We start from the raw sequence: 56308 nt of genomic DNA, 5'->3' as shown, positions 1-56308 counted from the left end.
CGAAACAGGCTCATCGTGCCGATGGTGACGACGATCGAAGGCAGGCCCAACCTTGTCACCAGGAGCCCATTGAAGGCGCCGCAACCGAGCCCGACGACGATGCCGATCGCCACCAGCGCCGGCGTGTCGGCGCCGGCCTGCACCGCCATGCCCATCATGGTCGAGGCGAGCGCGATGATGGCGGCGACCGACAGGTCGATCTCGCCGGAAATGATCAGCATCGCCATGGCAAAGGCGATCAGGCCCTTCTCGGTGAAATTGAAGGTCAGGTCCGACAGCGAATAGGCGTCGAGGAAATAGGGCGAGGCGAAGCTGTTGATGGCGAAGATGGCGACCGCCACCACCACCAGCAGCGCTTCCCAGGAAAAGATCGCCGAGGAGAGCGGCTTGTCGAGCCGGTCGGGGATGTGGCGCGGTGCCGGAACGTCGCTCATGCCGCCTCCGCCTTTCTGAGGATGATGCGGCCCTGCTGGCGTTCGCCGCGCGCGTTGAGCACGACGGCCAGGATGATGGCGCTGCCCGAAATCGCCATCTGCCAGAACGGCGAGATGTTGATGACCGGCAGTGCGTTGGAGATGATGCCGAGAAACAGCGCGCCCAGCACCGCGCCGCCGACCGAGCCGATGCCGCCGGCGATCGAAATGCCGCCGATGACGCAGGCGGCGATGATGTTGAGCTCATAGCCGTTGGCGACCTCGACCGAGGCGATGACATAGCGCGAGATCCAGAGATAGCCGGCGAGCCCGCCGATCATGCCGGAGATGCAGAAGACAATGAATTTGGTCCGGCCGACGTCGATGCCGGCATAGACCGACGCCGTTGGGTTGACGCCGATGGCGTAGATCGAACGGCCGAGCGCCGTGCGGGTCATCACGACGAAGAACAGGGCGATGACCAGGATGGCAATCCACGACAGGACCGGAATGCCGAGGAAGGCGGCGCGCTGGAAGTCGATGAAATCGGGGCTCATCTTGTCGGCATTGACCCAGGCGCCGCCGGACAGAACGAAGGTGGCGCCGCGATAGATGGTGAGCGTGCCCAGCGTCACCACGATCGATGGGATGTTGAGCCGCCACACCAGCAGGCCATTGATGGCGCCGAGCACCAGCCCGACAACGAGTGCAATGACGATCAGCAGCGGGATCGGAATTGCCGGATGCGCGGCGTTCAGCATCGCCACCACCATGCCGGTGAAGCAGAGGTTGGACGCCATCGACAGGTCGATGGAGCGCGTCAGGATCACCACCATCTGCCCCAGCGCCAGGATCATCAGGATCGAGGTGTCGTTGAACACCTGGGCCAGATTGCCGGGGTCGGCGAAGGCCGGAAAGCGTGTCGAGATCAGGCCGATCAAAACGACGATGGCCGCAGCCAGCCAGATCTCGCGGTATTTCAGCAAAGCCTTCATGCCGCGATCCCCGCTGCGGTGCGGACCAACGTTTCGGCGTCGAGGTCTTTGTTGTCGTAGACCGCGGCGACGAGGCCTTCGCGCATGACGACGACGCGGTCGGACATGCCGAGAATCTCCGGCAGTTCCGACGACACCATGATCACCGACAGGCCTTGCGCGACGAGCTCGGCCATGAAGCCGTGTACGGCGGCCTTGGAGCCGATGTCGATGCCTTTGGTCGGCTCGTCGAGGATGATCACCTTGGGCGCGGTCGCCAGCCATTTGGCGATGACGATCTTCTGCTGGTTGCCGCCCGACAGCGTGCCGACATCCTGGCTGAGTGAGGCCGCCCTGAGGTCCAGTCGCTCGGTGTAAGAGCGGGCGAGCGAGAACTCTTCCGCCAGCCGCAGCAGGCCGGATTTGGAGGTGCGCTTCAGCGAAGGCAGCGAAACATTCTGGAAGATAGGCAGGCCGATCACCACGCCTTGCTTGCCACGCTCTTCCGACACGTAGACGATGCCGGCCTCGATCGAATCCGCCGCAGATTTCGGCGCGATTATCTTGCCTTCCAGTGTGATCGTGCCGGCTGAGGTTCGGGTGATGCCCGATATCGCCTGCATCACCTCTGAGCGCCCGGCGCCGACAAGGCCGTAGAAGCCGAGGATCTCACCCTTGTGCAACTCGAAGCCGATATCATTGAATTCGGTCGGGTGCGACAGGCCCGAGACGGAAAGCACCGGCGCGCCGATCTCCGCCTTGCGCTGCGGAAAAATGTGGTCGACGGAGCGGCCGACCATCATGCGCACGATCTGACTCTGGCCGGCTTCCTTGATCAGACCTTCGCCGACCATCTCGCCGTCGCGAAACACCGTGTAGCGGTCGGCAATGCGGTAGATCTCGTCGAACTTGTGGCTGATGAACAGGATCGCCTTGCCTTCCTCCTTGAGGAATTCGATGAGCAGAAAGAGCTCCTCGATCTCCTTCATCGAAAGGGCGGCGGTCGGCTCATCCATGATGACGATCTGCGCGTCGATCGACATCGCGCGAGCAACCGCTACAAGGTGCTTGTTGGCGATGCCGAGGTCTTTCAGCCGTGTGTCGGCGTCGATATGGCCGGCATGCATGGTGTCCAGCACCTCGCGTGCATTCTTGCGCATCATGCGCCAGTCGATTGTGCCTAGCCGTGTGCGCGGTGCATGACCAAGGAAGATGTTCTCGGCAACGCTCAAATCGTCGAACAGCACGGTTTCCTGATGGATTGCGGTGACGCCGTGGCCGAAGGCGGCATGCGCGCTGGGCAAAGTGACGGCCTGGCCGTCAATGCTGATCGTGCCCGCGTCGGGCTGGTAGATGCCGGTCATGATCTTGACCAGCGTCGACTTGCCGGCGCCGTTCTCGCCGATCAGTGCCGTCACCTGGCCGGGGTAAAGCGACAGGCTGACATTGTGCAGCGCGCGCACACCGGGAAAGCTCTTGGAGACGCCGGACAGCGTCAGGCGCGGGGCGGCTTTACCCTCCCCCTTGTGGGGAGGGTCGCGAACAACGTGAGCGGGGTGGGGGTCTACTAGCATATCAAGGTCCTGGCACATGGAGATGTCGCCACCCCCACCCCGTCTCGCCGGTTTTGCTTCGCAAGACCGCCTCGCCGACCCTCCCCACAAGGGGGAGGGTACTAACGCTCCAGATCAATAGATCTTGGAGAACTTCTCGATGTTGGTCTTGTCAAACTGGAAGGGCGGAGCCATCGCAGCCGAGTTCGTATCGTCGAGCGTGACCTTGCCGACGCGGCCGATCGAAAGCGTGGCACCGGGCTTGGCCTCCTCCTTCTTCACCGCCAGGTCATGGGCGAGGTAGACGGCGGAGTAACCGAGGTCGATCGGGTTCCACAGCGCGACCGCCTGGCTGGAGCCATTGTCGATGAACTTCTTGAACTCGGACGGCAGCGCCAGACCGGTGACATTGACCTTGCCGATCAGGTTCGCATCGGTGACGACCTGGGCGGCGGCGACGACGCCGACGGTGGTCGGCGCGATGATCGCCTTGAGGTTCGGGTAGGACTTCAAGAGGCCCTTGGCCTCGTCGGTGCTCTTGGCCGAATCGTCATCGCCATAGACAGTGGCGACGAGTTTGATCTTGGGGAACTTCTCCGGCAGAATTTTCTTGGCCGCGTCGATCCAGGCATTCTGGTTGGTCGCGGTCGACGATGCCGACAAGATGGCGACTTCGCCGCCTTCCGGCAGATAGTCGGCGGCGAGCTTGATGATGGTCTCGCCGATCAGGCCGGTGTCGGACGGATTGAGGTGCAACTGGCGACCTTCCTTGGCGACGCCCGAATCCCACGAGATGACGGTGATGCCGCGCTCCATCGCCTTCTTCAGCACCGGCACCAGCGCGTCGGCGTCATTGGCGGAGATAGCGATTGCGTTGACCTTCTGCGCGATCAGCGAATTGACCACTTCGATCTGCGCTTCGGCGGTCGCCTTGGTCGGGCCGGTGTAGATGATGTCGACATCGCCGAGTTCTTTGGCCGCCTCTTCGGCGCCCTTGTTGGCGGCATCGAAGAAGCCGTTGCCGAGCGACTTCACCACCAGCGCGATCTTGACATTCTCCGCATAGGCGGCGTTCACGAACATGGCGGCCGAGAATGCTGCCGTCACCATCAGTTTTTTCAAAAAGCTCATCTGTCGTTCCTCCCTAGAGTTGTTGCATTCCATCGTCGCTGCGGGCGTGAGGTCGGCCTCAGGCCTGCAGCGAAGATTCTTCCTTTGCCGACTTGCGGGCGACGATCAGTGTCACACCCGCGGTTTCCAGCATGTTGGCTTCGCGATCCTCGATGCCGTCATCGGTGATGACGGTGGCTATGCGCTTCAGCCCGCACAGGATCAGGCTGGAGCGCTGGCGGAATTTCGAGGAGTCGACCAGCACCACCAGCTCGTCGGCCTGGTCGATCAGTTTCTGCTCCGCCTGGATCAGCAGCGGATCGCCTTCCATCAGGCCGAGCGGGCCGAGCCCCTGCGCGCCCATGAACATGCGGCGCGCATAGAAATTGCGCGTCACGTCATTGTCGAAGGGCGACAGGATGATGTTCTGCTCGCGGTAGATCGTGCCGCCCGACAGCATCACCGTGTTCTTGGAGTGCTTGAGCAGATGCTCGGCGATCGGGAACGAATTGGTGAAGATCGGCATGCGGCGTCCCGTCAGGAAATGCACCATCTGGAACGTGGTGGTGCCGCCGTTGATGATGATCGGCTCGCCGTCCTTGCAGAGCTCAACTGCTTCGCGGGCTATGGCGCGCTTTTGCGAAGCATTGAGCGTTTCGTTGACGGAAAAGGGCCGGCCGGCGAGACCGATGAATTGCGGTGGCGAGATCGCCTCGGCGCCGCCGCGCACCCGGCGCAGCCGCTTTTGCACATGGAGAGCCGCAATGTCGCGCCGGATCGTCGCCTCGGAAGAGTCCGTCAGGTCGACCATCTCCTGCACCGTCACCACAGGCTTTTCCTGGACGGCGGACAGAATGATCCTGTGGCGCTCTTTTTCGTGCATGGTTCCTCCCTGCACGCTCATGAGGCACTAGAAAACAACCAGTGTCAATCATTTCCGATCATATAATTTCATTGTGCAGTGCAATATGATCGATATTGATCGTTTGTGATTGACAACCGACCTGCTTGCGTAGACATTCCCGGCAAAATGGACTGCGCCTTTTTGCGTCCCAGGGAGGATAATCATGCTCGACAAGCGCTCCGGCTCGCGCCTTGCCAATCTGTGGGACGACGCGAAGGCCAAGGGGCTGAGTGAGCCTGAGCTTCTGGTCTATCGTTCGAACACGCTGGGTTCAGACAAGCGCGTCACCAACTATGGCGGCGGCAACACTTCGTCCAAGATCTGGCAGAAAGATCCGCTCACCGGCGCTGAGGTCGAAGTGCTCTGGGTCAAGGGCTCGGGCGGCGACAGCGCCTCGATCAAGCTTGACGGGTTCGCCACGCTCTACATGGACAAGCTGCGGGCGCTGAAGGGCCTCTATCGCGGTGTCGCGCATGAGGACGAGATGGTGGGCTATCTGCCCCACTGCACCTTCAACCTCAACCCGCGCGCGGCCTCGATCGATACGCCGCTGCACGCCTATGTGCCGAAGCCTTTTGTCGACCACATGCATCCCGATGCAATCATTGCGATTGCGGCTGCGAAGGATTCCAGGGCGCTGACCAAGGAGATCTTCGGCGACGCCATCGGCTGGCTGCCGTGGAAACGTCCGGGCTTCGAACTCGGCCTGTGGCTGGAGAAATTCTGCGTCGAAAACGCTGAGGCCAAGGGCGTCATCCTGGAAAGCCACGGCCTGTTCACCTGGGGCGACACCCCCAAGGAATGCTACGAGACGACGATCTCGGTCATCAACCAGGCGATCGAGTGGTTCGAGCGCCGCTCCGAGGGTCTCGCCATTTTCGGCGGCGAAGTGGTGAAATCGCTCGACGCCGCCGAGCGCCGCGCGATTGCAGCAAGACTGATGCCGAGGATACGTGGCCTGATCTCGGAAAAGAGCCACAAGCTCGGCCATTTCGACGATTCCGCCGCCGTGCTCGAATTCGTCAATTCAAGGGATTTGCGCCCGCTGGCCGCACTCGGCACCTCATGCCCGGATCACTTTCTGCGCACAAAAATCCGGCCGCTGGTGATCGAGTTCGATCCGGCAAAGCCCGATGTCGATGCCGTCATTGCGCGGCTCGCCGACGACATTGCCGAATACCGTGTCGGCTACCAGGCCTACTACGACGGCTGCAAACACCCGGACTCGCCCGCCATCCGCGATCCCAATGCCGTGGTCTATCTGATGCCTGGCGTCGGCATGTTCACGTTTGCCGGCGACAAGGCGACGGCGCGCATTTCGGGCGAATTCTACGTCAACGCCATCAATGTCATGCGCGGCGCCTCGACCGTCTCGTCCTATGTCGGCTTGCCCGCGCAGGAGGCCTTCGACATCGAATACTGGCTGCTCGAGGATTTGAAGCTGCAGCGCATGCCGAAACCGAAATCGCTCGCCGGCCAGATCGCACTGGTCACCGGCGGGGCCGGCGGCATTGGCCGCGCCACCGCCAACCGCCTGCTGCGCGAAGGTGCCTGCGTGGTGCTGGCCGACATCGATGAGACAGCCCTTGCCGGCGCCAATGACGAACTGGCGAAAGCCTATGGCAAGGACTTCGTCCGGCCGGTTCTGATCAACGTCACCGCGGAGGAGCAGGTCGTCTCCGGCTTCGCCGAGACAGCGGTCGAGTTCGGCGGCATAGACATTCTGGTGTCCAACGCCGGCCTGGCGTCCTCGGCGCCGATCGAGGAAACGACGCTGGCGCTGTGGAACAAGAACATGGACATCTTGTCGACCGGCTATTTCCTGGTTTCCAGGGAAGCTTTCCGGCTGTTCCGCGCCCAGAAAATCGGCGGCAACGTCGTCTTCGTCGCCTCCAAGAACGGCCTTGCCGCATCGCCCAACGCTGCCGCCTATTGCACCGCCAAGGCCGCCGAAATCCATCTCGCCCGCTGTCTGGCGCTGGAAGGCGCGGAAGCGCAGATCAGGGTCAATGTCGTCAATCCGGACGCGGTGCTGCGCGGCTCGAAAATCTGGACCGGCGAGTGGAAGGAACAGCGCGCCGCCGCCTACAAAATGTCGACCGACGACCTCGAAGAGCACTACCGCTCGCGCTCTATGCTGAAGCGCTCGGTATTTCCGGAAGACATCGCCGAAGCGATCTACTTCTTCGCCTCCGACATGTCGGCCAAATCCACCGGCAACATCATCAACGTCGACGCCGGCAACGCGCAGAGCTTTACGCGCTGAGCCTCCCTTCTCCCCGTCACTATACGGGGAGAAGGTGCCGGCAGGCGGATGAGGGGCAGCGCTGCCCGAACGCATTCTTGGGAGGAATTGCATTGTCCGAAACCATCATTTCCGCCGACGTCGTCGACAAGGATAACGCCCGGCGCAAATCCGACCTCCAGCGCGACTACGCCTCACTCGGCGAACGCCTCGACCGCCGCGGCATCGCCATCGACACGATCCGCGACAAGGTCGAGAAATTCGCCGTCGCCATTCCGTCCTGGGGTGTCGGCACCGGCGGCACGCGCTTTGCCCGCTTTCCCGGCGCGGGCGAACCGCGCGATATCCTTGACAAGATCGAGGATTGCGCCGTCATCAGCCAGTTGACGCAGGCGACACCGACCGTCTCGCTGCATATTCCGTGGGACAAGGCTGATCCGAACCGGCTGAAGCAGGCGGCCTCGCGTTTCGGCCTCAGCTTCGACGCCATGAACTCCAACACTTTTTCCGATGCGAGAGACCAGAAGCTTTCCTACAAATTCGGCTCACTGTCGCATGCCGACGCCGGCACCCGTCGGCAAGCGGTCGAGCACAATCTCGAATGCATCGAGATTGGCAAGACGCTGGGATCCAAGGCGCTGACGGTGTGGATCGGCGACGGCTCGAACTTTCCCGGCCAGGTCAATTTCGCGAAGGCCTTCGAACGCTATCTCGACGCCATGAAGGAGATCTATGCCGGGCTGCCGGCGGACTGGAAGCTGTTCACCGAGCACAAGATGTATGAGCCGGCCTTCTATTCCACGGTCGTGCAGGACTGGGGCACCAATTACATGATCGCCAAGGAACTGGGCGACAAGGCGTTCTGCCTGGTCGACCTTGGCCACCACGCGCCCAACGTCAACATCGAGATGATCGTGTCGCGGCTGATCCAGTTCAAAAAACTCGGCGGCTTCCACTTCAACGATTCCAAATATGGCGACGACGATCTCGACGCCGGGTCGATCGACCCCTACCGGCTGTTCCTGGTCTTCAATGAACTGGTCGATGCCGAGCTTTCGGGCGCCGAAGGCTTCGACCCCGCCCATATGCTCGATCAGAGCCACAACGTCACGGACCCGATCGAAAGCCTGATGCTCTCGGCGGTCGAGGTGCAGCGCGCCTATGCGCAGGCATTGCTGGTCGATCGCAAGGCGCTCGAAGGTTTCCAGGACGGCAATGACGCGCTGATGGCGACGCAGACGCTGAAAGTGGCGTATCGCACCGATGTCGAGCCGATCCTGGCCATGGCGAGGTTGAAGACCGGCGGCGCCATCGATCCGGTCGCTGCTTACCGTGCGGCGGGCTACCGCGCCAAGGTCGCGGCCGAACGGCCGGCGGTTGCTGGCGGCAGCGGCGGCATCGTCTGACAGGCAGACATCCTAATTGATCTGGTCCAGCGCCATTGGCGGTGGACTTGGCGGCTTTGAGGGTCTTTCCTAGGCGCACCCAACGCCAGGAGCACCGCCATGCCGTTGACCCGCCGAACGCTGATTGGCGTCGCCCTTTCCCTCGCAATAGCACTGTCGCCAACCGCGACCGTCTTCGCTGCCTCGCCGCAACCGGCCAAGGGCGAGCACGGTATGGTGGTCACCGCCCAGCATTTCGCGTCGGAAGTCGGCGTCGAGGTGCTGAAGAAGGGCGGCAATGCGGTCGATGCGGCGGTCGCCGTGGGCTATGCGCTCGCGGTCCTCTACCCCAATGCCGGCAATATCGGCGGCGGGGGCTTCATGACCATCCGCTTCAAGGACGGCAAATCGACCTTCCTCGACTTTCGCGAGCGCGCGCCGCTGGCGGCAACCAAGACCATGTATCTCGACAAGGACGGCAAGCCGGTGAAGGGCGCCAGCCTCGATGGCTATCTCGCGGTCGGCGTGCCGGGTTCCGTGGCAGGTTTCGAGATGGCGCGCGAAAAATACGGCACGCTGCAACGCCAGGATTTGATGGCGCCGGCAATTGCCTATGCCAAGGATGGCTTCATTCTCGACCAGGGCGACGCTGCTTCATTCGCAAACAATGCCGCTAGGCTGGCGAAGGACCCTGCCGCGGCCGCCATCTTCCTGAAGCCCAACGGCAAGCCCTATGGCGCCGGCGAGCGTCTCCTCCAGCCCGACCTTGCAGCCTCGCTCGCCGCCATTTCCGAAAAAGGCACTGACGCCTTCTACAAAGGCGCGATCGCCGATGCCATCGTCAAGGCGAGTGGCGCCAAGGGCGGCATTCTGGCCAAGGCCGATTTCGAGCAGTACGCCGTGCGCGAACTGAAGCCGGTGACCTGCACCTATCGCGGCTATGAGATCACATCCTCGCCGCCGCCGAGCTCCGGCGGCGTCATCATCTGCGAAATCCTCAATGTGCTGGAGGGCTATCCGCTGTCCTATCTCGGTGCTGGTTCAGCGGAGACGGTGCAGGTCATGGTTGAGGCGATGCGCCATGCCTATGTCGACCGCAACTCGGCCCTTGGCGATCCCGATTTCGTCGACAACCCGGTCTCGAAACTGCTCGACAAGGCCTACGCCAAGGACATCCGCGACAAGATCGACCCGTTCCGGGCGGGGGTCTCTCAGGACCTGATGCCGAAAGGGTTTGGTGAGTCGAAGGAGACGACGCACTATTCGATCATCGACAATGACGGCAACGCGGTCGCGGTCACCTATACGCTGAACGGCTCGTTCGGCGCCGGCGTGGTCGCCGACGGCACGGGCATCCTGCTCAACAACGAGATGGACGATTTTACCCAGAAGCCCGGCGTGCCCAACCTCTACGGTCTGGTCCAGGGCGAGGCCAACGCCATCCAGCCGAAGAAGACGCCGCTGTCATCGATGAGCCCGACCATCGTGGCCAAGGACGGCAAGCCGTTCATGGTCATCGGCAGCCCGGGTGGCTCGCGCATCATCACCATCACGCTGGAGGCGATTATCAACGTCATCGACCACGGCATGAACATCCAGGAGGCGATCGACGCGCCGCGCATCCACCACCAATGGCTGCCCGATACCGTCTATGTCGAACCGTTCGGCCTGTCGCCCGACACCGAAAAACTGCTGGCCGGTATGGGCTATCACCTCGATCTCGCTGATTCGACCTGGGGTCAGGCGGCCGGCATCCTGGTCGGCGGCAAGAGCTTGGCGGAAATCGAGAAGGGCGGCGGCGCCCGCTACAACGGCGCCATCGACAGCCGCGCCGCATCCGGCGAGGCGCTGGGGTACTAGATCAAAGCAAAAGGATCGATCAGAGGACGAGCGTCAGGGTCGAGCCAACCAGCATCAGCGCCGCGATCGCGACGAACGCCGCATAGATGCGCGGCCGGTCGAGCAGCAGTGCATTGCCCGATATCCAAGCGGCGGTCGCGCCGCCAAGCGCGAACAGGAAGCCGTTGCGATGGCCGAAGGTCATCGCAGCCGCCATCAGCCCGCCAATGATCAACGCGCCGAACACGATGATCACGGCAACCGCATATTTTTCGAAATCGTTGCCGCCACCCATGGTCGGACCGATCGCGTTCAAATTCGGCAGATCGTCCGGATCGAAGGGATTGGTCGACCCATACTCATCTTGACCGACAGGTTCTCGCATCACTCATTCTCCGCTGACCGGCAACAAATCATCAACATCTGCCGAGCGCAACCGGGTCGCGCCTTGCTGAAGGCGGCCGATGCGGTGTTCAACACCTTCTGATGCCGACTTGCCACGGTTTTTTCGGACAGAGTCGCAAAATCCGCCACGCTTCGGGTTCACACCCCTGATTTACCTCGAAAAATCGCTGCGCACGATGCCGTGCCGCTGCAGCTTGTCGTAGAAGGTCTTGCGCGGGATGCCGAGCGCCTCGATCGTGCGCCGGACGTCGCCGTCATTGCGGCCAAGTGTCTCGCGGATCACATCGGCCTCATAGCGTTCCAGCCGTTCCGGCAGCGAGTTGGCCTCATCCGACTCCACCGCGGCGGATGGCGACGCATGACCCACCTCCTCAAGTCCGAGCACGAAACGCTCGGCGAAATGCGCGAGTTCGCGGACATTGCCCGGCCAGTCATGCTGGCTGAGATAACGGTGCACCGAAGCAGGCACGGCCGGCATTTGACGGCGGAAGCGGGCGGCAGCGCGCTCGGCGAAGTAGAAGAACAAAAGCGCCACGTCGTCGCGGCGTTCGCGCAGCGGCGGGATCGAGATCGTCACCACATTGAGCCGGTAATAGAGGTCCTCGCGGAAGGCGCCGCGCTGGGCGGGATCGCCGAGATCGACCTTGGCGGCGGCGACGACGCGCAGATCCACCGGCCGAATTTCGTTGGTGCCGAGCGGCGTCACCTCGCGCATTTCCAGCACCCTGAGCATCTGCACCTGGGTCGAGGCCGGCATGCTTTCGATCTCGTCGAGGAACAAAGTTCCGCCGCTCGAATGCTCGATGCGGCCGATCCGCTTTTTCTGCGCGCCGGTGAAGGCGCCGGCCTCGTGGCCGAACAGTTCGCTTTCGATCACCGTATCCGGCAGCGTGCCGCAATTCAGCGCCACGAAATTGCCTTTGGCGCGGCGGCTCCAGCGGTGCAGGAGACTCGCCACCACCTCCTTGCCGGAACCGGTCTCACCGGTCACCAGCACGTCGACATCGGTGTCGGCGATTTGCCTGAGCGTGCGGCGCAGCCGCTCCATGGCCGGCGTCTGGCCGATCAGCGGCAGCCCGTCCTGCGCCTGCTCGGCGCTTTCGCGCAAAGCCCGGTTCTCCATCACCAGCCGGCGCTTTTCCGCCGCCCGAGCCACACTTTGCGCCAGCCGATCGGCGGCGAAAGGCTTGGTGATGAAGTCGTAGGCGCCGTCCTTGATCGCCTTGACCGCAACCGCGATGTCGCCATGCCCGGTGACCAGGATGACCGGAATGTCAGGATCGAGCTGCAAGACGCGGTCGAAGAGCTGCAGGCCGTCAATGCCGGGCATGCGGATGTCGGACACCACCACGCCGGGAAAATTGGTGTCGAGCCCGGCCAGTGCCTCGGCGGCAGTCGCAAAGGCCGACACCGAAAAACCGGCCAGTTCCAGCGTCTGCCGCGTGGCTCTCAGCAATTCGCTATCGTCGTCGATCAGGATGACCGTGTCCATCATTGAGCCTTGGCGAGGTGAACGGTGAAACGCGTGCCGTCTCTGCCGCTCGCCACCTCGATGCGTCCGCCATAATCGGCGACGATGTCCTGCGAGATGACGAGGCCGAGCCCGAGGCCTTTTTCCTTCGACGTGTTGAACGGCGTGAACAGCGATTTCAGGATAGCGGGCGAAATGCCCGGTCCATTGTCGGCAACGGCAAGCGCCACGCCGTCGGCCGTTTCCTCCGCCGACACCTGCACCCTGGCGCCGTCGCGGCCGTCCAGCGCCTCCAGCGCATTCTGGAAAAGATTGATCAGGACCTGTTCGAGCCGCAGCCGGTTGCCCATCACCTTGAGCGTCGGCGCTGGCAGCGTGATGTCAAGCGCGTCCAGCCGGCCGGCAAAGCGGCTCCTGAGCAGCACCACGGCGCCCTCGATGACGCCGCGCAATTCGACCGGTTCGGCTGCCGTGCGGCCCTTACGGGCGAAGACCTTCAACTCCTCGGTAATGCCGCCTATACGCTCCGTCAGCGCGGCAATCGCGCCAAGGTTCTCCTCGGCCGACGCCGTCTGCTTGCGCTCCAGGAACACACGCGCATTGTCGGCATAGGCGCGGATCGTCGCCACCGGCTGGTTGATCTCATGCGCGACGCCGGCGGCAACCTGGCCGAGGGTGGCGAGACGGTTGGCCTGCACCAGCTCCTGCTGCATCACCTGCAGCTTGGCCTCGGTGCTGCGGTGATCGGTAATCTCGGCCTGCAGCCGGTCGCGCGCGAGGCTGAGGTCATGCGTGCGTTCGACGACGCGGCGTTCGAGCTCGATGCGCGCCGCCTGTTCGGCGGCAATGCGCATCTGCGCCGACTGCCGGCGCCACAGGAGATAGCCGGCCAGCGCAAGCAGCGGCACCACCACGCCCAGCGCCAAGAGCCGCATTTCACGCACGGCGGCGGCGATCGGCGCTTCGGCCGGGACGAGATAGTCGAGCCGCCATGGCGTCGATTGGACCAGTGTCGAAAGCCTCAGATATTCGGCATCACTGCCGCCCGGCGTTATCGCATGGACCATCGATATGTCGGGGCTCAATGCCTCGGGGCGGGTGATCGGCAAGGGGATCAGCGGCGCGTTGCCGAATTGCTGGCTGCTCCGGATGGCGGCAGCCAGCGGGCCGGCCAGCGGCGCGGTGGTCATGAAGCGCCAGGACGGCACGCTTGTGATCAGCACGACACCATGGTCATCGCTGACATAGGCCGGCCGGTTGGCCTCGTGCCAGTCGGCCTCTAGCTGGTCGAACTCCATCTTGACGACGACGACGCCGAGCGGTGCGGCCGCATTGCCGACACGCCGTGAAATGTAGAGGCCCGGGCGCTTGCTGGTGTTGCCGAGGGCGAAATACTCGGCGGTCCCGGATTGCATGGCGCCGGAGAAATAGGCACGGAAACCATAGTCGTTGCCGACGAAGCTGGTTGCCTCGCGCCAGTTGCTGGAAGCGATTGCGAACCCGTCGACGCCGGTGACGTAAAGCACCGAAGCCTTGGTGCCGGAGACCAGCCCCTCGAGTTTGCGGTTGAGCACGTCGATCGCGACTGCGCCTTTGTTCTGCAGGGCGTCGTGGACCTGCTGGTCCTCCGACAAAAGCAACGGCAGCGCCCGCGGGCTTTCCAGAACCGCGCGCAGCAGCGCCACCTTCAGATTGGCATCGGTGCGGCCTTGCGCCGCCAGCGTTGCGACCTCGGCACGGCGCGCATAGAGGCCGGCGCCGGTAAGCGCCGTCGCCACGATCACGAGCGCTATTGTCGCAAACAGCAGCCAGGCATGGCGCGCACGTTTGCCGAGTTGCTCGGGCGTCGGCGACAGGACCGCGGCAGGACGTTGCAGCATCGCCTATTTGTGCATGATTTCGCACAAAACACAATTCGCTCATGCGGATGTCCGCACTTCCGCTCAGACGCTGTCGAGCTCAGTGTCGAAAAATAGTCAACAAAATCAATGGTGTTTGGCTTGCCGCTCAGTCTGGCACGGCAGTTGCAGTGACCTGCTCAGCAGTCGCGAGGCTGCTGGAGGTCAAAACAACTTGCCCCGGGAGGTCGAGCTTTCGATCGGGGCGCCATGGAGGACGTCATGCAGCCAGCATTCGCTGCCGCCGAACCGCGCGGCAAGGTACCCTTTTACCGGCATCTTTACGTGCAGGTCCTGACGGCGATCGCCGCCGGCGTTCTGCTCGGTCATTTCTATCCCGAGCTCGGCGCTTCGCTGAAGCCGCTCGGCGATGCCTTCATCAAGCTGGTCAAGATGGTGATCGCGCCGGTCATCTTCCTGACGGTGACGACCGGCATTGCCGGGGTCTCCGACCTGAAAAAGGTCGGCCGCGTCGCCGGCAAGGCGATGATCTATTTCCTGGTGTTCTCGACCCTGGCGCTGATTGTCGGCCTGGTCGTTTCCAACGTCGTCCAGCCGGGCGCGGGCATGCACATCAATGCCGCGACGCTCGACCCCTCGAAGGTCGCGACCTTCACCGAGAAGGCGCATGACACCACCATCGTCGGCTTCCTCCTCAACATCATCCCCGACACCATCACCGGCGCCTTTGCGCAGGGCGACATCCTGCAGGTGCTGTTCTTCTCGGTGCTGTTCGGCATCTCGCTCGCTCTGGTTGGTGACCGCGGCCGCCCGGTCGTCGATTTTCTGCAGGCGCTGACCTCGCCGATCTTCCGCCTGGTCGCCATCCTGATGAAGGCCGCTCCCATCGGCGCCTTCGGCGCCATGGCTTTCACCGTCGGCAAATACGGCATCGGCGCCATCGCCAACCTCGCCTTTCTGATCGGCACTTTCTACCTGACGTCGCTGCTCTTCGTGCTGGTCGTCCTTGGCGCTGTCGCCTGGTACAACGGCTTCTCGATCCTCGCCTTGATCCGCTACATCAAGGAAGAGTTGCTGCTCGTTCTCGGCACCTCGTCGTCGGAAGCCGCTCTTCCCGGCCTGATGGCCAAGATGGAGCGCGCCGGCTGCAACCGTTCGGTGGTCGGCCTGGTCATTCCGACCGGCTACTCCTTCAACCTCGACGGCACCAACATCTACATGACGCTGGCTGCCCTGTTCATCGCCCAGGCGACCGACACGCCGCTCACCTATGGCGACCAGATCCTGTTGCTGGCTGTCGCCATGCTGAGCTCCAAGGGTGCCGCCGGTATCACCGGCGCCGGCTTCATCACGCTGGCCGCAACGCTCTCGGTGGTGCCTACGGTGCCGGTCGCCGGCATGGCGCTGATCCTCGGCGTCGACCGCTTCATGTCGGAATGCCGGGCGCTCACCAACTTCGTCGGCAATGCGGTGGCGACCATCGTCGTTGCCCGCTGGGAAGGTGAGCTTGACCAGACCAAGTTCGCCGCCGCCATGGCCGGCACATTGTCCGAGGAAGCTGACCTCGCCCTGTCGGGCGACCTCCAGGCCGCCTGATCTCCCAAGGCGTGCGACCTCAAGGCCGCAGCCGGTTCGCCGGTTGCGGCTTTGTTTCGTCACAGCTGGTGCTCGGCGCGACTGGTGCAGGCTACGCCTTCCCGGCTAGGGTGTGGGTGTTTCTCCAAACCTGAAAGGCCGGTGCATGAGCAGTCCGTATCCCGAAATCTATCTGGTCCGTCACGGCGAGACCGAATGGAGCGCGTCGGGCAAGCACACCGGCCGCACCGACATACCGCTGACGGCGGCGGGCGAGGCCGCCGCCCGCGGCGTAGCCGACCGGCTCAAGGGCCTGTCCTTCAAGGCTGTATGGTCGAGCCCGTCGCAGCGCGCCTTCAACACCTGCACGCTGGCCGGCTTCGGCGCTTCCGCCGTGAAGAAGGACGACCTGCAGGAATGGGACTACGGCACCTATGAGGGCGTGAAGACCAAAGAGATTCTGGCCGAACGCCCCGGCTGGCAATTGTTCCGCGACGGCTGTCCCGGCGGCGAGTCTGCCGCCGATGTCGGCGCCAGGGCCGACAAAATCATCGCCGGGCTGCGCGCCATCGAGGGCAGCGTGCTGGTGTTTTCGAGCTCGCATTTCCTCAGGGTACTGGCAGCACGCTGGCTCGGCCTGCCGCCTGAGGGCGGCGCGCACTTCGTACTCGACACCGCCAGCATCAGCATCCTCGGCTACGAGCACGATTTGAGCGAGCCAGTCCTGCGCAGGTGGAACCAGAAGTAGCTTTCTTCTTTCCGGCAGAGCCAAAGCCCCCTCATCCGGCCGCTTCGCGGCCACCTTCTCCCCGTTGGGGAGAAGAGGAGAGCGCCGGCGGTTGCCACCTCCTCTCCCATCAGGGAGAGGTCGGATTGCCCCGAATTGCCCTTCGCAATTCGGTTGGCAATCCGGGTGAGGGGGCTACCGCACGTCTGTAGCCGCCAGCAGCGCCAGTTCCTCTCCCGTCAGATGCCGTGCCTGACCCTTGGCGAGCTCGCCTAGCAGCAAGCCGCCGATGGCCACCCTGACCAGCCGCAGCACCTCGATATCGAAGGCGCCGAGCAGGCGGCGGATCTGGCGGTTGCGGCCCTCGTCGAGCACGATTTCCAGCCACGCGGTGCGGCCGCCGCTGCGCAGCATCTCGATCGATTGCGCTGTCAGCAACTCGCCATCGACATCAGCGCCGTCGCGAAACCGCGCCAGCATCGCCGCGTCGGGCGCAGCACCGATCTGTACGTGATAGGTCTTGGCGACATGTGATGCCGGATCAAGCAGGCCATTCGCCCAGCGCGTATCGTTGGTCATCAGCAACAGGCCTTCGCTGGCCTTGTCGAGGCGCCCGACCGGCGACACGAAAGGCAGGTCGAGTCCGGCAAGGCAGTCATAGACGGTACCGCGCCGCTGCGGGTCGTCGCGGGTGGTGACCAGCCCGCGCGGCTTGTTGACCATCAGGTAGACCTTGGCCTCGGCAACGACATTCTCGCCATCGACGCTGATGCGATCACGGTTGAGGTCGACGCGCAGCGACGGATCGCGCGCCACCTTGCCGCCGACACGCACGCGCCCCTCGGCGATCAACAGTTCGGCCTGCTTGCGCGAACACAGGCCAAGCTTGGAAAGCGCCCGGTTCAGGCTGACGCCTGCTCCCGGGGCCGGTTGTCGGGCATTGTTGGGCGACTGCGCCATAATCCTTTTTGCATCACAATGAGCGGCAGCGACAGATGCCACACGGCGCGATGGTGGCGCAACATGCCGCTGCACAAACACCAAGGGTTCGCCGGAGCGAAAGGTCAAAAGCGATGTGTCCGGGCGTCCGGCTCAACGGCCCGTCATGGAACGCGGCTTCGCGAAAGACGTTGTTGCCGGCGAGCGATCTGTCGCGAAAGGCACCGCCATGAAGAAAATCTATGAAAGACCGACGCTCGTGAAGCAAGGCAGGCTCACCAGCGTGACGGCCCAGATTGTCGCCTCCGGGATCATTCTGGGGCAGTAGCCCCAGAGCAATTCCAGTGAGCGGTTTTCGTGACGGCATCCCTGGGTGCGCAGCCTATGCGGCACGCACCGATTGCGCTGCCCGGTCCGGCGGCAATTCGAACACAGTGGCGCCGTTCTCCTGGCCGCTTTCGACATAACCGATGACGCGGAACCATTTGGCGACGTCGGCCCGCTGCAGCCAGCTGCGCGAGTGGATGGGAAGGTTGCCGGCGAGCGCCTGGATATGGCGGATGTGATGACGACAGAAGCGGACCGTCGCGGCGCTGAAAAAACCATCCTGCGCGGCAAACAGCGTGTCGGCGGCGTCGCTGTTCTCATGCCAGGCGATGATCGCCACCGTCTTGTCGCCCTCGACCAGCGCGTGCGCGCGGCCTTCCTTCAAATTCATCATCAGATTGTCGTAGGCGGCCTTGCTGTCCTTGCCGGCCGCCACATACTCGTCCGACATCCGCCTGGACAAATCCCGGAAAACACCTTCGAGATCGCCGATCGTAGCTGCGCGTGCTCTCATTTCTCCTCCTGCAGCCCCGGCAGGTAGTTTGCCCTAGGAAGCGGGGATCACCAAGCAAATCAAATCCGCCAAACGGCCGATGCGCGCAAAGTGATTTCGGCCCGCGGGACCCGGTGGAACCGAACTGGCTCCCCCGAATTGACTCGAGGTCACATTCGGGAGGAAAAGCATGCAAGACCAGCATTTCGATGAGCCGGTTCGCGTCGCGCTCGGCAGGTCCAAAAACACCATCTACAAGGTGGAGCGTGTCGCCCAGGCCGCCGACATCCTCATGAACCGCTGGCCCGTGAAGACGGGCCGGTACCATGTTGCCGCCCGCAAAGCCTGCCTTGGCGTTCTCGAAGGCCTGAAAGAGGCGCACTACGCCCGCGCCGCCTTCGTCAATGCGGCGATAGAGGCCGATATCCTGGTTGAGCGTGACCGTCAGGGTTGAGCGCCCACCACTTTTCATAGCCTCTTCATTTGCCGTAGACTGCCACCCCGGCCTGGAGCCTTCCATGTGCAACGATTATGAGCAGCATATTCTCTGGGCTGAATATTGCCGGATGCTGGAGTCGTTGGCACTCGAGATCCCGACCCACCAAACCGAACTTGACCTGCCGCAGGCGGACGACATCCACATCAACGATCCGGCCCCGATCATGCGCGCCGCCGACGACACCGGCGTTGTTGAACTCACGTCGATGACGTTCGGATTTCCACCGGCCGGACCAAAAGGCGGACCAGTGTTCAACTTCCGCTCCGAGGGCCGGCAATTCGCAAGCAGCAAACGCTGCCTCGTTCCGGCGTCCGCCTTCTTCGAGTTCACCGGCACCAAATATCCGAAGGCGAAGCATCGCTTCACCCTCAACGGCTCTCCGTTCATGGCCATCGCAGGGCTCTGGCGTGAAGCCGCCGGCAACAAGCCACCAACTTTCACCATGCTGACGACCGAGCCTGGACCGGATATCGCGCCCTATCACAATCGCCAGGTCGTGGTGCTCCAGCCAGAGAACTGGTCCGCCTGGCTCAATCTGACGAAGTCCGAAGGCGAACTGCTGCAGCCGCTTCCGGCAGGCTCGCTGGGCGTGGAGACAGTGCGCGCCGAGAAACTTGCCTCATCCTGATATTTGGACACGTCAATGCCATGCACCACCGGTGCGTTGGCGCTGAGATCGACGAAGCCTCCCGGCTCAATGCCTTCAATTCAATCCAAACAAGTCAATTTCCTTTAGCGGGTATTAGTGCAGTAATGCCCACAGAGCCCCTTGATGCCTGCGAGGGCGCGGCGGCAACCGGCTGGACCTCGGTCAGGAAAGACAGCACGGCTGGGGGTAGCGCTGCGGATTTGGGCGCATAGATGCCGCAACGCGATATAAGACTTCTCTTGTTGACGCGTTTCCCCAGATAATGCCAGACAGTGCGGGTGGCGTAGGGCAGATTGTTGGCTCGCCACGATATGCCCATAGTGACGCCCCGCAGGTAACGCCGCTGGTACGTTTCGAACGGCATGAGGATCGTCTGTCCAAAGGTTGGGGCCTCGCCGCGCGTCAGTTCCGTCAGGAAAATGCGCTCGTGGCGATACGCCGCAAGCCCGACGTACCGTGAACGCTGCAAGATGCCGTTTTCGGTATCTTCGATTCGCTCAAGCGTCGAAACCAGAACTTGTCCGCCATTTTCTCGCAGGTGAGCGCAGGCGCAGACGATCCGACCAGGCCAGGACAGCGATGTGTGCCACGCTTGGTAGAATCCGAGGTAGGGTTCGAGTGCATGCAGGTCGCCCGGGAAAGCATCGGCTAGCGGGCCTGTAAGGTCGGCGTGTCGGCGCCGCTCGCCCAATTTGCTGCGGAACACGCCCGGAGGAAGGTCGAAATCGGCTGGTTCGAGGCCAAAGGCTGCCGCGATCGTCAGGAGATTATGGGCGGAAGGAAGGGTTCCTGCATTGAGGTAGCGATTGAACTGCTGCCGGTTGATACCGATGGTGCGGCATAGATCGGATACCGATCTGTGCGTGCTGCTGGCGAGTTTCAGGTTGCTGCTGAAATTGGCCCATGGCTTGCTCATGGCGACAGTATAAACTCGCTTAAAAACGCTTCAAGCGACGAAATTGCGTTGCCGCGGGCTCTGCCTAGTATCGGCCACAAGGCTTCAGTCCAAAAGGGGAACCCAATGAGCGCTTCCAGCAGGTTATCGAGTCTCTCACGCCGTGATCTTCTTCAAGCGGGGGTGACTCTAGGCCTTGTCGCAGCGGCAGGCTCGCTGGCGTCACCGGCCGCGGCGCAAACGCCAGTGCGCGGCGGACAGTTGCGGCTGGGGCTCGATGGCGGCGCCTCCGCCGACACGCTCGACCCGGCCCTGGCGTCCGCCAGCGTCAATTTTGTGATCGCGCATTGCTGGGGCGATACACTGGTCGAATCCGATCCCAAGACGGGCGCGGCGGTTCCCTCGCTGGCCGAATCCTGGTCCCCGTCGGCCGACGCCAAGGAGTGGACCTTCAAGATACGCAACGACGTTCGTTTCCACGATGGCAAGGCATTTACTGTTAGCGATGCAGTCGAGACGTTGCGTCGCCACGCCGGGAAGAAATCGCAATCGGGCGCACTCGGCCTGCTGTCCGGGATAGACCGCATCGAGGAACGGTCGGGCGACATGGTGGTGACGCTGAGGGAGGCCAATGCTGACTTGCCGCTGATATTTACGGATTATCATCTTCAGATCCAGCCGGGCGGCGGCGTGGAAAAACCTGCGGCAGCGATCGGCACCGGTCCCTACAAGCTGGCTGCATTCGAGCCGGGCATTCGCGCTGCTTTCGAAAAAAACACCGACGACTGGCGCCAGGACCGGGGTTACGTCGACAGCGTCCTTATTACCGTGATGAACGACCTGACTGCGCGGACCAGCGCCTTGCGGTCCGGTCAGGTCGATTTTATCAGCACCGTCGAACCCAAGATCGTGCCGTTGCTGAAGCGGGTTCCGGGCGTGGAGATCCTGCGCACCTCCGGCAAGGGTTTCTATTCCTTCCTGATGCATTGCGATACCGCGCCCTTCGACAACAATGATCTGCGTCTGGCGCTCAAATATGCGATAGACCGCGAGGCTATCCTCAAGGGGGTTCTGGGCGGGTTCGGCACCATTGGCAATGATTACCCGATCAACGCCAACTATGCGCTCGCGCCTGCCGATATAGAGCAGCGCAATTACGATCCCGACAAGGCTGCATTCCACTTCAAGAAGTCCGGCCTTCAAAATCCAATTCTGCTGCGCACCTCGGAAGCGGCGTTCCCCGGCGCAGTCGATGCGGCCCAGCTTTTCCAATTGAGCGCGGAAAAGGCCGGGATCAAGATCAATGTGCAGCGCGAGCCGAGTGACGGCTACTGGTCGGAAGTCTGGAACGTCAAGCCGTTCTGCACCTCCTTTTGGGGTGGTCGTCCGACGCAGGATGCCCGCTATTCCACTTCCTACGTTTCCAACGCGGAGTGGAACGACACCCGCTTCAAGCGGCCCGACTTCGACAAGATGGTGGTGCAGGCGCGCGGTGAACTGGATGAGACCAAGCGGCGCGTACTTTACCGTGACATGGCGCTGATGGTGCGAGATGAGGGCGGCCTGATACTGCCGGTGTTCAACGACTTCATCAACGCCTGCACGAGCCATCTCAAGGGTTTTGTTCCCGATATTGGCAATGACTTTTCCAATGGCCGCATCGCCAGCCGGGTCTGGCTGGAGGCTTGAACCGGGAAATGATCGTGCCTTTCCGGCGGCGGGATAGTGTGCTTGCCACCGCGTGGAGCTTTTGTGGTTGATCGCATGACGAACAGGAATTTCCGTGTCATTGAAAATGAGTGGATCGTCCTGAAAGACGACACCCGACTCGCCGCGCGCATCTGGATGCCCGAAACGGTTCCTGGCGGGGTGCCGGCGGTGCTCGAATTCCTGCCTTATCGCAAACGCAACGGCACCGCCGCGCGTGACGAGTCCACCTATCCGGTCTTCGCGGCGGCCGGCATCGCCGGCGTGCGTGTCGACATTCGCGGTTGCGGAGAATCCGACGGCGTGATCGATGGCGAATATACCGCGCGCGAGCTTGCCGATGCCGTCGAGGTTATCGAATGGATCGCTGCGCAGGACTGGTCGAACGGCAATGTCGGCATGATGGGAATTTCCTGGGGCGGGTTCAATGCGCTTCAGGTCGCGGCTCTCAAACCACCAGCTCTCAAGGCCGTGATTTCTCTGTCGTCCACCGTCGACCGCTACAATGACGACATCCACTACAAGAATGGCGCGCATCTGTCGGCGCAACTGTCATGCGCGGCGACGATGACTGCCTTCCAGTCGCGGTCCCCCGATCCCGATCTCGTCGGAGAACGCTGGCGCGACATGTGGCTCGAGCGCCTGGAAGGCGAGCCGTTCTTTATGGAGGAGTGGCTGTCCCACCAACGCCGCGACGACTTCTGGCGTCACGGTTCGATCTGCGAGGACTTTGACGGTTTTTCCGTTCCCGCACTGGTGATTGCTGGATGGGCCGACGGCTACCGCAACACGCCCTTGAAGGCGGTCGCCGGGATGCCGGAAATGGCCTGGGGCCTGATCGGTCCATGGGTTCACAAGTATCCGCATTTCGCCTATCCGAAGCCCCGCGTCGATTTTCATGCCGAGGCAATTTCATGGTGGCGGCATTGGCTGTGCGCAGAAGACAACAAGGTGGAGCATACGCCGAGGCTGCGTGCCTATATCCTGGACGGGCCGCGATCCGGCCGCCGGCGCGAGGCCGACCCGGGCTATTGGGTTGCCATGGACAGATGGGACGTTCCCGACACCCTCGCCCTTACCTTGGACGCTTCGGGCAGGCTCGCTCGGTGCAATTCATCGCATGCTGAAGGGAAAGCCCTTCTGCACTCTCCTCAGGATACGGGCACCGCTGCGGGAGAGTTCTTTCCGCGCAGGCCGGATTCGGAAATGGCCGGCGACCAGCGTGTTGACGATGCTGGATCGCTCACCTTCGAGAGTGCCGTCCTTGCCGAGGAATGCGTCGTGTTTGGCCAGCCGCTCGCAAAGCTGTCGCTTTCCAGTGATGTCAACTTTGCCAACCTTGCCGTCAGGCTCGTCGACGTCCATCCCGACGGTGTGGCGACGCGCGTCAGCTACGGCGTGCTCAATCTAGCGCATCGCAGCGGCAATGCCGCCCCGCAGCCTCTGAGACCGAGCGAGACGGTCGAGATTGAGTTGATGCTCGATGCGTGCGGCTACCGTTTTGCGCCCGGCCACCGTTTGCGTCTGTCCTTGTCGAGCGCCTATTGGCCGACGATCCTGCCCCAGCCCTGCGACGCAACGCTGACGATCGACCTTGCCACTCTGCGATTGGAACTGCCGCTGCTTGGCGAGCATCGCAGGGTCGAAATCCCGCAGCCATCCAATCCCGATCCTCTGCCCCGTTACGAAGTCCTGACAGACGGATCGTCGGGCCGCTCTGTCGAACGCGATCTGCAAAATGGCGTGACGCTCTATCGGGTGCACGAGGATACAGGTCTCAGCCGCCATCCGGGCAACGGCTTGTGCACGCGCGACATCGGGCAGGAGGTATGGTCGATAGCGCCCGATGACCCGCTGTCGCTGACGGCGGAGATCCGCTGGACGTGCTTTGCCGAGCGGGAAGGCTGGCGAACGCAGAGCCATTGCACCACGCATCTCTCCTGCACCGCGAGCGAATGGGTGGTTTCGCAACGAATCGAAGCACTGGATGACGGCCGCAAGGTGTTCGAGCGCGAGCGCAATTCCCGCATTCCGCGTGACCATATGTGATAGATCGCCTATCGCTGCGGCAATTCCGTGCAATTCAGCTGGGTATTTCGCCAGCACACCGGCATCACCGGCTCATGTAAGGCACCCGAACCGATGCGCAAGCGTGAAATAATGCGTGACGTGAATTCGTAACCGGATGGAGCTGCGCCAAGTCCGAGTTCTGTTCGATACTCCCGAAATTCGAAATGCTGCTATATTCCTAAGCCAGGAATTAATCTCGTTCATCGTCCTCAGGTTCGCTAGACCATACGAGAGTACTCGCAGATCTCTCTGAAACGCGCCTTACTGCGCCGTTGTCTACGAAAAGATCAGCAATTTCAGAGATTTGCAGCGACAGAAGCGTATAAGCTTCGGCAAAAGGGACTGTCGGGAAGAGGTGATGGTGCCCAGAGGCGGATTCGAACCACCGACACGCGGATTTTCAGTCCGCTGCTCTACCAACTGAGCTATCTGGGCCTCGCCGGCAAACGAGATATCGCTAGCCGGATTTCAGGAACGCGCCGTGGGCGCCCCTTGAAAGCGGGTGGGTTATAGCACGGGAATCCGGCCTGTCCAGCGCCTAAGCACCGATTTTCCGGGGCAATTGTCGCGGATACGTGACGGGGTTCGATCGGCGTCGGCAAAGCAGCAATTGCGCCGGTCGGCAAAGTGAAATTGTCGCGGTCGGAGCCGCCCTGCATCCGCCTGCCGGCCGCAATGCCGCCGCCCAAATCCCTATTTCGGCTCGTCGCTGTCGTCCTCGTCATCCCTTGCGGTGATGACATAGGCGCCTTTCAGCCAGCGGTTGAGGTCGATGTCCTTGCAGCGCTTCGAGCAGAAGGGATAGGTCTCGCGCGCCGATGGCTTGCCGCATTCGGGGCAGGGGCGCTTCGGGCGCAGCGGCGTGACCTTGTCGTCCAGGCTCATGGCCGCGCGGTGTGCCAGTTGGTGTGGATCTTGAAGCCTTCGCCCGAAAGCAGCGCCACCGTCTCGTAGAGCGGCAGGCCGACGATGTTGGTGTAGGAGCCGACCAGCTTGACGACGAAGGAGCCGGCGAGACCCTGTACGGCATAGCCGCCGGCCTTGCCACGCCATTCGCCCGAGGCGACATAGGCGTCGATCTCCTCGCGCGGCAGCCGCTTGAAGCGAACCCGGCTCTCCACCAGCCTTTGGCGCAGTTTGCCGCCCGGTGTGATCAGGCAGATGCCGGAATAGACCCGGTGCGAACGGCCGGACAGGAGCCCAAGGCAATTTGCGGCGTCGTCCAGCGTCTCGGCCTTGGGCAGGATGCGGCGCCCGACGGCAACCACCGTGTCGGCGGCCAGCACGAAGCCCGGCGCATAGTCTTCCTCGCTCTTCAACGAGGCGAACGCCTTCTCGGCTTTTTCCTTCGACAGCCGCTTGGCCAGCGAGCGCGGATGTTCGGCGCGCAGCGGCGTCTCGTCGACATCGGCCGGCAAGATGCGATCGGGCTCGATGCCGGCCTGCTGCAACAGCTCGATCCGGCGCGGCGAACCCGAGGCAAGCACCAGCTTCTGCAAACTGCTCATCTCTGGTTCCGGCAGGCTGTTACTTGAAACGGTAGGTGATGCGGCCCTTGGTCAGGTCATAGGGCGTCATCTCGACCAGGACCTTGTCGCCGGTCAAAACGCGGATGCGGTTCTTGCGCATGCGGCCGGCCGTATGGGCGATGATCTCGTGTTCGTTTTCGAGCTTCACCCGGAACATCGCGTTGGGCAACAATTCCGTCACGATACCCGGAAACTCGAGGACTTCTTCCTTCGGCATTCGATACCTTTGCTTGGATTGCAGTTCCGGCGTCCTGGAGCGCCCAGGCCGGAATTTCGGCGGAACCTATATGATAATCGTGCGCTTGTGAACACGCTTAGATCGCGTCATATGCGACGCGATCTAAGCTTTTGTTTATGCATGTCGTTGTCTCAAAACCGAGACCACATTTGAGCGACATGCATTAATCCGCCGCGTTTTTTGCTTCTGGAAGCAAAAAACGTCTCGATATCCGCGCTTTCAGCCGTTCGCGCACGTCGCGATAGCTGGCCATGATCTGCTCGCGCCGGCCGCCGGCGTTGGTCGGGTCGGGCATCGGCCAGTATTCGACCTCGACGGCAAGCGAGCGGGTGAGTTCGAGCGCGGCATGGTGGGCTTCGGGCGCCAGCGTGACGATCAGGTCGAAATAGTCGTCCTCGAGATCGTCCATGGCGCGCGGCTGGCGCTCGCCCAGCGTCAGCCCTTCTTCGGCCAGCACCGCATCGACGAACGGGTCGCGCTCGCCTTTGTGCACGCCGGCCGAGGCGACGAAGGTGGCCGGCGGCAGCATGCGCCGCGCCAGTTGTTCGGCCATCGGCGAGCGCACGGCGTTCATACCGCACAAAAACAGGATCGAATGCGGCGCCGAAGCCACTAGAGCATGATCCCGCAAAGTGGAAACCGGTTTGCTCGGACAAAACGAAAATAGTTTTGTCCTGAGATCATGCTCCCACAAAGAGTCAGATCGGGATGGCGATTCAACGAAGCGTCATCCCGATCTAACCCCGCCAGTGCAGCACGCAGACCAGCGTGAACAGCCGTCGCGCCGTGTCGAAGTCAATGTCGATCTTGCCGGCCAGCCGGTCCATCAGCGTCTGCGAGCCTTCATTGTGCAGGCCGCGCCGGCCCATGTCGATCGCCTCGATATGGCTCGGCGTCGAGGAGCGGATGGCGTCGTAGTAGCTTTCGCAGATCAGATAGTAGTCCTTGACGATGCGCCTGAGCGGCGTCAGCGACAGGATGTGGGTGACGACGGCCGCGCCATCCTCGCGGGCGACCGCAAACACCAGCCGGGATTCGGCCAGCGACAGCTTGAGCCGGTAGGGCCCAATGCCGTCATCATTGACCGGCTGAAAACTGTTTTCCTCGATCAGGTCGAAGATCGCCACCGCGCGCTCATGTTCGACGTCGGGCGTCGAACGGCCGATCGATTCGTCGAGTTCGACGTCGATCAGTCTTGCGCGGGTTGGATCGCCGTCCGCCATCGCCGCCTACATGTTCAGCCGGATGGCGACGGAGCGACCATGCGCGTCGAGCCCTTCCGCCTTGGCCAGCGCGATCGCCGCCGGCGCAAGTGCTCTCAGCTGCTCCGGCCCGAGCTTCAGGATCGAGGTGCGCTTGACGAAATCGAGCACCGACAGGCCCGACGAGAAACGCGCGGAGCGCGCCGTCGGCAGCACATGGTTGGAGCCGCCGACATAGTCGCCGATGACTTCGGGCGTATGGCGTCCTAGAAACACCGCGCCTGCATTGCGCATCCTGGCCAGGAAACCCTCGGCGTCGTCGATTGCCAACTCGACATGCTCGGCCGCGATGCGGTCGACCAGCGGCAGCGAGGCGTCGATTGTGTCCACCAGGATCACCGCACCGAAATCGCGCCAGCTGGCTGCAGCCGTCTCAGCACGAGGCAAGCTCTGCAACTGCCGCTCGACCGCCTGTTCGACGGCTTTGCCAAACGCGGGATCGTCGGTGATCAGGATCGACTGCGCCGACACGTCATGCTCGGCCTGGGCAAGCAAGTCGGCGGCGATCCAGTCGGGATCGTTGCTGCCGTCGGCCACCACCAGCACTTCCGACGGGCCGGCGATCATGTCGATGCCGACCGTGCCGAACACCTGGCGCTTGGCCGCGGCAACATAGGCATTGCCTGGCCCGACGATCTTGGCGACCGGCTTTATTGTTTCGGTGCCATGGGCAAGCGCTGCGATCGCCTGTGCGCCGCCGACACGGTAGATTTCCGAGACGCCAGCCATGTCGGCCGCCACCAGAACCAGCGGGTTGATGATGCCGCCCGGCGCCGGCACCACGATGACGATGCGCTCGACGCCGGCCACCCTGGCCGGCACCGCGTTCATCAGCACCGAGCTTGGATAGCTTGCCGTGCCGCCCGGCACATAGAGCCCGACCGCCTCGATCGCCGTCCAGCGTGATCCCAGCTCGACCCCGGCCGCATCGGTATAGCGATCGTCCTTGGGCATTTGCCGTTCGTGATGGGATCGGATGCGGTCACGAGCGAATTTCAGCGCCTCGACCGTCTGCGGATCGGCCGTTTCATAAGCCCTTGCGATATCATCCCTGGAGACGGCGATGCCGAGCTGGCTCAAATCGGCCTTGTCGAATTTCAGCGTATAGTCGATCAGTGCCGCGTCGCCTTCGGCGCGCACCCGCGCAATGATGGCGCGCACGGCGGTGTCGACGTCCTCCGAGACTTCCCGCTTGGTGGTCAGGAAGGCGGCGAAGCGCTGCTCGAAACCGGCATCGGACTGGCGGAGCGTGATGGCCATCGGCAGCGTCTAGCCCCTGTGCACCGGACGCGACGTAGCTTCCCAGGCGCCGCCTATGTCGGCAAGCCGCGCCTCGATGCACTCGACGTCGAGCATGATCGTGCCGCCGCCGGAGAAGACCAGCTCGACGATGCCGGCCGGCTTGCTGATCTCGACAAAGCTGATTGCCAAGAGCGACAGCACCTCGGCCGGCCTGTCGCGGGCGATGCCGTTGGTCTTGGCGCCGAGCACGCGGTCGAAATGCAACACCGCCTGGCGCCGCTCATTGTGCTGGCTGAACAGCCCGGAGTTCGCCTCCCAGACGAAGCGGTTCATGGTCAGCAAAAAACGCTTGGCCGAAGGCAAATATTCGAGGTCCGAGACCTTCATCACGGCGTCCTGGACATGGGCCGAGACAATGCTCAGATCCTGGTCGTCGAGCGCGATGAGTTTGAGGGCTGCCATGCGGATTTTGTGCCTGAGGTTGGTTTGAAGCCTTCTGTTAGGCGGTCTTGGCGATCCGTGCAACCGTTGGCGAAGCTGCGATCTCCCCCCTTGCGGGGGAGATGCCCGGCAGGGCAGAGGGGGGTGGGAAGGACCGCCAACGTTTCGAGTCAGCCTGTTCCGCAGGGAAACTCGCGCGAGGGCGCTGCACCGACTGGCGACAGGCCGGCGGGACAGCACCCCCCTCTGTCCTGCCGGACATCTCCCCCGCAAGGGGGGAGATTAGCCGTCACCACAGAAGCAATCCTTAAGCCGAAATCCGCTCGATCACCGCACCGCAGTTGGACAGCTTTTCTTCCAGCCGCTCAAAACCGCGGTCGAGGTGGTAGACGCGGTTGACCGTGGTCTCGCCTTCGGCCGCGAGGCCGGCGATGACCAGCGACACCGAGGCGCGCAGGTCGGTCGCCATGACAGGCGCGCCCTTCAGCTTGGCGACGCCGTCGACGATCGCCGTCTGGCCGGAAAGCGTGATGTGGGCGCCAAGCCGGGCCAGTTCCTGCACGTGCATGAAGCGGTTTTCAAAAATGGTCTCGGTGATGCGCGACTTGCCCTTGGCCATGGTCATCAGGCCCATGAACTGCGCCTGCAGGTCGGTGGGGAAAGCCGGGAAGGGCGCCGTCGTCACGTCGACCGGCGCAATGCCGGCGCCGTTGCGGCGCACGCGAATGCCGGAATTGGTCGGGGTGATCTCGGCGCCGGTCTGGGCAATGACGTCGAGCGCGGTCTGCAGCAGCTCGGGGCGAGCGCCTTCCAGCACCACGTCGCCGCCGGTCATGGCGACAGCCATGGCGTAGGTGCCGGTCTCGATGCGGTCGGGAATAACGCGCACGCGCGCGCCCGACAGCGATTCGACACCATCGATGGTGATGGTTGGCGTGCCGGCGCCGGAGATCTTGGCGCCCATCGCGTTGAGGCATTCGGCAAGGTTGACGATTTCGGGCTCGCAGGCGGCGTTCTCCAGCACCGTCTCGCCCTTGGCGAGCGACGCCGCCATCATCAAGACATGGGTGGCGCCGACCGAGACTTTCGGGAAGACATAGCGGTTGCCGACAAGGCGGCCATTCCTGGTCTTGGCCAGCACATAGCCGGTGTCGACATCGATGTCGGCGCCCAGTGCCTGCAGGCCTTCGAGGAACAGATCGACCGGCCGCGTGCCGATGGCGCAACCGCCGGGAAGCGACACTTTTGCTTCGCCCATGCGGGCCAGCAGCGGGCCGATCACCCAGAACGACGCCCGCATCTTCGACACCAGCTCGTAAGGCGCGGTCGTGTCGACAATGTTGCGGGCCGAGAAATTGATGGTGCGCGAATAGCCCTCATTCTGCTTTTCGCGGCGGCCGTTGACCGAATAGTCGACGCCGTGATTGCCCAGGATGCGGATCAGCTGCTCGACATCGGCCAGATGCGGCACGTTTTCCAGCGTCAGCGTGTCGTCGGTGAGCAGCGATGCGATCATCAGCGGCAGGGCTGCGTTTTTCGCGCCCGAAATCGGAATGCTTCCGGCGAGCTTGTTGCCGCCGACAATTCTGATGCGATCCATGAGAGAATGTCCCCTCGGCCCGAAAGGCCGGTTTTCGTCCGTTTGCGTATCGGCCCGTCTAGACCATTGGCCGGCTTGGTTCAAGAAATAGGATTTCTTGCCCCTTTGGCCAAGGTGGAGGGCCAGTGTGGCTGCTTTCGGTCAGTCCTTGTGCATTTTTTCAGCAGCCGCCAGGCCTTCAGGCCGCTGGTCAGGGTCACCGTTGCGCCGCGACCGCGCCTGCGCCTTGCGCTTCATGAGATTGGCGCGCAACTGCTCGGCCAGCCGGTCTTTGCGGTCCGTGCCGCCTTTTTTTGCCGGATCGGCCTTTTTCGGTGGAATTGTCTTGTCGTTCATCGTCCCGCCCCCCCGCGACTGGTGGGTCTGCCGTTCCAAGGGGATAGCTAGCACTGTGGAGCCGCGATGTCAGCGAAACTTGTCCGGCAAAAGCCTTTCACAGATGCCTTGCGCTTACCGGTTCGATATGGCAGAAGCCCCGCCATCAGCGGCTGCGGTAGCTCAGTGGTAGAGCACTCCCTTGGTAAGGGAGAGGTCGAGAGTTCAATCCTCTCTCGCAGCACCAGTCTATCTCTTTGAAGTCATTGAAGCCCTTGATTTGCAAGGCATCGCCTTCCTTGCCCAAGTGGTTCGCGCACCTAACTCATGGTATCATAATTCCGGGAGACGGCGGACGCGCCGTGAGTGCCCGCCCGCTCCCACATGGGAGGAACAAATGGCTTATTACGTATTGCTGTCAAATTTCACAGATCAAGGCATCAAGGGCATAAAGGATACGCCGAAGCGTGCTGAGGCCTTCAAGGCGATGGCCAGCAAGAGCGGCATCAAGGTTCACACCCTGTTATGGACGCTTGGTCAACATGATGTTGTGGCGATTGCCGAAGCCGACGACGACATTGCTGCGACCGCACTAGCCTTATCGATCGCATCGCTGGGCAACATCAGAACTCAGACATTGAGAGCGTTCGACGCGGCGGATATGGCCAAGATAATGGCAAAGATGGCCTGATCGCCGCCGTGCTGCCTTGCGCAGACGATTGAAGCCGACCGCTGAGCCGAACGGCGGCAGGCCTGTCTGCTTTCCATCAAGCGAAACCCCGGCACAGCCGGGGTTTCTTGGGAGACGTTGAACTCGACGCATGGGGCCGCACACTTCCGGCCCGATCTACGACATCATGACCTCGTGATCTACTTCCCGAGACCAAGCTGGTTCATCAGGTCCTGGTTGTCCCAGAACAGCCATTCGTGGTCCATCGTGCCGTCCTTCCAGTGGCCGATGGTCACCATGCCGAGTGCGTAGCGTTTGCCGGTGGGCTGAATGGAGCCGCCATCGGGCGTCGGCATCGGCTTGGTGAATGTGCCCGTCATCACGCCTTGCGCGCTGGTCCAGGTTCCCGAGCCGAAGCGGATCGGATGCTCGTGGATCGCGGTATCGGGCGCCCACACGAACAGTGTCTTGAGATCCGCAATGTGCTTGTCGATGCCTTTGGTCTCATGGCCGTCGGGCCATGTCACCACGATATCCTTGGAATGGCTTTCGCCCAGGCGATCCCATTTCTGGTTCGAGAACACGTCGAAATCGAGCGTATCGAATATCTTGAGGTTGTTCTCGACCTCGGGCGCCTGCACTTCCGGCGCAGGAGCCGGCGTAGCCGGGTTTTCCCAAAGTGTATCTGCGAATGCGCCGGTGGCGAGAAGGCCGGTCACGGCAAGGGCGAGAGCGGATTTGACGATGAAGTTGTTCATGGTGGTTCTCCCTGCTGGTTCGCGGTGAGGGTCAGGCGGCGGCGACGAAGGTCGGCGAAATCGCCGTGCCTAGGCCCGCGCCATAGGCCAGGTAGATGTTGAGGCCAGCCAGCGGCTCGAGGTAGCGGGCGTTTTTCAACGGACCGGCATCGACCACCGAGAAGCCCATGGATGCCGCGAGCTTGGTGACGGTGGTCTTGGCATCCGCGTCGTCCGAGGCCAGGAAAACGGTGGTCTTGCCGCCGTTGGGAAGAGCCGCTCCGGCATCGAGCAGCTGCGCGAAGATCGTGTTGAAGCCCTTGACCAGCCGCACGCCGGGAACTGCTGCGGCGATTTCCTCGGCGCTCGACGTCGAATGGCCGATGGTCAGGCCCATATAGTCCGATGTCAGCGGGTTGGTGATGTCGACGACGATCTTGCCGTCGAGCTTGCCGGCGGCCTTGAGGGCGGCAACGGCGTCGCCGGCCCCGGTTGCCAGGATGATCACCTCGGCGTCGCCGAGTTTGGCTGGGTCGACCGCAGCCGCGCCATACGTCTTGGCAAGGGTCTCGGCCGAGGCCGCATTGCGGCTGGAAACAGTGATGGAATGGCCCGCTTTGGCAAGCTGCTTGACGAAGGACGAGCCCATATTGCCCGATCCGATAACCGCGACTTTCATGATGACGTCTCTCAATCTGAGTGTTGAACCGGCGCCACCAATGGCGCCTGGGTGATGTGTTATTCAACTTGAAGATCGAGATAAATGGCGATAAATTAAGTAGATTGTTACAATAAGTGGAACAATGGTGCGATGGATCTGATCCGGGCGATGCAGGTCTACGTGGCTGTGGTGGAGGCACGAAGCCTCGTCGCCGCCGCTGCCAAGCTGGACACCTCGAACGCCGCCGTCTCCCGCCATGTCGCCGCCCTGGAAGATCATCTCGGCACAAGGCTGCTGAACCGCACGACGCGCCGCCTGTCCATGACCGACGCCGGTCAGGAGTTCTTCGGCCGGGCGCAGCAAATTCTGAGCGATGTCGCCGAAGCCGAAGCGATCGCCGGCGAAAGCGCTACGTCACCGTCCGGCCTGTTGCGGATCAGCTCGCCGCTTTCCTTCGGCATCATCACGCTTTCGAAATGGCTGCCGGGTTTCATTGTCCGCCACCCGGATCTGCGCCTCGACGTCGACCTGACCGACCGGATGGTCGATCTCGCCACCGAGGGCGTCGACGTCGCCCTGCGCATCGGGCTGCAACCGGCAACGACCAATGTCATCTCCAGGCGGCTGGCACCTGTCGCCATGGTGATTTGTGCTTCCCCGGACTATCTCAAGCGGCACGGCTGCCCCGCTGTGCCTTCCGATCTCACGCACCACCAAACGCTTAGCTACTCCTATCTGTCGACGGGTGAGAGCTGGAACCTGGTCGACCGGCAAGGCCAGGCAACATCGGTGCGCATCAATCCAATCGTTCGCGCCAACAACGGCGATGTCCTGCGAGAGCTTGCCGTTCAGGGCCTCGCCATCGTCCTGGGCCCGGCATTCATCGTCGAGGATGATATTGCCACCGGCCGACTGGTGCCGATCCTGGAGGGCTGGAGCATGACGGGCTTCAGCCTCTACGCAATCTATCTCAGCCGGAAATTCCTGCCTGCGAAGGTCCGGATCTTTATCAATTACCTGGAAGAGGTTTCGCGCGCCCAACATCCCCGCCATCAAGGCGACGAAACCGGCTGAGGCTCGCGTAATTCTTGCGCGGACCTTTGACCCGCCAGGCCTCGGCCCATTCGTCCGGGCCGCGAAACAAGAAACGCCCGACATAGACATCGGCGCCGCAAAGATGGTGGACGATCTGGGTTGCCTTCGGCTCGAGTTCGATGAAGTCGCTGCCGTCGGCACGAAGAATCGCGATCGAATGCTCGCGCAACTCGAGCCGGTATGTCCTGCTCGCCGGCATGGCATGAGCGCCGGTTTGCATGATGCCGCGCTCGGCGAATGCATCACCGGTGACGATGGCGTTGCCGGTGAAACTGTATGTCGCACCGGCAAGGAAATCGATCATCGTGCGGCGGACCGTCCAGTCGCCGGCAAGGCTGTCGGCGATGCTCTGCCGCAGCCCGGCTGCACCTTCGGTCAAATAGATGCGATCCACATTATTCCCGCAACAATACAGCGCTTCGCTTCGTGCCATGGATAACATTAAAGGCCCGACAGCGTCGGGGCAAAAGCCATTCGACCGTGGCGCCTATCAGGGCCATAAAACTGGCGGCTGGCTTGGTTTCACAACGGCCGTTTGACAATAGGCTTCAGTCCGCGCGGCCGAAAAGTTCTTGGTCTGAATTGAACAAATTCACAGTGTTGAAGAAACATTTCTGTGTAGCAATCGCGATCGGCAAAACATCATTGCCGATGCTATCGAATTTATTGATGTCTTGCGCAACGATCTTAACGGGACAGGGAGGGTGGAATGGCCAAGAATTGGGAGTTGAGAATTACGCGCACCGGTGAGCAGACGAGAGGCGTGAAGCGCAGAACAGTCGGCAAATACGAGGTCTTTCACGACGGCGTCAAAGTCGCCGGTCTCTCCGGCGTGACTGCCGAAACAAAGGGGCCCGGCGACAACAAGACTGCTGGCAACAATCGCTGTGTCGAGGCCGGCACCTACAATCTGTTCACGCAAGCCGGTCCCAAATATGTGACGATCGGCTATACCTCGAACGTCAATCCGGCCGCGCTCAAGCGCCCCGGCCTGCTGCTGCTGCCGACCGGCAAACGGGTCGGGATCCTGATGCATCCGGGCCGCGGCTTCCTGTCTTCGATCGGCTGCATCAACCCGGCGACGAAGCTTGCAACCGCCACCGACGACATCAATTTTGTCGACAGCCGAAAGCGTGTCATCGCCATCATCGACGACATGAAGGCGTTTCTTGGCGCGTCCTTCCCGGGCAGCAACGGCGTCAAGATCCCGAACGCGACGATCGTGATCACGTAGGAACACCGCGCCGGCGAGGCCGCCGGCGGAGGTGCGATCATGTCCGACCTCCGGCATTTCCGACCTCTGGCGCGTCGCGCCGGAGGCCATTGCAAGCCGAGACGAGCGGCCCAAGGGCCTCGGCGACGCGTGGCCATTTCACCATCCTGACAAAAACGCGCAGACCGCCGTGTTACGGTGTTGATGGTGCTCGCCGCACCACATTGCGCCTGCCATTGCGTGAAGAGGAGATAGTGTCACGTCCAGGATCAATCGCCGCGCCTTGCTGTTTCAATCCGGTGGCGCCGTTGTCACGTCGACCATTGTGGCGAGAGCCGCCGTCGCAAAGCCATCGCCACAGCAATCGTCCAGTCACCTGCAGGGGCTGATCGAAACCCACCAGGCCGCTTACGTCACGTTCGGCAAGGTCGTTCGCGACGTGCGCGCTGGCCGCTCCGACCACGAAAGAGCGAGCCGGGATGAGGAGAAGGCCTTGCTGGCCATCTGCGCCTATCCCGCGGTTGAAGAAGGCGACCGCCTGGCCAAGGCTCGATATCTCCTGGAGATAGAGGCACGCGGCGAACTTGACCTTCCGGTGCATATGCAGACGCTTCTGCGTTCGACGATGCCGAAGAGATAGCGCCGGCGCGAAAGCCGCTTCCCGCCTGTGGGTCTGGCCGTATTCGCCAATGGCGCCCATTTCGGCCGGCACGCTGGCCGCGCTTTTGACACTGGACGCTCACGCCACCGACCAGCCCCCATCGACCAGTATGTTGGCGCCCGTGATCAGCGATGCCGCCGGCGACGCCAGAAACACGACCGTTCCCGCAACGTCGATCGGGTCGCCGATGCGGCCGAGCGGGATGTGGCCCAGCACGTGCGCGTGGAACTCCGGCTCGGCCAGCGAGGGCCGCGTGCCGTCGGTCCAGATGAAGGTCGGCGCCACGCTGTTGACGGCGATGCCGTGCTGCGCCCATTCCGCGGCCAGGCAGCGGGTCAGATGGTTTATCGCCGCCTTGCTCATACAGTAGATGGCTTCGCCCTTCAGCGTCACCGTGCCGGCCTGCGAGCTGATGTTGATGATGCGCCCGCCTTTCTGGGCAATCATCAACTTTGCCACCGCCTGCGTGGTGAAGAAGGTGCCCTTGAGGTTGACGTTGACCGTCAGGTCGAAATCGTCCTCGGTGACGTTCTCTGCCAGGTTTTCCGGCCCGAGCCCGACATTGTTGACCAGAACGTCAATGCGGCCGAAGGCGGCGTGCGCCTCCGCGACACCAGCCCGCACAGTGGCGAGATCGGTCGCATCCATATGCACGGCCAGCGCCCGCCGGCCGATGCGCTCGATCTCGGCGACAAGCTCGGCGCCATCGGCCTTGCTACGCACGCCGACAATCATGTCGGCGCCGGAGCCGGCGCAGGCCAGCGCACAGGCGCGGCCGATGCCGCGTGAGGCGCCGGTGACGAGCGCCACCTTACCCCCCAGGTCGAATTTCGGCGTGTAGTCCGTCGTCATTGCAAACCTCCCTGAAAACTGTCGGGCTCCGGAATTTCCGCATCCGGCGCCTCATGCAGAACACTACCCACTCGCCTGCTGAAAGCCAGCCGGCGTCTGATGGCATTGCCCACGACAAGAACACAGCTCGCCCAAGGACTTGCCATGGGCCGGCCATCATGATGCCATCTCGCCTGCGCAAGATATCGCCGGGTTTTGGGCTAGACGATGCTCTTTGGGCGAACAGCAGGTGCGACGGGGCGCATGTGCGCGGCGATTGCCGCGGCACTGCTGTTGTGCCTGTGCGCTCTTGTCTCCGCTTCTGCTGAAGAACCGAAGGCGCTGAAAGGCGTGGCGTTGGTCATCGGCCAGTCCGACTACCAGCACGTCTCCAAATTGCCCAATCCGGAAAATGATGCCCGCGCCATCGAGGAGATGCTCGACAAGCTCGGTTTTGAGACCGATGTCGCCACCAATCGCGACGCCCGCAAATTGCGCCGCGACCTCGAAGGCTTCGTCGAAGATGCCGAAGGTGCGGACGTCGCCATCATCTATTATTCGGGCCACGGCATCGAGGCAGGCGGCGAGAACTATCTGGTCCCTGTCGATGCCGACGTCTCGTCGCTGAGCGATGCCGGCGAGAAGCTGGTGCCGCTGTCTGCCATCGTTGCCGAACTCAAAGCCAAGGTGCCGGTCACCATCGTGTTGCTCGACGCCTGCCGCAACGACCCGTTCCCGCCCGGCACGCTGCTGAAGCTTTCGCCCGGTGACGAAGGCAAGCCGATCAGCGCCGGCGGCCTCGGCGAAACGCGCGGCGTGGTGTCCCTGAAAGGCAACGCCGACGCCAAGGGCTCGGTCGACGACAGCCTCGGCCAGGTCATCAGCTTTGCCGCCGAGCCCGGCAAGGTTGCGCTCGACGGTCCGGCCGATGGCAACAGCCCCTATGCGGCGGCCGTCTTGCGCCACATCGACACGATGGGCGGCGAGGAGTTCGGCACCGTTTTGCGCATGATCGGCGAGGAGGTCTATCTCAAGACCAATGGCCAGCAGCGGCCCTGGGTGAATGAGAGCCTGCGCCGGCTGCTCTACTTCGGCACCCCCGCCGAGGCGCCGAAAGGCGATGAAGGCGAAATCCTCAGGGAGCGGCGCCAGCTGCTGCTGACCATCTCGACGCTGCCCGATCCCGAACGCCGGCAGATCGAATCGGTTTCGCGCGACGGTGGCGTGCCGATGGATGCGCTCTACGCGATGCTGAAGACGCTCGGCGTCGACATCCCCAAGGATCCGGCGGAGCTAGACAAGCTGCTGCGGGGCCAGACCGAGCGCCTGAAACAAGTGCTGGGTGAACGGGAGACTTTGAAGAACCCGGACCCCGAAATCGCCAGGCTATCGAAACTTGCCGAGCAGGCTGTGCAGGAAGGCGCGCTGGAAGCGGCGCAGAAATTCAATGAGCAGGCCAAGGCCCGCATCGGCGAACTGTCGTCAACGGTCGACCAGGCCGAGGCCGAGTTGAAGGCAAAGCGGCTTGAATTCGCAAAGGTCTTCGCCAGCAGCGCCAGAACTTATGAAATCTCCTTCAATTTCGTGGAGGCGGCGCAGGATTATGCCAAAGCCTATGAGCAGGCCGCCAAATGGAGTGACGAAGACGCATTCTACTATAAGGCGGCGGAGGCCAACGCCCTGTCGGAACAAGGGGACTTCTCCGGCGACAATGCGTATCTCAGCCAGGCCCTGACGGCCTACGGGCAGGCGCTGACCTATGTCACCCGCGAAAAATCGCCGCTGCTCTGGGCCGCCACCCAGAACAATATGGCGGCAACGCTTTCCACTCTGGGCGAGCGCGAAGCCGGCCGCGAAAACCTCGACGAGGCAGCCGCCGCCTATGAACAGGCGCTGACCGTTTACACCCACGATGCCTATCCGGACGACTGGGCTTCGACCTATGGCAATCTCGGTACGGTCTACTGGCGGCTCGGCCAGCGCGAGAACGGCACGGCGCTGCTGGAGCGGGCGGTCGCGGCCTTCCGCTCGGCGCTTGAGGTGCAGTCGTCGAAGAGGCTGCCGTTGGAATGGGCGGCGACGCAGAACAATCTCGGCATCGTGCTGTCCGAAATCGGCGAACGCCAGACCACATCAGACAGTTTCCGCGCGGCGATCGAAGCGCATCGTGCGGCGCTGACCGAATACAGTAGGGAGCGCGTACCGCTCGACTGGGCGCTGAGCCAGGTCAATCTGGGTGCTGCGCTCTATCGCCTTGGCGAGCGCGAGAAGGATATCGCGACCATGCAGCGGGCAGTCGCTGCATATCAGGCGGCGACTGGCGAAATGACTAAGGCGCGCGCACCAGCGCAATGGGCGACGATCCAGAACAATCTGAGCACGGCACTGGAATCAATCGGCCAGATCAACGGCGACATCGCCACACTCGAGCAGGCGCGCGACGCTGCTTTGGCGTCGCTTACAGTGTGGACGCGCGAACACGCCGCAGCGAGCTGGGCCAACGGCCAGCTGACGCTCGGCAATGCCCTCTACCGCCTCGGCGCCAAGCAGAAGAAGAAGGATCTGCTGCTGAAGGCCGCGACCGCGTACCAGGCAGCGCTGTCCGAATATCCGCGTGAGAAACTGCCGCTCGACTGGGCTTCCCTGCAGCAGAATCTGGGATCGGTCTACGATACGCTCGGCGATCTCGATACGGGAACCGATTACTACATCCAGGCGGTGACCGCGTATCGTCAGGCATGGGAAGTCTACACTGCTGGCGCCGCACCGCGCGAGTTCGCTTCGATCGGTTACAACCTTGCAGGCACGCTGTCGAACTGGGGTGACCGCGCCGAGGACATCTCGATCCTGCAGCAGGCGATCGATACCTATGGTCAGGTGCTCACGGTCCGCAGCCGCAACAACGACCCGGCCAACTGGGCCAAGACGCAATTCCGCCTCGGCTACGCGCTGATGATCTCGGGCAAGCTGGCCGACGACAATCAGTTGATGCAGCGTTCGGTCGACGCGCTGCTGGCAGCGCTGGACGCCCAAGCGACAAGCGGAAATGTCACCGAGATCGGTCAGACGCGGCGTGTGCTTGGCCAGACCCTGTCGATCCTGGGCGCCAATACGTCTGACATGGATATGCTGTCGCAGGCCGTCGACATGTTGAAGGTGGCGCTCCCGGCCTATTCCAGGGATGCCGACGCGGATGAATGGGCCAACGTCAATTACGATCTCGGCTTTGCCCGATACAGCCTCGGCCGAATTGGCGCCGGCGCGGCCTTCTACCTGCAGGCCGTGGACAGTTTCGAGACAGCAGCTCAGGTCTACGACGGCTTTCCCGATCGCATGCAATGGGCGCGCACCAAGGGCGACATCGGCAATGCCTTGCTGATGGCCGCGGACGGCAAGGATGTCGAGTTGCTCACCCGCGCGGTTGCCGCCTATGACGCGGCACTCAGCGTGGTGACGCGTGACAATGCGCTGGCGGTCTGGGAGAACAACCAGAACAATCTCGCCAGCGGCCTGTCGAGCCTCGGCTACTGGGCCAACGATGTCGGCAAGCTGAAGCGAGCCGCCCAGATCTACCGCGACCTCGCCACGGTGCGCACCATCGAGCGCGATCCCGGTCAGTGGATCACCAACCAGACCAGCCTCGCTCAGACGCTGAGCATGATTGCGGCCCGAGAGCCCTCGGCCGAACTGTACGAGGAGGCTGTCACCGTCAACCGGGCGCTGGCCGAGCAGATCGGCCGCGAGCGCGATCCCGAACGCTGGGCCAATGCCCGCAACGAGATGGGCTATGCCCTGACCATGGCTGGCCGCGCCGAAAACAACGTCGCGCATTTCGAGGAGGCGGTGCTGGTCCTGCGCGAGGCGATCGTGGTGCAAAAGAAGATCAAGTCGGTGCCGGCCGTCGCCTTCACGCAGGACAGCCTGTGCGACGTGCTGGTCGATCTGGGCGCCGCCCACAAGGACAAGGCGCTTGCCCAGGAAGCCATCGCCGCCTGCCAGGAGGCGCTCGTCATCTTCCGCGACAAGAAGATGGACGACCTCGCCGCGGGTTCGGAAAAGAATCTCGCGGAAGCACAGGCGCTGCTCGCGGAATTGCACTGAAACGGCAACGCCGGCGTTCACACTGCCGCGCAAGCAAATGTCATCGGCCCGCCATGGCATGACAGGGAGGCGATGTGGCAGTATCGGCAGCGCGCCGGTAGCCGCCGCCATCCAGAGCGCCAACACAGCCGCATTTCAGTTGGAGCTTTCTATGACAGTACTCACCCGCCGCAGGCTTCTAAAAACGGCCGCGGTTGCCGGCGTCGGCGGGCTCGGCCTTGCCGCCATGGCCAGGCTCGGCGGCCGGGCGGCGGCCACACCCGAGCCGGTGGTGCTCAAGACGGCAAAAATCCAGGCGAAGTTCATGGATGTGGGCGAGACCAGGGATGTGCTGACCTATGGTCAATCAGGCATGCCGCCGGTGCTCAGGATGAAAAAGGGCGAGCCCTTTGCCGCGCGCCTCGTCAACGGCATCGACGATCCGACCACCATCCACTGGCACGGCATCCGCGTTCCCAACAAGATGGACGGCGTCCCTTTCCTGGTTCAGCCCTATGTCTACACCGGCGATCAGTTCGACTACGCCTTTGCGCCGCCCGACGCCGGCACATTCTGGTATCACCCGCATTGCAACACGCTGGAGCAGATGGGGCATGGCCTGACCGGCGTCATCGTTGTCGAAAACCCTAACGATCCGAAGTTCGACGCCGAGGCGGTCGTCAACCTGCGCGACTGGCGGCTCGGCGACGACGCTCAGTTCATCCAGCAGTTCAGGCCGCGAGATGCCGCAAAGACTGGCACTTACGGCACGGTGCGCACCGCCAACTGGCTCGACCAGCCGCAGTTCGACGCGCCGGCGGGCGGGCTGGTGCGGCTGCGGGTCGCCATCACCGATGTCACCCGCATCTACGCCTTTCGCGTCGAAGGCGCGGAAGCCGCCGTCATCGCGCTCGACGGCAATCCGGTGCCGCAGCGTTTTGCCCCCGATGCCTTGCTGCTTGGTCCGGGCCAGCGCATGGACCTCGCCATCCGCATGCCGGACCAGGAGGGCGCCATCGTCAGCCTCGGCGACGTCAGGGGGACAAAACCCAAGACACTCGCCACGCTGCGCGCCACCGGCAGCTCGCTCAAGCGAGACCTGCGCGACCTCGCGCCGCTGGAAGCCAATCCGGTGCAGGAGGTGGACCTCGCCAGCGCCCAGCACATTGCGCTGTCGCTCAGCGCCACAGCGGAAAACGTGCCGAGCGACAGCATATGCGGCACGCTCGGTTACTCCTTCTGGGCCATCAACAAGGTTCCGTGGCCAGGCGACACGCCGGACCCGACCGCACCTCTGGCCGAACTGAAGCTCGGCAAAAGCTATGTCATCGACATGGAGAATCTGACGCCGCAATCGCATCCGATCCATCTGCACGGCATGAGCTTCAAGGTGCTGTCGTCCTCGACGCGCGAGGTGCAGCCTGTCATCTCCGACACCTATCTCATTCAGCCCAATGAGAAGGTGCAGCTCGGCTTTGTCGCCGACAATCAAGGCGACTGGGTGCTGCATTGCCACATCATCGAACACCAGAAAACCGGCATGACGAGCTACGTCAGGGTGGTTTGAAGCAGCATTCGGTCAATCGGTTTCTTGACGGGGTTAACCTGACCGGCCGGGCTTATTGTCCGAGAAATTGCCGCAGTCCGCGGGTTTCGTTGGCAAAGCAGGGTCGTTCCCTGCTATTCCCGCCTGCAAATCAAGAAGCCGTGGACACGCTTGCATGACCAATGTCGCCCTGACCGGACTGGCCCGCGATCTCGCGAAGCGCGCTGCCGAAGGCAAGCCGGTGCGCATCGGCGTCATCGGCTCCGGCGAAATGGGCACCGATCTGGTCACACAAGGCATGCTGATGCCGGGCATCGAGGTCTGCGCCATCTCAACGCGCCGCCCGCACACCGCGCGTGACGCCATCCGCATCGCCTATGGCGATGAGGCGATGGCGGTCGAGGCCGACACGGCATCGAAAGTCACCACAGCGATCGAGTCGAGGAAAATCGCCGTCACCTCGAACGAGATGCTGGTCACCAATCCATTGATCGACGTCGTCATCGATGCCACCGGAAAACCCGGCGTCGCCGCCGATTTCGACTTGAAGGCGATGGAGCACGGCAAGCATCTGGTGATGATGAATGTCGAGGCCGATGTCACCATCGGCTGCTATCTCAAGCAGCAGGCCGACCGTCTCGGCGTCGTCTACTCGGTCGGTGCCGGCGACGAGCCGTCGAGCTGCATGGAGCTGATCGAGTTCGCTTCGGCGCTCGGCTACACCATCGTCTCGGCCGGCAAGGGCAAGAACAACCCGCTCAACCACGATGCCGTGCCGGACGACTATCGCGAGGAAGCCATCCGCCGCAACATGAACCCGCGTATGCTGGTCGAGTTCGTCGACGGCTCGAAAACCATGGTCGAGATGTGCGCCATCGCCAACGCCACCGGCTTGGTGCCCGATGTTCCCGGCATGCATGGCCCGAAGGCCGACCGCGACGAACTGGCCAAGGTGCTGATCCCGCGCGCCGATGGCGGCATCCTGTCGAAGAAAGGCGTGGTCGACTACACCATCGGCAAGGGCGTGGCGCCCGGCGTCTTCGTCATCGTCGAGGCGACGCACCCGCGTATCGTCGAGCGCATGGACGATCTGCACATCGGCCACGGTCCCTATTACAGCTTCTTCCGGCCTTATCATCTGACCTCGCTGGAAGTGCCGCTGACGGCGGCGCGCATCATGCTCTACGGCCGGCCCGACATGGTGCCGCTGCCGAAGCCGGTCGCCGAGGTCTGCGCCGTGGCCAAGCGCGATCTCGCCGCTGGCGAGACGTTCGATGCCATTGGTGAGACCTGCTATCGTTCCTGGACCATGACCGCTGAAGAGGCCCGCGGCCATCGCGCCGTGCCGGTCGGCTTGCTCGAAGGTGGCAAGGTGCTGAAACCGGTCAGGAAGGGCGAGCTGCTGACCACGGACAATGCCACGCCTGATCAGACGACAAGGCTCTACGCCCTGCGCAAGCTGCAGGACGAGATGCTGTACGGGGGGTAGGCTTTCGGGGTGAAGTGACGGGGCAATCGCATAGGGTTAGCAGTGCCTCATGCGTCGGCCACCATTGTCTGATCCATTCAGACACTCTGTCTTTTTGATCCGTATTTTTCAAACGATGCCGAGATGCCAATCTCCGGTCGATCAGTTGAAACCCATTGAGGATTGAGATGTTGCAGACCGTTTGGACAAGACGCGACACGATGAAAACCCTTCTGGCCGTGGGCACGGCTGCCGTGCTGCCGCCGCTGACCTTTGCCGCTAGGGCTGCCGGTAAGCTGGCATGGGCTTATTTTCAGGCCGACGAGAATGGCTTTCGCCGCACGCCGGTGCTGCTGACCGGCGAGAAGGAAGCCATCCTGCTCGACGGCGGATTTACGCTTTCCGATGGCCGGGCGGTCGCGGATGCGATCAAGGCGACGGGCAAGACCCTGACCACGATCTATGTCAGTTGCAGCGACCCTGACTATTATTTCGGTCTGCGTCCCATCGCGGATGCCTTTCCCGGCGCCAAGATCATCGCGGCCGGCGCGACGGTGGCGGCGATCAAGGCCAATGTGCAGGGCAAGCTCGATGTCTGGGGGCCGCAGCTCAAGGACAACGGTCCGAAGGTTTTGGCAGATGTCGTCATTCCCGAGGTCTCCGATGTCGCCGCGCTTGAAATCGAAGGCAACGCGGTCGAGATCGTCACTGTCGCCGATCTGAAAGACCGCCGCTATCTCTGGGTTCCCAGCCTTGAAGCAGTGTTCGGTGGCGTGCTGATCTCGTCCGGCGTGCATGTTTGGGTTGCCGATGAGCCAACCATTGACGAGCGCAAGAAATGGATTGCCGCGCTGGATGAAATCGCGGCGCGCAAGCCTCAAATCGTGGTGCCGTCGCATCAGGTCGCCGGTGCGCCGGACGGCCTGGCGGCGGTGGAATTCACCCGCGCCTATCTCGAAGCGTTCAATGAGGAAGCCGACAAGGCGAAATCCAGCGTCGAGCTGATTGCGGCGATGAAGCGGCGCTATCCCGATCTGCTCGACGTCTCGTCGCTGGAGTTGGGCGCAAAGGTCGCCAAGGGTGAAATGAAGTGGGGCTGATGCGGCCTGGCTCGGGTCAGGGCTGCACACAGCCCTGACGCCCCGCAGGTGTTACTTCCCGAGCTCTATCGAACGCAACCGCGCGGCTTCCACCGCCTCGGTCAGCAGCTTCGTCAGCCGGTCTTCGCCCATCAGCACCGCAAGTGCTGCGGCTGTCGTGCCGTTGGGGCTGGTGACCTGCTGGCGCAGCAGGCCGGGCTCCTCGCCGCTTTCGGCGGCGAGTGCTGCGGCGCCATAGACGGTCTGCATGGCGAGCAGCCTGGCAGTCTCGATGGGCAGCCCGGCTCTCTCGGCGGCAACTGTCAGCGCCTCGATGAAGTGGAAGATGTAGGCCGGACCGGAACCCGAAACCGCCGTCACCGCATCCATCAGGCCTTCATCGTCGATCGTCGTCACCACCCCGCTCGCCGACAGCAGCTCGGCGACGAAACGCCTGACATCGTCGGTCACCAGCGGGTTGGAATAGACCACCATCATGCCTTTGCCGATCGCGGCCGGCGTGTTCGGCATGCAGCGGATGATCGGCGCGAGATGGCCGAGTATGTGCTCGAACGTGGCGACAGGCGTGCCGGCGGCGATGCTGACGAAAGTGGTCCTGCCATCGCCGAAGCGCTTGTAAGCAGCGGTGACGTCGCGGATGACCTGCGGCTTGACGGCGATGACGACGAGGTCGGGCTCGGCATCGGCCGGGATGCTGTTCGCGTCCGCGGCGGCACTGCAACCGAGGTGCTCGGCACGTTTGCGCAGCTCGGCATTGGGCTCGACCACGAACACGCCTTGCGGGGCAAGCTTGCCGGATTTCAGCCAGCCCGCCAGCATGGCGTAACCCATATTGCCGCAGCCGGCGAGAACAAGCCTGATCGTCATTGAGAGCCCTCCGAGACAGGTTTCTCCTTAAACGCTCACCGACGGGCGGGGAAGACCCTCAAGGCTGGCTGGATCAGGCCAGCAAGGTCGCCGGCGCACCGCGATCGGTCGCAACGACACTTGCCGCAGGCCAAGCACGCCGAGCACGAAGAACAGCCAGACCGGATCGCCGCGGTGGAAGAAGAAGCTTTCGAGGAAAGCGTTCAGCGCCGTGAACAGCACCACCATCATGAAGAAGTCGCCGAGATAGATGTTCTCCTTGCGCGGCGGGATGCGCATGTAGTCGCGCAGCGGCGCGATCAGGAATGTGTAGACGGCAACGCACAGCGCCGGGATGCCCATCAGCACCGCAATGTCGAGATAGCCGTCATGGCCATGCACGATGGTCCTGATGTCCCAGGGCCGGTCGAAGGGCTGGTCCTGGCTGAGCAGCAGCGGCGTGCCCCAGAAACTTTCATAGCCGTAGCCGGTCCACGGCTTCTTCGCCAGCATCTCGCCCGAGAACTCCCACAGCGTGGTGCGGCCTGTATAGGTAAGGTCGGGGAAGTAGGTCGCCGCCAACTCCTTGACCGGCGGGATGAAGACGATGCCGAGCGTGCCGACAGCCGTGGCGATCATTGCCAGCGCAAACAGGACCGGCGTGCCGAACCGCATGCCGATCAGGCCCGGCAACACCACGATCAGGATCGAAAATGGCACCAGGCCGGCCGTCGTCTTGGAGCCGGTGTGCAGCATGAAGACCATTGCCGCGCCGAAGATCGCCACGCCCCAGAATTTTTGCCCACGCCGAAAGAGATAGAGCCCGGCGAAGCTGAAGCAGGCCATGACAGGCCCGGCGATGTTCTTGTGAGCGAAGACGCCGCGCCACAGGCCGGCATGTTCAGGTTCCTGCGAGTCCGCCGTGTGCAGCGCTTCGTGCGGAAAGACGATGAGGCCGACATAGGACAGGCCGATGACGACGATGGCGGTGAAGATGATGACTTTCGAAAAGCTGTCGGCGTCGCGCGGCAGCACCAGGACCGTCGCTATCGTCAAAATGCCGAGCAGCGTGAAGAAAGCCGCGCGCATCGCCGAGGACGGATCGGTCGCGTTGATGACCGAAAACATGAAGAAGCCGAGCATCAGGATCCAGGACGGGCTGAGCAGCGAGCGCACCACCTTGGGGTCGGCGAAGGTCAGCAGCGAGAAGATCGAAATGGCGCCGAGCGAACTGAAGCCGAGCTGGTTGACGATGTCGCCGCCGTCGCCGGTCAGTTCCGCGCCTGCCGGCTGAAACGGCCGGAACGACACGATGATGACGGCAAACAACAGCGCGGCGATCGCCGTCGCCACGCCATCGCGGGTGACGATGCCGCCTAGCAGCAGCTCGTCAGTTCTTCTCAGGCTGCCGGTATTGCTCATTGGCGTATCCGAATTCGGCAAGCACGCGGCCGAGCGCGACATAGACGGGATAAAGCGCCGTCGACAGGGAGCCTGTCCGCGCCAGCTTGATCGCACCGCGCAGCGGCGAGGCGGCAAGCAGCGCCAGACTTTTAGCAAACACCTTGACGCCGGCCAACGGTGTGCCGGCGCGTTTCTTCTTCTCGACCAGTGTCGAGATCACGCCGTTGCGCAAGGATCGGGCGCGGATCCAGTCGGCCTCGACGCGCCTGGCCGGAACGCCTTCGCGCACCCTGGCCTCGGCGCACCAGCCAAGCACGAAACCTTTCTGCGCCGACCGGCTGAGAAAGTCGGAATCGCCGCCGCCCATGAAGTTGAAGCGCAAGTCGAGGAAGGGCGGCCCCATGGCGGTCAGCACTTTGCGCCCGACCAGAAGGTTGCCCGAGGAATAGAGTGCGGCCACGCACCCGGTCTCGCGATAGGGCGGCGCAAACACCGGGTGCTCGGCCCATTTCGCGTGAGCCGGATCGGCAAACACCGGCACTTGCGGCCCGCCGACAATGTCGGCGCCAAGCGTCTCTGACGCCTTGCACATCCGCTCCAGCCAGTCGGCGTCCGCGATCTCGTCATCGTCGATGACGAGGAGATGGCGGAAGTCAGGAAAATGCAGGATCGCCGTCTGCCAGCCGGCATTGTAGGCGCTGCAATTGCCGCGCTCATGCGCGATGATGACCATGCCCGTCATATCGCCGCGCGCAAACAGCGGCAGCGCCGCCTTGGCGCCCTCGCGCGCCTCGACTTCGTTCTCGATGACGATGACGGCGAAACGCCTCGCGGTCATTTGCGCCTTCAGCGACGCCAGCGTTTCCAGGAGCAGCTCTGGCCGCTTGAAAGTCGGCAGCGTGACGACGGCTTCTATGGTCTCGGCGGCAAGCCCCGGAGAGCGTCCCGCGATCGATACCGAACCGTCCGATGGCAAAGGGATCATCCGCTTCCAGCCGCAAGTATTAAATCTCGTTTTCGATAGCATTGCGATGATAACGTTTCGTTAATCACCTTTCGCAGCGGCGCCGGCCGATCCGCGCCTTGCAACCGTTGCGTTGTGTGACTTAATCAAGGGTTCACCCAGCTTTGCTAGTGGCTCGTGCCTGGATAGGTGAGATGCATCTGTTGTTCGCCACATCGATCGTGCCCGACGGCGCACTCGCCTCGGGCTATGAGATCGCCAATGCTGCGATCATCGCCGCCTTGCGGCGCGCGGGCGTGCGCGTGACCGTCATCGGCTTCATCTGGCCGGGCAAGGCGCCCAGCGACCCCGAAAACACCATCGTGCTGGGCGCTGTCGACGTGCGCACGGAAAGCGCGTCAGTGCGGCAGAAGCTCGCCTGGCTCGGCAAGGCGATGCTCTCGGGGCTCACCTTCGCTTCCGTCAAGCTGCGCGCGGTTTCCGACAGTGACGTCAGTGCTGCGATTGCGCGCGCCGGTCCCTTCGACGGCTATGTCCTGAATTCCGTGCAGTTTGCCGGCGCCTTCGAAAAACTGTTTGCCGACCGCCCGTCTATTTTCGTCGCCCACAATGTCGAACATGCTTCGGCCAGGGAGAATGCGGCGGCTGCAAACAGTCGCTTCCAGCGCCTGCTGTTTGCCCGCGAGCAGAGGCTGCTCAAGATCATGGAGGAGCGGCTCTGCCGCCAGGCTCGCTTCGTCTTCACGCTGGCCGAGGAAGACCGCGCCGCACTCGGTGTTGCCTCCGACGACCGTTCGGCAGTGCTGCCGCTGGTGACCACGGCCACGGCGTCGAAGCCGGTAAAGCCGCGCATCATCGATTGCGACGCGGCGCTGATCGGCACATGGACCTGGCAGCCGAACCGCATCGGCCTCGACTGGTTCCTGGAAAAGGTCGTGCCGCATCTTCGCCGGGATTTTCGCATCAGGATCGCCGGCAACATGCCGTCCGACGTCACCTCTTCGCATCCCGGTGTCGAATTCGTCGGCCGCGTGCCCGACGCGCAGGCTTTCGTGCGCGGCGCCGCCGTCATTCCGCTGATCAGCACCGCCGGCAGCGGCGTGCAGCTCAAGACCATCGAAACCTTCGAGCTTGGCCTGCCATCGGTCGCCACCAGCCGCTCGCTGCGCGGCATCGACCATCGCCCGTCCAATTGCGTGGTGTCGGACGATCCGGCTGCCTTCGCCGGCGCGCTGGAAGCGGCGGCGGCCGATGTCAGGGATGTCGACGGCAGCGCATTCCACCGCAGTCAAATGAACGCGCTCGATGCCGCCATCAGGCTCGGCCTGGAAAGGCTCGGATCGGTCGGCCAGGAGGTGTTTGCATGAACATGCACACCGCCCGCGCCGCCTTGGGGCTCGATACACTGAAGACGATCCTCGGCATTTCGGTCGTCGCCATCCGCTGGGATGACGCGATCGCGCTGCTAGCCCGGCTGATTGCCGAGCGGCGCTTTACCAAGGTCAGTTTTCTCAACGCTCACAATGCCAACATCGCCTATACCGATCCGGTCTTTGCCGAAGCGCTCGACGATTTCCTCATCCTGCCAGATGGCGTCGGCGTCGATCTGGCCTCAAAGCTGCTCTATGGCGCGCCATTCCCGGACAATCTCAACGGCACGGATTTCATTCCGGCCTTTCTGCAGGCATCGGCAAGGCCGCTGACCGTCGGGTTGCTTGGCGCCACCCGCGCCAACGCCGAGGCAGCATCGATCAAGCTGGCTGCGCTGGCCGTACAGCACAAATTCGTCGTCATCCATGACGGCTATTTCTCGCCCGCCGAAGAGCAGGCGATCGTCGACCGCATCGAGGCTTTGCGGCCTGACGTGCTGCTTGTCGCCATGGGCGTGCCGCGCCAGGAATTGTGGATCGCCCGTCATATCGATGCGCGCCACTGCACGCTGCCGATCGCCGTCGGCGCGCTGCTCGATTTCCTTTCCGGCTCCGTGCCGCGGGCGCCGCTTTGGATGCGCCAGCTGAGGCTGGAATGGCTGTTCCGGCTGTGCATCGAGCCGGGCCGGCTGTGGCGTCGCTACGTCGTCGGCAATCCGGTGTTTCTGTGGCGTGCCGTCAGGCAGAAATTCTCGCATCGACCCAGGCCTGCCGGAGAGCCGCGGTGAACAGCCGCTTCGTGCCGAGCCCTGCCGTGGACACGGGTGTCCTGCCGCAGACGCCGACAGCGGCGGTGGTGACCGCCAGCTATGCGCCCGACTTCGAGCGTTGCCGTCTGCTGTGCGAAACCCTCGACCGCCATGTCTCCGGTGTCGCGCATCACTACATACTGGTTGAGCATCGCGACGTGGCGCTGTTTCGCCAATTGGAAAACAGCCGCCGCACGGTCGTTGACGAACGCGACCTGCTGCCGCGCTGGCTGCGCGTGTTCGACGATCCGATGAGCCTGTTTCGCCGCCGCATCTGGCTAAGCTTCAAGACCCAGCCGCTGCGCGGCTGGCATGTGCAGCAGCTGCGTCGCATCGCCATCGCTGCGCATGCTGGGGAAGATGTTCTGGTCTTCTGCGATTCCGACGTCGCGTTCGTCAAGCCGTTCGATCTCAGCGCCTTCTGGCGCGACGGCAAAGTGCGGCTGTTCCGGCGCGACGGCGTGCTGTCGAGCGAGGGTCATGATGAGCATCGCATCTGGTCGCGCAATGCGGCTGCAGCGCTTGGCATAAATCCGTCCGACGTTTCGACGCACGACTACATTTCAACGCTGATCGCCTGGCGCCGGCAGACGGTGGTGGCGATGTGCGCCAAGATCGAGAAGATCCATGGCCGGGGCTGGGTCGAGGTCATCGGCTCGGCGCGCCGGTTCTCCGAATGCATGATCTACGGCCGCTATGTCGACGATGTGCTGAAAGGCGCGGGCCATTTCCACGGCGCGGAAGAATTCTGCCGCGTGCACTGGACCGGCGAGGCGCTGTCGGATGACCAGTTCCGCAGCTTCGTCGCCGCCATGGTTCCGGGGCAGGTGGCGATCGGCATGCAGTCCTTCATCGGCACCGATATCGGCCGCATCCGCCGTCTGATCGGGCTGGACTAGATAGCCTTCGCCGGCTTGCGCATCGCCGAGTAGGTCAGCAGCGCCGAGGCGAGATAGAGCAGCAGGAAAACGACATTGAGCGACAGCACCAGATTGGGCGTGTCGGCAATCGTGGTCAGCACATAGGTCAACAGCACCGCCTTCAGCCCGGCCAGCAGGCCGAGATTAAGTGCGCGGATCGCGGTCTGCCCACGCGCGAACAAAAGCTCGGCCTGGTATTCGACCAGGTTGCGCAGTCCCGGCACGCCGATCGCCAATGCCACCAGCGGTGCGGCCTCGGCGACATTCCGACCGAGCGCATTGGGGAAGAAATGCAGCACGATGCCGAGCGCCGCCAGCGCCAATGTCGACACCAGGAACACGCCGGCTTCGATGCCGCTCTTGACCCGCAGTCGCGACAACAGTTCCGGCGCCCGCATCATGCGCTGCACCAGCATCATCGAGAAAGTGCGGATCGGGATTGCGGTCAGGTCGACCAGCCGCATGATGATGGCATAGATGCCGGCCAGATGCGGCCCGCCGATTGCCAGCACAAGCAGCTTGTCGAATTCCGACTGCAGGTAGAACAGCACTTCGGCGCCGGCGACATAGATCGAATCGGCCAGTCGCCGCAGATAGAGCTCAGTGCGCAGCCTGAGCCGCTGGCGCGGATAGTAGAAACCGAAGGCGAGCAGCAGCGAGGCGGCGTTGGCGCCGATATAGAACAACGACCACACCCAGACGCTGTGTTGCCCCGACAGCATGAACAGCACCGCGCCGAGCGCGCGGAACGCCGTGGTCACGATCGACAGCACGGCGGCGCGGCCGAATTTGCCAAGCCCGTTGTTGACGATCAGCACCACCTCGACCGGCCGCCACAAAAGCGCTTCGGCAAAGACGATTGCGGCAAAGACGGCCAGGGGCACGGTGCTGGCGAAGAAGATCAGGTAGACACACCAGGAGGCCGCCGCCAGCAACGGCAAGGACACCGCGCCAAGCAGCAGGAAGCCGGCGGTGAAGGTGCCGATCAGGTTGGGACGGATGGTGGCGGTACGGTAGAGCGCCGAGATGAAGCCGAAGGCGAGGATCCGCGACAGCATGACGCCGGCCGCCGAGGCGGTGGCGAACATGCCGAACTCGGCGATCGACAGCGTATTGGCGAGTGCGATGAAATACGCGAGCGAGAACACCAGCCGCCCGCCGGCGCCACTGATCGCCGAGAGATAGTCGCGGACCAGCCCCCGTCGCTCGGCCACGAAGGTACCGATCCGGGCGAGTGTCCGCCTTTGCGGTGTGTCGCTGGCCTGCATCATGTCGAGGAAGGCATAGGCCGGAAAGTTTAACGTGCGGTTCTGACCACCGTTTTGCGCACTCGACAATGTGCGGCAGAAGCGAGAAACTTCGGCTTCGGGTCAATGAAATTAACTTTTTGTTTCCCATGCCTGTTTAGCGTGGCTTAACGATTGGCCGACCGCCGCTCCCAAGCCGCCAAGGGTAAAGTTTCAAGACAATGGTCGAAAGGGAAAACCGTGAAGACTGGAGGCGCGAGCGCTCCCTCCTGGCGCTCGGCAGGGCTGTGCGCGGCGACGAGGCGGCGGATGCATCGCCGGTTTCGATCGGCGACCGGGCCGATCCGTCATGGCGCGAAGACGCCGCAACGCGTCACCGGATCGCCCGCTCGCAGCGCGAGGCGCAGTCGAACGCCTCACGCGAAGCGGCGCCCGAGCCGCCGCGAGCCGACCGCGGACCCGTTTCGGGCGAACCGTGGTCGTCTGCAGACGATGCCGTTCGCTACCAGCAGGCCACGCCATCTGAGGCGTCTGGTTTCAGACCGCGTGACGAGGCGGCCCGTTTCGAAGCCTATCGCTCGCAATCCGCTTACGAGCCCCGCTATGCCGACGAGCAGCGGCGAGACCGCGACGATAACGACGATCAGCAATGGAAGCCGCTGATCGACCCGCTGCAGGTCGTCCGCGGCGTCACCCGGTCCAAGCTGCTGATTGTCTCGACGACGATACTTGGAACGGTGCTCGGCGTCGCCGTCGCAGTTTCGACGCCGAAGAAATACGAAGCCACCACCCAGGTGGTCATCGAACCAGGCGACCTGAAGCTTTCCGACAATGATCTCACCCAGCCCGTCGGCCAGCCCGACGCGGCGCTGGCTGTTGTCGAAACCCGCATCAAGATGGTGACGTCCGGCAAGGTCCTCGACAAGGTCGTCGCCGATCTCAATCTCGTCGCCGATCCGGAGTTCAACGGACAGGGTTCCGGCGGCCTCGGCGTCATGTCGCTGATCCGCTCGATCCTGTCGCGCCAGGATGGACCTGGCGGTGCCGGTGAAGCGCGCCGTCAGGCGCTGGCGGTTGGCAATCTGGCCAAGAGCCTGTCGGTGGAGCGCAGCGGCAAGAGCTTTGTCGTTTCCATCGGCGCCACCACCCAAAGTGCCGACAAGTCGGCGGAGATCGCCAACACGACGAGGGACGTTTTCCAGCAAGAGGCGGCCCAATACCAGTTCGGGATGGCCGGACGCGCGACGGACCAACTGACGGCCAAGCTCGATGACCTGCGCAAGGATGTCGAGACGGCCGAGCGCAAGGTCGAGGATTTCAGGGCCACGCATGATCTCGTTGACGCGCAGGGCCACCTGATCAGCGACGACCAGATGCTGAAGCTCAACGAGCAGCTCTCCGTCACCCGGGCTCGCACTCTGGAACTCAATGCCCGCGCCGCGTCGGCGCGTTCGCTGGACGTCAATTCGGTTATCAACGGCACCTTGCCGGAAGAAATCAATTCCAACACGATGAGCGAACTGCGCGCGCAATATGCAGCTTTGAAGCAGGAGGCCGACCGCGCCGCCGTGCGTCTGGGGCCGCGCCATCCCGAATACCAGGCGCTCAACGCCCAGCTCGACGGCTCACGCGAGCGGATCGCCGGGGAACTGCGCCGCATTGCCTCGTCGCTGCAGGTCGACTTGAAGCGCTCGGTTCAGCTCGAGCAGGATCTCGCTTCCCGCCTGGCCCAGGCAAAGGTCCAGAGCGGCGACGTCAACAGCGATCTGGTCAGCCTGCGCGAACTGGAGCGTGATGCTACCGCCAAACGCTCCGTCTACGAACAGTATCTTCTGCGCGCCAAGGAGACCGGCGAACAGCAAAACATCAACACCACCAACATCAACGTGCTGACCAAAGCGCAACCGCCACTCGAACCTAACGGGCCGTCGCGGGCTGTGATCGCGCTTGCCGGCCTGCTGCTTGGCCTTGCTTCCGGCATCGGTCTAGGTGCGATGCGCGGCGCCTTCGCAAGCTTGCGCGACGCCACCGGCTCGCGTTCGCGCGACAGAATGGACGAGCGACGGCCACCCGTCGAAGACAAGGCCTACCGCGCGCCGCTGCCTGTGGCTCCACCTGCAGCGCCGCCGGTGTTGCCGGTCGAGGCCGCTCCCACCGCCCGCGGCCCAGGTCTGTTCGGTGGACTGTTCTCGGCTGTGCGCAAAGCCATGCCCAGCGGCGATACGTTGGGGGACCGCCCCGTCGAGACGCACCGCGTCCAACCAGCCGCCGAACACGCAAGACCAGTGCAGGAGCCCGTGGGATATCGCCAGCCGGACTTCCGGCACGAGGCTCCGCACCCCTACGAGCAGCAGCCCGGTTACGCGCAATCCGGCCGACCGGCTGACTACGCCTATTCGCAGGCCCAGCCGACGCGCGCAGTGTCCGAGCAGTGGTCTTCTCCGCAGCCGGCCGAGGCGGCGCCGGACGATCAGCAGGCGCAAATCGACGATATCCGCGCCGGCCTGCGCGAATTTCGCGAAGCGGTCCGCGAGCTGACCGAAAACCGTTCGCGCCGCCGCTATTTCTGAGCAATTCCAGGAAAAGTGTGAAGCGGTTTTCCGTCCGGAATTGCGTCAAAACAAGAACTAGAGCGGTTCAGCCTTTCCTCGAAAGGATGAGCCGCTCTGAGCCCGCCGGCACGGAATAAAAGCTGCCGGTTTCGAGTTAGCGGCATCTGACGGCGCTTTGACGGGATTGCCCAAGCGAAATTTCGTGAAAATGCCGCGCAGCATGGCGCTCAAAAAGCGTTGCCGTCGGGCTGACCCGAACGCGCGGAACGTTTGGAACAACGACATGCACGAAACAACGTTCAAGGCGCGCGCCGCGCCCTGGCTGGGATGATGTTGAGGATGGTTCATGGCCGAAGTGATTGACGGAAAGAGCGTCGCCGGAGACGTGGTTCAGAAGGTCAAGGCCTTGACCGCGGATCTGGTCGCCAAGGGCAAGGCCAAGCCTGGCCTGGCTGTGGTCATCGTCGGCGAGGATCCGGCAAGCCAGGTCTATGTCGCCTCCAAGTCGCGCACCGCCAAGGAATGCGGTTTTCATTCGCTCCAGCACACGCTGCCGGCCGACACGTCCGAAGAGGCACTGCTGAAGATCATCGGCGAGCTCAACGCCGATCCGGCCGTCAACGGCATCCTGGTGCAACTGCCGCTTCCCGCCCATATCGATGCCGGCAAGATCATCCAGGCCATCGCGCCGCAAAAGGATGTCGACGGCTTCCACTTCATCAATGTCGGCAAGCTCGGCACCGGCGAACTCGAAACCGCCTTCGTGCCCTGCACGCCGGCCGGCTCCATGCTTCTGATCGAACGCGTGCGCGGCAAGGATCTCTCAGGCCTCAATGCCGTGGTCGTCGGCCGCTCCAACATCGTCGGCAAGCCGATGGCCAATCTGCTGCTTGCCGCCAATTGCACCGTCACCATCGCCCATAGCCGCACCAAGGACTTGCCGGCGCTGGCCCGTACCGCCGACATATTGGTGGCTGCCGTCGGCCGACCCGAAATGGTCAAAGGCGATTGGGTCAAGCCGGGCGCCACCGTCATCGATGTCGGGATCAACCGCATTCCGGCGCCCGAGAAGGGCGAAGGCAAGACCCGCCTCGTCGGCGACGTCGCCTATGCCGAGGCGGCGAAGGCCGCCGGCGCCATCACCCCGGTACCCGGCGGTGTCGGACCGATGACCATTGCCATGCTGATGGCCAATACGTTAGCCTCAGCCTACCTTGCGGCCGGCTTAAAGCGGCCCTCCTTCTGACCCAGAAAGCAGCTTCTTTGCCGAACCCCACTATTTCCTCTGAACGGCCGGTCATGGATGATCCCGTTCAAGGCGGCCGGCAATTCGCGTTCCTGCTGGTCGACAAGTTTTCGATGTTTTCGCTGGCCGCGGCGATCGACACTTTCCGCTCGGCCAACCGCTTGCTCGGCCGCGATTTCTACGGCTGGACCACAGTCTCGGCCGACGGCGATCCGGTCATGG

At 63.0% G+C, this 56308-nt stretch carries 52 protein-coding genes and 2 tRNA genes (2 of these 54 running past the window's edge); 25 read left to right on the top strand and 29 right to left on the bottom strand.

Annotated elements, in window-relative coordinates; translation table 11 throughout:
- The 5 genes from AC1DYC_RS18145 to AC1DYC_RS18125 all read right to left on the bottom strand — a co-directional run.
- Positions 1 to 434, bottom strand: the 5' end (the start) of a protein-coding gene (locus AC1DYC_RS18145) for an ABC transporter permease (RefSeq protein WP_477408687.1). The gene continues 562 nt to the left of window position 1, outside the view; only the first 434 of its 996 coding nucleotides appear in the window; its start codon is at positions 432 to 434; the stop codon falls past the left edge of the window.
- Positions 431 to 1408 carry an ABC transporter permease gene (locus AC1DYC_RS18140; RefSeq protein WP_477408685.1) on the bottom strand — a complete coding sequence of 326 codons (978 nt, stop codon included), beginning with the start codon at positions 1406 to 1408 and terminating at the stop codon, positions 431 to 433. Before AC1DYC_RS18140 ends, AC1DYC_RS18145 begins: the two co-directional genes overlap by 4 nt.
- Positions 1405 to 2961 (bottom strand): sugar ABC transporter ATP-binding protein, encoded by a 1557-nt coding sequence (locus tag AC1DYC_RS18135; RefSeq protein ID WP_477408683.1) that lies wholly within the window; start codon positions 2959 to 2961, stop codon positions 1405 to 1407. Before AC1DYC_RS18135 ends, AC1DYC_RS18140 begins: the two co-directional genes overlap by 4 nt.
- Before the next feature lie 114 nt (positions 2962 to 3075).
- On the bottom strand, positions 3076 to 4071 hold the full coding sequence (gene rhaS, locus AC1DYC_RS18130; RefSeq protein ID WP_454578380.1) for a rhamnose ABC transporter substrate-binding protein: 996 nt from the start codon (positions 4069 to 4071) through the stop codon (positions 3076 to 3078).
- Positions 4072 to 4129: 58 nt separating this feature from the next.
- Complete coding sequence (locus AC1DYC_RS18125; RefSeq protein ID WP_112397709.1) at positions 4130 to 4933, bottom strand: DeoR/GlpR family DNA-binding transcription regulator; 804 nt, start codon at positions 4931 to 4933, stop codon at positions 4130 to 4132.
- A gap of 184 nt (positions 4934 to 5117) precedes the next feature.
- Between AC1DYC_RS18125 and AC1DYC_RS18120 the strand changes: the two genes are divergently transcribed.
- The 3 genes from AC1DYC_RS18120 (at position 5118) to ggt (ending at position 10444) form a co-directional block, all read left to right on the top strand.
- Positions 5118 to 7220, top strand: coding sequence for a bifunctional rhamnulose-1-phosphate aldolase/short-chain dehydrogenase (locus AC1DYC_RS18120; protein ID WP_477408681.1), 2103 nt, complete (start codon positions 5118 to 5120; stop codon positions 7218 to 7220).
- Positions 7221 to 7312: 92 nt separating this feature from the next.
- On the top strand, positions 7313 to 8605 hold the full coding sequence (gene rhaI / locus AC1DYC_RS18115) for an L-rhamnose catabolism isomerase (RefSeq protein ID WP_477408679.1): 1293 nt from the start codon (positions 7313 to 7315) through the stop codon (positions 8603 to 8605).
- Positions 8606 to 8704: 99 nt separating this feature from the next.
- A complete protein-coding gene (gene ggt, locus AC1DYC_RS18110) occupies positions 8705 to 10444 on the top strand; it encodes a gamma-glutamyltransferase (RefSeq protein ID WP_477408677.1) in 1740 nt (579 codons plus the stop codon).
- Between the two features lie 19 nt (positions 10445 to 10463).
- On the opposite strand, the gene AC1DYC_RS18105 is transcribed toward ggt, so the two are convergent.
- From AC1DYC_RS18105 to AC1DYC_RS18095, 3 genes are all read right to left on the bottom strand, one after another.
- Positions 10464 to 10808 (bottom strand): hypothetical protein, encoded by a 345-nt coding sequence (locus AC1DYC_RS18105; protein ID WP_477408675.1) that lies wholly within the window; start codon positions 10806 to 10808, stop codon positions 10464 to 10466.
- 171 nt (positions 10809 to 10979) lie between these two features.
- Positions 10980 to 12323, bottom strand: a complete 1344-nt coding sequence (locus tag AC1DYC_RS18100) for a sigma-54-dependent transcriptional regulator (RefSeq protein ID WP_477408673.1) — start codon at positions 12321 to 12323, stop codon at positions 10980 to 10982.
- Positions 12320 to 14179 (bottom strand): sensor histidine kinase, encoded by a 1860-nt coding sequence (locus AC1DYC_RS18095; RefSeq protein WP_477408671.1) that lies wholly within the window; start codon positions 14177 to 14179, stop codon positions 12320 to 12322. Before AC1DYC_RS18095 ends, AC1DYC_RS18100 begins: the two co-directional genes overlap by 4 nt.
- A 240-nt stretch (positions 14180 to 14419) precedes the next feature.
- Between AC1DYC_RS18095 and AC1DYC_RS18090 the strand changes: the two genes are divergently transcribed.
- A complete protein-coding gene (locus tag AC1DYC_RS18090; protein ID WP_477408669.1) occupies positions 14420 to 15754 on the top strand; it encodes a dicarboxylate/amino acid:cation symporter in 1335 nt (444 codons plus the stop codon).
- A 145-nt stretch (positions 15755 to 15899) separates the two neighbouring features.
- Positions 15900 to 16481, top strand: a complete 582-nt coding sequence (locus AC1DYC_RS18085; RefSeq protein WP_477408667.1) for a histidine phosphatase family protein — start codon at positions 15900 to 15902, stop codon at positions 16479 to 16481.
- A gap of 174 nt (positions 16482 to 16655) precedes the next feature.
- Here the strand turns inward: AC1DYC_RS18085 and AC1DYC_RS18080 are convergent, their stop codons facing one another.
- Entirely contained in the window at positions 16656 to 17420 is a 765-nt protein-coding gene (locus AC1DYC_RS18080) for a pseudouridine synthase (RefSeq protein ID WP_477408665.1), read from the bottom strand.
- A gap of 145 nt (positions 17421 to 17565) precedes the next feature.
- On the opposite strand from AC1DYC_RS18080, the gene AC1DYC_RS18075 reads away from it, so the two are divergent.
- Positions 17566 to 17727: a hypothetical protein gene (locus AC1DYC_RS18075; RefSeq protein ID WP_477408663.1), complete on the top strand. Its 162-nt coding sequence runs from the start codon at positions 17566 to 17568 to the stop codon at positions 17725 to 17727.
- A gap of 54 nt (positions 17728 to 17781) precedes the next feature.
- On the opposite strand, the gene AC1DYC_RS18070 is transcribed toward AC1DYC_RS18075, so the two are convergent.
- Positions 17782 to 18240 (bottom strand): hypothetical protein, encoded by a 459-nt coding sequence (locus tag AC1DYC_RS18070; RefSeq protein WP_477306785.1) that lies wholly within the window; start codon positions 18238 to 18240, stop codon positions 17782 to 17784.
- 169 nt (positions 18241 to 18409) lie between these two features.
- On the opposite strand from AC1DYC_RS18070, the gene AC1DYC_RS18065 reads away from it, so the two are divergent.
- Both AC1DYC_RS18065 and AC1DYC_RS18060 read left to right on the top strand, forming a co-directional pair.
- Positions 18410 to 18673 carry a DUF982 domain-containing protein gene (locus AC1DYC_RS18065; protein WP_477408661.1) on the top strand — a complete coding sequence of 88 codons (264 nt, stop codon included), beginning with the start codon at positions 18410 to 18412 and terminating at the stop codon, positions 18671 to 18673.
- 64 nt (positions 18674 to 18737) lie between these two features.
- On the top strand, positions 18738 to 19346 hold the full coding sequence (locus tag AC1DYC_RS18060; protein WP_477409002.1) for an SOS response-associated peptidase: 609 nt from the start codon (positions 18738 to 18740) through the stop codon (positions 19344 to 19346).
- A gap of 94 nt (positions 19347 to 19440) precedes the next feature.
- On the opposite strand, the gene AC1DYC_RS18055 is transcribed toward AC1DYC_RS18060, so the two are convergent.
- Positions 19441 to 20283 carry a helix-turn-helix domain-containing protein gene (locus AC1DYC_RS18055; RefSeq protein ID WP_477408659.1) on the bottom strand — a complete coding sequence of 281 codons (843 nt, stop codon included), beginning with the start codon at positions 20281 to 20283 and terminating at the stop codon, positions 19441 to 19443.
- 105 nt (positions 20284 to 20388) lie between these two features.
- On the opposite strand from AC1DYC_RS18055, the gene AC1DYC_RS18050 reads away from it, so the two are divergent.
- Positions 20389 to 21951 carry an ABC transporter substrate-binding protein gene (locus tag AC1DYC_RS18050; protein ID WP_477408657.1) on the top strand — a complete coding sequence of 521 codons (1563 nt, stop codon included), beginning with the start codon at positions 20389 to 20391 and terminating at the stop codon, positions 21949 to 21951.
- A 75-nt stretch (positions 21952 to 22026) separates the two neighbouring features.
- Entirely contained in the window at positions 22027 to 24018 is a 1992-nt protein-coding gene (locus AC1DYC_RS18045; protein WP_477408655.1) for a CocE/NonD family hydrolase, read from the top strand.
- 380 nt (positions 24019 to 24398) lie between these two features.
- Here AC1DYC_RS18045 and AC1DYC_RS18040 read toward each other — a convergent pair.
- From AC1DYC_RS18040 to AC1DYC_RS17995, 10 genes are all read right to left on the bottom strand, one after another.
- Positions 24399 to 24474, bottom strand: a tRNA-Phe gene (locus AC1DYC_RS18040).
- 258 nt (positions 24475 to 24732) lie between these two features.
- Positions 24733 to 24924 carry a DNA gyrase inhibitor YacG gene (yacG, locus tag AC1DYC_RS18035; protein WP_477266539.1) on the bottom strand — a complete coding sequence of 64 codons (192 nt, stop codon included), beginning with the start codon at positions 24922 to 24924 and terminating at the stop codon, positions 24733 to 24735.
- Positions 24921 to 25547, bottom strand: a complete 627-nt coding sequence (locus AC1DYC_RS18030) for a Maf-like protein (RefSeq protein ID WP_477279633.1) — start codon at positions 25545 to 25547, stop codon at positions 24921 to 24923. The genes yacG and AC1DYC_RS18030 overlap by 4 nt, the downstream gene beginning before the upstream one ends.
- A gap of 19 nt (positions 25548 to 25566) precedes the next feature.
- On the bottom strand, positions 25567 to 25785 hold the full coding sequence (gene infA, locus AC1DYC_RS18025; RefSeq protein WP_006329283.1) for a translation initiation factor IF-1: 219 nt from the start codon (positions 25783 to 25785) through the stop codon (positions 25567 to 25569).
- A gap of 184 nt (positions 25786 to 25969) precedes the next feature.
- Positions 25970 to 26419, bottom strand: coding sequence for an arsenate-mycothiol transferase ArsC (locus AC1DYC_RS18020; RefSeq protein ID WP_477408653.1), 450 nt, complete (start codon positions 26417 to 26419; stop codon positions 25970 to 25972).
- Positions 26420 to 26543: 124 nt separating this feature from the next.
- Positions 26544 to 27029: a UPF0262 family protein gene (locus AC1DYC_RS18015; protein ID WP_477306705.1), complete on the bottom strand. Its 486-nt coding sequence runs from the start codon at positions 27027 to 27029 to the stop codon at positions 26544 to 26546.
- Between the two features lie 6 nt (positions 27030 to 27035).
- A complete protein-coding gene (hisD, locus tag AC1DYC_RS18010) occupies positions 27036 to 28328 on the bottom strand; it encodes a histidinol dehydrogenase (RefSeq protein ID WP_477408651.1) in 1293 nt (430 codons plus the stop codon).
- A gap of 9 nt (positions 28329 to 28337) precedes the next feature.
- Positions 28338 to 28772: a DUF2948 family protein gene (locus AC1DYC_RS18005; RefSeq protein WP_477408649.1), complete on the bottom strand. Its 435-nt coding sequence runs from the start codon at positions 28770 to 28772 to the stop codon at positions 28338 to 28340.
- Between the two features lie 286 nt (positions 28773 to 29058).
- On the bottom strand, positions 29059 to 30351 hold the full coding sequence (gene murA, locus AC1DYC_RS18000; RefSeq protein ID WP_436258273.1) for a UDP-N-acetylglucosamine 1-carboxyvinyltransferase: 1293 nt from the start codon (positions 30349 to 30351) through the stop codon (positions 29059 to 29061).
- Between the two features lie 141 nt (positions 30352 to 30492).
- On the bottom strand, positions 30493 to 30687 hold the full coding sequence (locus AC1DYC_RS17995; RefSeq protein ID WP_477408647.1) for a hypothetical protein: 195 nt from the start codon (positions 30685 to 30687) through the stop codon (positions 30493 to 30495).
- Between the two features lie 151 nt (positions 30688 to 30838).
- Between AC1DYC_RS17995 and AC1DYC_RS17990 the strand changes: the two genes are divergently transcribed.
- A tRNA-Thr gene (locus tag AC1DYC_RS17990) sits at positions 30839 to 30913 on the top strand.
- A 150-nt stretch (positions 30914 to 31063) separates the two neighbouring features.
- On the top strand, positions 31064 to 31357 hold the full coding sequence (locus AC1DYC_RS17985) for a GYD domain-containing protein (RefSeq protein WP_477408646.1): 294 nt from the start codon (positions 31064 to 31066) through the stop codon (positions 31355 to 31357).
- Between the two features lie 179 nt (positions 31358 to 31536).
- Here AC1DYC_RS17985 and AC1DYC_RS17980 read toward each other — a convergent pair whose 3' ends face one another.
- Positions 31537 to 32094 (bottom strand): ester cyclase, encoded by a 558-nt coding sequence (locus tag AC1DYC_RS17980; RefSeq protein ID WP_477408644.1) that lies wholly within the window; start codon positions 32092 to 32094, stop codon positions 31537 to 31539.
- Positions 32095 to 32125: 31 nt separating this feature from the next.
- Complete coding sequence (locus AC1DYC_RS17975; protein WP_477408642.1) at positions 32126 to 32752, bottom strand: NADPH-dependent F420 reductase; 627 nt, start codon at positions 32750 to 32752, stop codon at positions 32126 to 32128.
- Positions 32753 to 32884: 132 nt separating this feature from the next.
- Between AC1DYC_RS17975 and AC1DYC_RS17970 the strand changes: the two genes are divergently transcribed.
- Positions 32885 to 33808, top strand: coding sequence for a LysR family transcriptional regulator (locus AC1DYC_RS17970; protein WP_477408640.1), 924 nt, complete (start codon positions 32885 to 32887; stop codon positions 33806 to 33808).
- Here AC1DYC_RS17970 and AC1DYC_RS17965 read toward each other — a convergent pair.
- Positions 33744 to 34223, bottom strand: a complete 480-nt coding sequence (locus tag AC1DYC_RS17965) for a DUF6314 family protein (protein WP_477408638.1) — start codon at positions 34221 to 34223, stop codon at positions 33744 to 33746. The genes AC1DYC_RS17970 and AC1DYC_RS17965 overlap by 65 nt on opposite strands.
- Before the next feature lie 369 nt (positions 34224 to 34592).
- On the opposite strand from AC1DYC_RS17965, the gene AC1DYC_RS17960 reads away from it, so the two are divergent.
- Both AC1DYC_RS17960 and AC1DYC_RS17955 read left to right on the top strand, forming a co-directional pair.
- Positions 34593 to 35063: a hypothetical protein gene (locus AC1DYC_RS17960; RefSeq protein WP_477408636.1), complete on the top strand. Its 471-nt coding sequence runs from the start codon at positions 34593 to 34595 to the stop codon at positions 35061 to 35063.
- Positions 35064 to 35325: 262 nt separating this feature from the next.
- A complete protein-coding gene (locus tag AC1DYC_RS17955) occupies positions 35326 to 35682 on the top strand; it encodes a hypothetical protein (protein WP_477408634.1) in 357 nt (118 codons plus the stop codon).
- Positions 35683 to 35781: 99 nt separating this feature from the next.
- Here AC1DYC_RS17955 and AC1DYC_RS17950 read toward each other — a convergent pair whose 3' ends face one another.
- Positions 35782 to 36555, bottom strand: coding sequence for an SDR family NAD(P)-dependent oxidoreductase (locus tag AC1DYC_RS17950; RefSeq protein WP_477408632.1), 774 nt, complete (start codon positions 36553 to 36555; stop codon positions 35782 to 35784).
- Positions 36556 to 36798: 243 nt separating this feature from the next.
- Here AC1DYC_RS17950 and AC1DYC_RS17945 point away from each other — a divergent pair, with 243 nt between their 5' ends.
- The 4 genes from AC1DYC_RS17945 to AC1DYC_RS17930 all read left to right on the top strand — a co-directional run bounded on the left by AC1DYC_RS17945 (position 36799) and on the right by AC1DYC_RS17930 (position 44728).
- The gene (locus AC1DYC_RS17945) at positions 36799 to 40635 is read left to right on the top strand and encodes a caspase family protein (protein ID WP_477408630.1); all 3837 of its coding nucleotides are present in this window, start codon (positions 36799 to 36801) and stop codon (positions 40633 to 40635) included.
- A 151-nt stretch (positions 40636 to 40786) separates the two neighbouring features.
- On the top strand, positions 40787 to 42181 hold the full coding sequence (locus tag AC1DYC_RS17940; RefSeq protein WP_477408628.1) for a multicopper oxidase family protein: 1395 nt from the start codon (positions 40787 to 40789) through the stop codon (positions 42179 to 42181).
- Between the two features lie 154 nt (positions 42182 to 42335).
- Positions 42336 to 43649 carry an NAD(P)H-dependent oxidoreductase gene (locus AC1DYC_RS17935; protein ID WP_477408626.1) on the top strand — a complete coding sequence of 438 codons (1314 nt, stop codon included), beginning with the start codon at positions 42336 to 42338 and terminating at the stop codon, positions 43647 to 43649.
- A 200-nt stretch (positions 43650 to 43849) separates the two neighbouring features.
- Positions 43850 to 44728 (top strand): MBL fold metallo-hydrolase, encoded by an 879-nt coding sequence (locus AC1DYC_RS17930; RefSeq protein WP_477408624.1) that lies wholly within the window; start codon positions 43850 to 43852, stop codon positions 44726 to 44728.
- A gap of 51 nt (positions 44729 to 44779) precedes the next feature.
- On the opposite strand, the gene proC is transcribed toward AC1DYC_RS17930, so the two are convergent.
- From proC to AC1DYC_RS17915, 3 genes are read right to left on the bottom strand one after another with little or no spacing between them, the layout of a single operon-like run.
- Entirely contained in the window at positions 44780 to 45595 is an 816-nt protein-coding gene (gene proC, locus AC1DYC_RS17925; RefSeq protein ID WP_477408622.1) for a pyrroline-5-carboxylate reductase, read from the bottom strand.
- Between the two features lie 27 nt (positions 45596 to 45622).
- Positions 45623 to 46996 carry an O-antigen ligase family protein gene (locus AC1DYC_RS17920; protein ID WP_477408620.1) on the bottom strand — a complete coding sequence of 458 codons (1374 nt, stop codon included), beginning with the start codon at positions 46994 to 46996 and terminating at the stop codon, positions 45623 to 45625.
- On the bottom strand, positions 46965 to 47963 hold the full coding sequence (locus AC1DYC_RS17915) for a glycosyltransferase family 2 protein (protein WP_477408618.1): 999 nt from the start codon (positions 47961 to 47963) through the stop codon (positions 46965 to 46967). Before AC1DYC_RS17915 ends, AC1DYC_RS17920 begins: the two co-directional genes overlap by 32 nt.
- 173 nt (positions 47964 to 48136) lie before the next feature.
- On the opposite strand from AC1DYC_RS17915, the gene AC1DYC_RS17910 reads away from it, so the two are divergent.
- The 3 genes from AC1DYC_RS17910 to AC1DYC_RS17900 are packed head-to-tail and all read left to right on the top strand — an operon-like array spanning position 48137 to position 51020.
- Positions 48137 to 49309, top strand: coding sequence for a glycosyltransferase (locus tag AC1DYC_RS17910; RefSeq protein WP_477408616.1), 1173 nt, complete (start codon positions 48137 to 48139; stop codon positions 49307 to 49309).
- Positions 49306 to 50100, top strand: a complete 795-nt coding sequence (locus tag AC1DYC_RS17905; RefSeq protein ID WP_477408614.1) for a WecB/TagA/CpsF family glycosyltransferase — start codon at positions 49306 to 49308, stop codon at positions 50098 to 50100. The genes AC1DYC_RS17910 and AC1DYC_RS17905 overlap by 4 nt, the downstream gene beginning before the upstream one ends.
- Positions 50097 to 51020 (top strand): DUF6492 family protein, encoded by a 924-nt coding sequence (locus tag AC1DYC_RS17900; protein ID WP_477408612.1) that lies wholly within the window; start codon positions 50097 to 50099, stop codon positions 51018 to 51020. Before AC1DYC_RS17905 ends, AC1DYC_RS17900 begins: the two co-directional genes overlap by 4 nt.
- On the opposite strand, the gene AC1DYC_RS17895 is transcribed toward AC1DYC_RS17900, so the two are convergent.
- Positions 51017 to 52312 (bottom strand): lipopolysaccharide biosynthesis protein, encoded by a 1296-nt coding sequence (locus AC1DYC_RS17895; protein ID WP_477409000.1) that lies wholly within the window; start codon positions 52310 to 52312, stop codon positions 51017 to 51019. The two genes, AC1DYC_RS17900 and AC1DYC_RS17895, sit on opposite strands and share 4 nt — an antisense overlap.
- Positions 52313 to 52509: 197 nt before the next feature.
- Here AC1DYC_RS17895 and AC1DYC_RS17890 point away from each other — a divergent pair, with 197 nt between their 5' ends.
- The 3 genes from AC1DYC_RS17890 to AC1DYC_RS17880 all read left to right on the top strand — a co-directional run.
- On the top strand, positions 52510 to 54858 hold the full coding sequence (locus tag AC1DYC_RS17890) for a GumC family protein (RefSeq protein ID WP_477408610.1): 2349 nt from the start codon (positions 52510 to 52512) through the stop codon (positions 54856 to 54858).
- A gap of 328 nt (positions 54859 to 55186) precedes the next feature.
- A complete protein-coding gene (folD, locus tag AC1DYC_RS17885; protein WP_477408608.1) occupies positions 55187 to 56086 on the top strand; it encodes a bifunctional methylenetetrahydrofolate dehydrogenase/methenyltetrahydrofolate cyclohydrolase FolD in 900 nt (299 codons plus the stop codon).
- A 53-nt stretch (positions 56087 to 56139) separates the two neighbouring features.
- Positions 56140 to 56308 carry the 5' portion of a GlxA family transcriptional regulator gene (locus tag AC1DYC_RS17880; protein ID WP_112561945.1) on the top strand. The gene runs 794 nt beyond the window's last position, so only the first 169 of its 963 coding nucleotides appear in the window; the start codon lies at positions 56140 to 56142; its stop codon lies beyond the right edge, outside the window.

It is taken from the genome of Mesorhizobium sp. P2_E7 (assembly GCF_056403855.1).
Note: the sequence above shows the minus strand (reverse complement) of the source record. Positions and strands in the feature narration are given on the sequence as shown.

Bases quoted from the DNA above. Each gene is read 5' to 3' on its own strand.
- AC1DYC_RS18140 (WP_477408685.1), bottom strand. From the start codon at position 1,408: ATGAAGGCTTTGCTGAAATACCGCGAGATCTGGCTGGCTGCGGCCATC.
- AC1DYC_RS18135 (WP_477408683.1), bottom strand. From the start codon at position 2,961: ATGCTAGTAGACCCCCACCCCGCTCACGTTGTTCGCGACCCTCCCCAC.
- rhaS (WP_454578380.1), bottom strand. From the start codon at position 4,071: ATGAGCTTTTTGAAAAAACTGATGGTGACGGCAGCATTCTCGGCCGCC.
- AC1DYC_RS18125 (WP_112397709.1), bottom strand. From the start codon at position 4,933: ATGCACGAAAAAGAGCGCCACAGGATCATTCTGTCCGCCGTCCAGGAA.
- AC1DYC_RS18120 (WP_477408681.1), top strand. From the start codon at position 5,118: ATGCTCGACAAGCGCTCCGGCTCGCGCCTTGCCAATCTGTGGGACGAC.
- ggt (WP_477408677.1), top strand. From the start codon at position 8,705: ATGCCGTTGACCCGCCGAACGCTGATTGGCGTCGCCCTTTCCCTCGCA.
- AC1DYC_RS18105 (WP_477408675.1), bottom strand. From the start codon at position 10,808: ATGCGAGAACCTGTCGGTCAAGATGAGTATGGGTCGACCAATCCCTTC.
- AC1DYC_RS18100 (WP_477408673.1), bottom strand. From the start codon at position 12,323: ATGATGGACACGGTCATCCTGATCGACGACGATAGCGAATTGCTGAGA.
- AC1DYC_RS18095 (WP_477408671.1), bottom strand. From the start codon at position 14,179: ATGCTGCAACGTCCTGCCGCGGTCCTGTCGCCGACGCCCGAGCAACTC.
- AC1DYC_RS18090 (WP_477408669.1), top strand. From the start codon at position 14,420: ATGCAGCCAGCATTCGCTGCCGCCGAACCGCGCGGCAAGGTACCCTTT.
- AC1DYC_RS18085 (WP_477408667.1), top strand. From the start codon at position 15,900: ATGAGCAGTCCGTATCCCGAAATCTATCTGGTCCGTCACGGCGAGACC.
- AC1DYC_RS18080 (WP_477408665.1), bottom strand. From the start codon at position 17,420: ATGGCGCAGTCGCCCAACAATGCCCGACAACCGGCCCCGGGAGCAGGC.
- AC1DYC_RS18075 (WP_477408663.1), top strand. From the start codon at position 17,566: ATGGAACGCGGCTTCGCGAAAGACGTTGTTGCCGGCGAGCGATCTGTC.
- AC1DYC_RS18070 (WP_477306785.1), bottom strand. From the start codon at position 18,240: ATGAGAGCACGCGCAGCTACGATCGGCGATCTCGAAGGTGTTTTCCGG.
- AC1DYC_RS18065 (WP_477408661.1), top strand. From the start codon at position 18,410: ATGCAAGACCAGCATTTCGATGAGCCGGTTCGCGTCGCGCTCGGCAGG.
- AC1DYC_RS18060 (WP_477409002.1), top strand. From the start codon at position 18,738: ATGTGCAACGATTATGAGCAGCATATTCTCTGGGCTGAATATTGCCGG.
- AC1DYC_RS18055 (WP_477408659.1), bottom strand. From the start codon at position 20,283: ATGAGCAAGCCATGGGCCAATTTCAGCAGCAACCTGAAACTCGCCAGC.
- AC1DYC_RS18050 (WP_477408657.1), top strand. From the start codon at position 20,389: ATGAGCGCTTCCAGCAGGTTATCGAGTCTCTCACGCCGTGATCTTCTT.
- AC1DYC_RS18045 (WP_477408655.1), top strand. From the start codon at position 22,027: ATGACGAACAGGAATTTCCGTGTCATTGAAAATGAGTGGATCGTCCTG.
- yacG (WP_477266539.1), bottom strand. From the start codon at position 24,924: ATGAGCCTGGACGACAAGGTCACGCCGCTGCGCCCGAAGCGCCCCTGC.
- AC1DYC_RS18030 (WP_477279633.1), bottom strand. From the start codon at position 25,547: ATGAGCAGTTTGCAGAAGCTGGTGCTTGCCTCGGGTTCGCCGCGCCGG.
- infA (WP_006329283.1), bottom strand. From the start codon at position 25,785: ATGCCGAAGGAAGAAGTCCTCGAGTTTCCGGGTATCGTGACGGAATTG.
- AC1DYC_RS18015 (WP_477306705.1), bottom strand. From the start codon at position 27,029: ATGGCGGACGGCGATCCAACCCGCGCAAGACTGATCGACGTCGAACTC.
- hisD (WP_477408651.1), bottom strand. From the start codon at position 28,328: ATGGCCATCACGCTCCGCCAGTCCGATGCCGGTTTCGAGCAGCGCTTC.
- AC1DYC_RS18005 (WP_477408649.1), bottom strand. From the start codon at position 28,772: ATGGCAGCCCTCAAACTCATCGCGCTCGACGACCAGGATCTGAGCATT.
- murA (WP_436258273.1), bottom strand. From the start codon at position 30,351: ATGGATCGCATCAGAATTGTCGGCGGCAACAAGCTCGCCGGAAGCATT.
- AC1DYC_RS17995 (WP_477408647.1), bottom strand. From the start codon at position 30,687: ATGAACGACAAGACAATTCCACCGAAAAAGGCCGATCCGGCAAAAAAA.
- AC1DYC_RS17985 (WP_477408646.1), top strand. From the start codon at position 31,064: ATGGCTTATTACGTATTGCTGTCAAATTTCACAGATCAAGGCATCAAG.
- AC1DYC_RS17980 (WP_477408644.1), bottom strand. From the start codon at position 32,094: ATGAACAACTTCATCGTCAAATCCGCTCTCGCCCTTGCCGTGACCGGC.
- AC1DYC_RS17975 (WP_477408642.1), bottom strand. From the start codon at position 32,752: ATGAAAGTCGCGGTTATCGGATCGGGCAATATGGGCTCGTCCTTCGTC.
- AC1DYC_RS17970 (WP_477408640.1), top strand. From the start codon at position 32,885: ATGGATCTGATCCGGGCGATGCAGGTCTACGTGGCTGTGGTGGAGGCA.
- AC1DYC_RS17950 (WP_477408632.1), bottom strand. From the start codon at position 36,555: ATGACGACGGACTACACGCCGAAATTCGACCTGGGGGGTAAGGTGGCG.
- AC1DYC_RS17945 (WP_477408630.1), top strand. From the start codon at position 36,799: ATGTGCGCGGCGATTGCCGCGGCACTGCTGTTGTGCCTGTGCGCTCTT.
- AC1DYC_RS17940 (WP_477408628.1), top strand. From the start codon at position 40,787: ATGACAGTACTCACCCGCCGCAGGCTTCTAAAAACGGCCGCGGTTGCC.
- AC1DYC_RS17935 (WP_477408626.1), top strand. From the start codon at position 42,336: ATGACCAATGTCGCCCTGACCGGACTGGCCCGCGATCTCGCGAAGCGC.
- AC1DYC_RS17930 (WP_477408624.1), top strand. From the start codon at position 43,850: ATGAAAACCCTTCTGGCCGTGGGCACGGCTGCCGTGCTGCCGCCGCTG.
- proC (WP_477408622.1), bottom strand. From the start codon at position 45,595: ATGACGATCAGGCTTGTTCTCGCCGGCTGCGGCAATATGGGTTACGCC.
- AC1DYC_RS17920 (WP_477408620.1), bottom strand. From the start codon at position 46,996: ATGAGCAATACCGGCAGCCTGAGAAGAACTGACGAGCTGCTGCTAGGC.
- AC1DYC_RS17915 (WP_477408618.1), bottom strand. From the start codon at position 47,963: ATGATCCCTTTGCCATCGGACGGTTCGGTATCGATCGCGGGACGCTCT.
- AC1DYC_RS17910 (WP_477408616.1), top strand. From the start codon at position 48,137: ATGCATCTGTTGTTCGCCACATCGATCGTGCCCGACGGCGCACTCGCC.
- AC1DYC_RS17905 (WP_477408614.1), top strand. From the start codon at position 49,306: ATGAACATGCACACCGCCCGCGCCGCCTTGGGGCTCGATACACTGAAG.
- AC1DYC_RS17895 (WP_477409000.1), bottom strand. From the start codon at position 52,312: ATGATGCAGGCCAGCGACACACCGCAAAGGCGGACACTCGCCCGGATC.
- AC1DYC_RS17890 (WP_477408610.1), top strand. From the start codon at position 52,510: ATGGTCGAAAGGGAAAACCGTGAAGACTGGAGGCGCGAGCGCTCCCTC.
- folD (WP_477408608.1), top strand. From the start codon at position 55,187: ATGGCCGAAGTGATTGACGGAAAGAGCGTCGCCGGAGACGTGGTTCAG.